The following is a 57671-nucleotide window of genomic DNA, read 5'->3' as shown; positions in this document are numbered from 1 at the left end:
ATGGCACCGTAGTTGTAACCAAAGATGCTGTAGCATCCATCGAGGAGGTATATGCATAATGGCTAACATTCAGTACTATGACGTAATCAAGAAACCAGTGATTACAGAAAAATCTATGAACGCTATGGCTGAAAAGAAATACACTTTCTTAGTTCATCCAGAAGCAAATAAATCTCAGATCAAAGAAGCTGTAGAGAAAATGTTCGAAGGAACAAAAGTAAAGAGCGTTAACACCATGAATATGGATGGAAAGAAAAAACGCCGTGGTATGACAGTTGGAACAACTGCTAAAACCAAAAAAGCTATCGTAGCTCTGACAGAAGACAGCAAAGATATTGAAATCTTCGAAGGACTTTAATTAACAGATAGCGATTATACGCATTCAAAAGCGTGAGGACAAATTTGAAAGGAGAACAAAAATGGGAATCAAAAGTTATAACCCATATACACCGTCTAGAAGACATATGACTGGTTCCGATTTCTCAGAGATCACAAAATCTACACCAGAGAAATCTCTTACCGTGTCTTTAAAGAAAAACGCTGGACGTAACAACCAGGGTAAGATCACAGTTAGACACCGCGGAGGCGGAAGCAGAAGAAAATATAGAATCATCGACTTCAAGAGAAGAAAAGATGGAGTTGCTGCAACAGTACTTTCCATCGAGTATGATCCAAACAGAACAGCAAACATCGCTCTTATCTGCTATGCAGATGGCGAGAAAGCATATATCCTTGCACCGGAAGGCTTAAAAGTAGGCCAGAAAGTCATGAACGGAGCAGAAGCAGAAGTTCGTGTTGGTAACTGCTTACCATTAGAGCTTATCCCGGTTGGTACTATGGTACACAACATTGAGCTTCATCCTGGAAAGGGCGGACAGATGGTTCGTTCTGCTGGAAACGGCGCTCAGTTAATGGCTAAAGAAGGCAAATACGCAACACTGCGTCTGCCATCTGGTGAAATGAGAATGGTTCCGATCGTATGCCGCGCATCTGTAGGCGTTGTCGGAAACGGAGATCACAACCTGATTAACATCGGTAAAGCCGGACGTAAACGTAACATGGGTATCAGACCTACTGTTCGTGGTTCCGTAATGAACCCGAATGACCATCCACATGGTGGTGGTGAAGGAAAGACCGGTATCGGTCGTCCAGGTCCATGCACTCCATGGGGAAAACCTGCTCTTGGTCTGAAGACAAGAAAGAAAAACAAACCGTCCAACAAGCTCATCGTAAGAAGACGCGATGGAAAAGCATTATCGAAATAATAAGGAGGATTAAGCATGTCTCGTTCACTGAAAAAAGGACCTTTTGCAGATGCCAGCTTACTTAAAAAAGTAGATGCATTAAACGCTGCAAATGACAAATCCGTTATCAAAACCTGGTCACGCCGTTCTACAATCTTCCCGTCCTTCGTAGGACACACAATTGCTGTCCATGACGGAAGAAAACACGTGCCGGTATACGTAACAGAAGATATGGTTGGCCACAAACTCGGTGAGTTCGTTGCAACCAGAACTTACAGAGGACACGGAAAAGACGAAAAGAAATCCGGAGTTCGCTAGTATTTGACTTTATATTCTGTCTGCTGCCCATGAGACAGCGGACAGGTTAACCTGATATTGAGAGAAAGAGGAAAGGAGGCACTTTAAAATGGCAAAGGGACATAGAAGCCAGATAAAAAGAGCCAGAAATGAGAGTAATAGAGAGACAAGACCGTCTGCAAAATTATCTTATGCAAGAATTTCTGTTCAGAAAGCCTGCTACGTGTTAGATGTAATCCGCGGTAAAGATGTGCAGACAGCACTTGGTATCTTAACATACAACCCAAGATACGCTTCCAGCGTTATCAAGAAACTTCTTGAGTCAGCAATTGCAAATGCTGAAAACAATAACGGAATGAATGCAGACAACCTCTACGTTGCAGCCTGCTATGCAGATAAAGGACCTACAATGAAGAGAATTCAGCCGAGAGCACAGGGTAGAGCTTACAGAATCGAAAAGAGAACAAGCCATATCACTATCGTGCTGGATGAGAAATAAGGAGGAAAAGCATGGGACAGAAAGTTAACCCACATGGCCTTAGAGTCGGTGTTATCAAGGATTGGGATTCAAGATGGTATGCTGATGCAGACTTCGCTGATTACCTGGTAGAAGACTACAACATCAGAACATTCCTTAAAAAGAAATTATACAGCGCAGGTGTTTCCAAGATCGAGATCGAAAGAGCATCTGACAGAGTTAAGATCATCATCTACACAGCTAAACCTGGTATCGTAATCGGTAAAGGCGGCGCTGAGATTGAAAAAGTTAAAGCTGAATTAAAGAAATTCACAGACAAAAAACTTATCGTAGATATCAAAGAAGTAAAGAGACCAGACAGAGACGCTCAGTTAGTAGCAGAGAATATCGCATTACAGCTTGAGAACCGTATCTCTTTCAGACGTGCAATGAAATCTACAATGCAGAGAACAATGAAGGCCGGAGCAAAAGGTATCAAAACATCCGTATCCGGACGTCTTGGCGGTGCTGATATGGCTCGTACAGAGTTCTACAGCGAAGGAACTATCCCGCTTCAGACACTTCGTGCAGATATTGACTATGGATTCGCAGAAGCAGACACAACATACGGCAAAGTTGGCGTAAAAGCTTGGGTCTACAATGGCGAAGTACTTCCAACAAAAGGAACTAAGGAAGGGAGCGATAAATAATGTTAATGCCAAAAAGAGTAAAACGTCGTAAACAATTCCGTGGCTCCATGAGAGGAAAAGCCCTCAGAGGTAATAAGATCAATTATGGTGAATTCGGACTTGTTGCAACCGAACCGTGTTGGATCCGTTCCAACCAGATCGAAGCAGCCCGTGTTGCTATGACTCGTTATATCAAACGTGGTGGTCAGGTTTGGATTAAGATTTTCCCAGATAAACCAGTAACAGCGAAACCAGCAGAAACACGAATGGGTTCCGGAAAAGGTGCCCTTGAATACTGGGTAGCAGTTGTTAAGCCAGGACGTGTAATGTTCGAAATCGCAGGCGTTTCAGAAGAAATCGCTCGTGAAGCATTACGTCTTGCAATGCACAAGTTACCATGTAAATGCAAAATCGTTTCTCGTGCAGACTTAGAAGGCGGTGATAACAGTGAAAATTAATAAATTCGTGGAAGATTTAAAGGCAAAATCAGCTGCAGAATTAAATGAAGAATTAGTAGCTGCTAAAAAAGAACTTTTCAATCTGAGATTTCAGAATGCAACTAATCAATTAGAGAACACAAGCCGCATTAAAGAGGTTCGCAAGAACATTGCAAGAATCCAGACAGTAATTACTGAGCAGGCTAACGCTTCCAAATAATAGGAGGAAACTATCGTGGAAAGAAATCTGAGAAAAACCCGCGTGGGTAAGGTTGTCAGCAATAAGATGGACAAGACCATTGTAGTTGCTATTGAAGACCATGTAAAACATCCTCTTTACAAAAAAATCGTGAAGAGAACATATAAATTAAAAGCTCATGACGAAAATAATGAGTGCAATATCGGTGATACCGTAAAAGTTATGGAAACCAGACCGTTATCCAAAGATAAAAGATGGAGACTGGTTGAAATCGTAGAGAAAGTTAAATAAGGAGGAGACCAGTATGATTCAGCAGGAAACTAGACTGAAAGTTGCCGACAACACTGGTGCAAAAGAAATCCTTTGTATTCGTGTTATGGGCGGCTCTACAAGAAGATATGCAAGCATTGGCGATACAATCGTTGCTACTGTTAAAGATGCAACACCAGGCGGCGTTGTTAAAAAAGGTGACGTTGTAAAAGCTGTTGTAGTTAGAACTAAAAAAGGCGCTCGTCGTAAAGACGGATCTTATATCCGCTTCGATGAAAATGCTGCCGTAATCATTAAAGACGACTTAACTCCGAGAGGAACACGTATCTTTGGACCAGTTGCCAGAGAACTTCGTGAAAAGAAATTCATGAAGATCGTTTCCTTAGCTCCGGAAGTATTATAGGAGGGTGCCTAATGTCAGCTATGAAAATTAAAAAAGGTGATACTGTAAAAGTTATCGCTGGTAAAGATAATGGCAAAGAGGGTAAAGTCCTTGCAGTAAACGCAAAAGACAATACCGTTATTGTTGAGAATATCAACAAGGTTACAAAACACAGCAAACCATCTGCAGCAAATCAGCAGGGCGGAATCATCACAAAAGAAGCTCCACTGCACATCTCCAATGTAATGCTGGTTGTTGATGGACAGGCTACAAGAGTAGGCTTCCAGATGGACGGAGACAAAAAAGTCCGCGTTGCTAAAAAAACCGGTAAGGTTATCGATTAATTAAGAGAGGAGGCATGACAAGTGAGTAGATTAAAAGAAATGTACAAAAATGAGATCATGGATGCCATGACCAAAAAATTTGGATACAAAAATGTTATGGAAGTGCCAAAACTCGACAAGATCGTAATCAATATGGGTGTTGGTGAAGCCAAAGAAAACGCTAAGCTTCTTGATGCTGCAATCGCAGATATGGAACTTATCACAGGACAGAAAGCAATCGCTACTAAAGCTAAAAAATCTGTCGCTAACTTCAAAATCAGAGAGGGTATGCCGATCGGTTGTAAAGTTACATTAAGAGGAGAAAAAATGTACGAGTTCGCTGATCGTCTGATCAACCTTGCACTTCCTCGTGTACGTGACTTCCGTGGTGTTAACCCGAACGCATTCGATGGCCGTGGAAACTACGCTCTGGGTATCAAAGAGCAGCTGATCTTCCCGGAAGTTGAATATGATAAAGTTGACAAAGTAAGAGGTATGGACATCATCTTCGTTACTACAGCTAAGACTGATGAAGAAGCACGTGAATTACTGACATTATTCAATATGCCGTTTGCAAAGTAATAGGAGGAACGATTCATGGCTAAAACAGCAATGAAAATCAAACAGCAGCGCAAACAGAAATTCTCCACAAGAGAATATACACGCTGCAACATTTGTGGACGTCCACATTCTGTTTTAAGAAAATACGGAATCTGCAGAATCTGCTTCCGTGAATTAGCTTACAAGGGACAGATCCCGGGCGTTAAGAAGGCTTCCTGGTAGGAACCGGATTTAATAAATATAAATAAACGATCGGCTGATTTATCAGTCCGATCATGTGTCCAAACGAGATTTATGATAAAACAGGTAACAATGTAAACTATTTAATATAAATGCACATGTAAAGTCTGAATTATAGGAGGAAACTAACATGACAATGAGCGATCCAATCGCAGATATGCTTACAAGAATCCGTAACGCAAACACTGCAAAACATGACACAGTAGATGTTCCGGCATCCAAAATGAAAATTGCAATTGCTAACATCCTTGTTGATGAAGGATATATTGCAAAATATGATTTAGTTGAAGACGGAGTTGTTAAAACTCTTCATATCACACTGAAATATGGTGAAGACAAAAACGAAAAAATCATCACTGGTTTAAAGAGAATCTCCAAACCTGGTCTTCGTATCTACGCAGGTAAGGATGAGCTTCCAAAAGTTCTTGGTGGACTTGGAATCGCAATTCTTTCTACAAACAAAGGTGTTATTACAGATAAAGAAGCTCGCAAACTTCAGGTTGGCGGCGAAGTATTAGCATTCGTTTGGTAATTTGAACCAAGATTTTTTATAGAGAATTAACTGAAAACAGAGAGGATGCAATATCCTCTCCGATAATCTAAGTAAGGAGGACAAACATATGTCACGAATTGGTAGACTTCCGGTTGCTATTCCTGCAGGCGTAGAAGTGACTGTCGCTGAAGGCAACGTAGTAACTGTAAAAGGACCAAAAGGAACACTCGAAAGAGCACTTCCTACAGAAATGGAAATCAAAGTTGAAGATGGTCATGTAGTAGTATCCAGACCAAACGACTTAAAGAAAATGAAATCTCTTCACGGTTTAACAAGAAGCTTAATCCACAACATGGTTGTTGGTGTAAGCGAAGGCTATACAAAAGAGCTTGAAGTTAACGGTGTAGGTTATAAAGCAGCAAAACAGGGCAAGAAGCTCACACTTAGCCTTGGTTACTCTCATCCGGTAGAAATGGAAGATCCAGACGGAATCGAAACCAAAGTAGATGGTAACAAGATTATCGTATCCGGTATCAGCAAAGAAAAAGTCGGCCAGTTTGCAGCTGAGATCAGAGACAAGAGAAGACCTGAGCCATACAAAGGTAAAGGTATCAAATATGTTGATGAAGTTATCAGACGTAAAGTTGGTAAGACTGGTAAGAAATAATTTAGGAGGGTGAGAAAATGGTAAATAAGGCATCTAGAGCGAAAATTCGTGAGAATAAGCATAGAAGATTACGTCATCATTTAAACGGAACTGCAACAACACCTCGTTTAGCAGTATTTCGTTCCAACAAGCATATGTATGCTCAGATCATTGATGACACTGTAGGAAAGACTTTAGTATCTGCTTCTACTCTTCAGAAAGAAGTAAGAGCTGAGTTAGAGAACACTGATGATGTAGCAGCAGCTGCACATTTAGGAACCGTTATTGGTAAGAAAGCTGTTGAAGCTGGCATTGAAAGCGTTGTTTTCGACAGAGGAGGCTATATCTACCACGGTAAAGTTAAAGCACTGGCAGACGCAGCAAGAGAAGCTGGGCTGAAATTCTAATAAGGAGGAGCGAAACACATGAAACGTAATCTTATTGATGCTAGTCAGTTAGAATTAGAAGATAAAGTAGTATCAATCAAGCGTGTTACCAAGGTTGTTAAAGGTGGTCGTAACTTCCGTTTCACAGCTTTAGTTGTTGTAGGTGACGGCAACGGACACGTTGGTGCAGGTTTAGGTAAAGCAGCCGAAATTCCTGAAGCTATCCGCAAAGGAAAAGAGGATGCTATGAAGAAATTAGTAACAGTAGCAAGAGACGAGAATAACTCTATTACACATGACTTCGTTGGAAAATACGGAAGCGCTGAAATGCTTCTGAAGAGAGCTCCGGAAGGTACTGGAGTTATCGCCGGCGGTCCTGCCCGTGCGGTAATCGAGTTAGCTGGTATCAAAAACATCCGTACAAAATGTATGGGATCCAGAAACAAACAGAATGTTGTTCTTGCAACAATCGAAGGCTTAAGACAGTTAAAAACTCCGGAAGAAGTTGCTAGACTTCGCGGAAAATCTGTTGATGAGATTCTGGCTTAAGGAGGAAATACAAAAATGGCAAACACATTAAAAGTTACATTAGTAAAATCTCCTATTGGTGCAGTTCCGAAGCACAAAAAAACTGTTGCAGCTATGGGTCTTACAAAAATGCACAAAACAGTTGAAATGCCGGATAACGCAGCAACAAGAGGAATGATTCAGCAGGTACAGCACCTGGTAAAGGTTGAAGAAGCTTAATTGCGATTTAACCAGAGAGAACTCTGATATGGATCTGATATGAGCCTGCCATTCACAGGAGTGGCGGGAACATACAGAAACATATTGGAAACAATACGATCTGAACAGATAGATTTGAAATAATAATAAGGAGGTGCCAACATGGAATTATCAAACTTAAGACCAGCAGAAGGTTCTAAGCACAGCGATAACTTCAGAAGAGGCCGTGGACATGGTTCTGGAAACGGTAAAACAGCCGGTAAAGGACACAAAGGACAGTTAGCTCGTTCCGGTCACAAGAAACCGGGATTCGAAGGTGGTCAGATGCCTTTATACAGACGTCTGCCTAAGAGAGGATTCAAAAACAGAAATACAAAAGAGATCATTGCAATCAACGTTGACGTACTGAACCGTTTTGAAGATGGTGCAGAAGTTACAGCAGAAAGCTTACTTGCAAGCGGTGCAATCTCCAAGATCGCTGATGGCGTTAAAATTCTTGGAAATGGTGAGCTGACAAAGAAACTTAATGTCAAAGTAAACGCTGTCAGCGAGACTGCAAAATCTAAAATTGAAGCTGCTGGTGGTACAGTAGAGGTGATCTAATGTTTGAAACTCTTAAAAATGTTTTTAGAGTGAAAGAAATGAGACGCAAGCTGTTGTATCTGATATGGATGATTTTTATCATCCGTATCGGCTGCCAGATCCCGGTACCGGGTGTAGACAGTGACTTCTTCAAACAGTGGTTCAGCAGCAACGCTGGTGATGCATTCAACTTCTTTGATGCGTTTACCGGTGGTTCATTCGAAAGAATGTCAATTTTCGCATTAAACATCACACCTTATATCACATCTTCCATTATCATCCAGCTTCTTACCATTGCCATCCCGGCACTGGAAGAAATGCAGCGAGATGGTGAAGAGGGAAGAAAGAAGATGACCGCAATTACACGTTATGTAACTGTAGGTCTTGCTTTATTCGAGTCAATCGCAATGGCAATCGGTTTCGGCCGCCAGGGCATGATCCCGAATCTGAACTTCTTCAAAGGTGTTGTAGTTGTTGCCTGCCTTACAGCCGGCTCGGCTATGCTGATGTGGCTCGGTGAGCGTATTACAGAGAAAGGCGTTGGAAATGGTATTTCCATCGTACTTACTATTAATATCATCTCCAGAGTGCCAAGCGACTTGTCATTACTGTATGAGAACTTTATTAAAGGAAAAACAATTGCAAAAGGTACTCTTGCAGGACTGATCATTGCAGCTGTTATTCTTGTAGTAGTAGTTCTGGTACTTATCCTTAACGGAGCAGAGAGAAGAATTCCGGTTCAGTATTCCAAGAAAATGGTTGGAAGAAAGCTGATGGGCGGACAGTCCACCAACATTCCTCTGAAAGTTAACACTGCTGGTGTTATCCCGGTAATCTTTGCATCCTCCATTATGTCTTTCCCGGCTGTTATTGCACAGTTAACAGGAAAAGGTAATGGTACAGGAATCGGAAGTGAGATTCTTCGTGGTCTTTCTTCCAACAACTGGTGTAATCCGAAACAGCTTCAGTATACATGGGGTCTGCTTCTCTACATCGTACTTTGCGTTTTCTTTGCATATTTCTACACTTCCATCACATTCAACCCGCTGGAAGTTGCAGACAATATCAAAAAGCAGGGTGGATTTATTCCAGGTATTCGTCCTGGAAAACCTACGTCAGATTATTTGACTAATATCTTAAATTATATTATATTTATAGGTGCAGTAGGTCTTATCATTGTGTGCGTGATCCCATTCATCTTTAATGGTGTGTTTGGGGCGAATGTTTCATTCGGTGGTACATCCATCATCATCATTGTTGGTGTTATCCTCGAAACTGTGAAACAGATCGAATCACAGCTTCTCGTACGTAATTACAAAGGCTTCCTGAACAATTAAAAAAGAGAGGTTGTGGTGCATTGCATCACAGCCTTGATTTGCTAAAAAAGAAAACGGAGGGTATAACTTATGAAAATCATTATGTTGGGTGCACCAGGAGCAGGAAAAGGAACTCAGGCGAAGAAGATCGCTGCGAAATATCAGATTCCACACATCTCCACCGGAGATATTTTCCGTGCTAACATTAAGAATGGGACAGAACTGGGTAAAAAAGCAAAAACATACATGGATCAGGGACTTCTTGTACCTGATGAACTGACCTGTGATCTGGTTGTGGACAGAATACAGCAGCCGGATGCGGCAAATGGTTATGTACTGGATGGTTTTCCAAGAACAATTCCTCAGGCAGAGTGTTTAACAGAAGCTCTGAACAAACTGGGAAGTAAAGTTGATTATGCAATCGATGTGGATGTTCCGGATTCCAATATTGTAAACCGTATGTCCGGAAGACGTGCCTGCCTCAAATGCGGTGCTACTTATCACGTAGTACATGCAGCACCGAAGGTAGAAGGCGTTTGTGATACCTGTGGAGAGAAACTGGTTCTTCGTGATGATGACCAGCCTGAAACAGTTCAGAAACGTCTGAATGTATATCATGAGCAGACACAGCCGCTGATCGATTATTATACTAAAGAGGGAATTTTAAAATCAGTGGATGGTACTAAGGATCTGGAAGAAGTATTCGCAGATATTGTTGCCATCCTGGGAGAGTAATCGGGTGTTTTTAAACACCATCTGGAGGTAAAATGTCGGTTTCTATCAAGACAGAACATGAAATTGAACTTATGAGAGAGGCAGGACATCTGCTTGAGAAAGTACATGATGGCCTGATCCCGTACATTAAACCGGGAATGAGCACCAAGGAGATTGACCGTATCGGAGAACAGATGATACGTGATATGGGATGCATCCCGAATTTCCTGAACTATGGAGGTTTTCCTGCGTCATTCTGTATCAGTCTGAATGATGAAGTAGTTCATGGAATCCCGTCTGAAGAGAAGATCATTCAGGAGGGAGATCTTGTAAAGATTGATGCCGGTCTTATTTATAAGGGGTATCATTCTGATGCAGCGAGAACTTATGCAGTCGGAGAGGTTTCACCGCAGGCACGTCAGTTGATGGATGTGACCAGAGAGTGTTTCTTCGAAGGAATTAAGGCTGCACGTGCCGGAAATCATCTGAATGATATTTCCAAGGCAATTGGAGCACACGCTGCCAAATATCATTACGGAATCGTCCGTGACCTGGTTGGACATGGAATCGGCACTCACCTTCACGAGGATCCGCAGATCCCGAATTTTCCGCAGAAGAGAAGAGGAGTTCGTCTGATGCCGGGTATGACACTTGCGATAGAGCCTATGATCAATTTAGGACGTGCAGATGTGGCATGGCTGGATGATGAGTGGACGGTAGTAACTATGGATGGTTCTCTTTCTGCTCATTATGAGAATACGATTCTTATTACAGACGGAGATCCGGAGATTCTGACTCTTACGAAATAATTGGACGACATACAGGAGGTTTAAAATGTCAAAAGCAGATGTAATCGAAGTGGAAGGCACTGTTCTGGAAAAGCTGCCTAATGCGATGTTTAAAGTGGAACTGGAGAACAAACATGTGGTGCTTGCACATATCAGTGGAAAGTTACGTATGAATTTTATCCGTATTCTTCCTGGAGATAAAGTTACTATTGAACTGTCTCCGTATGATCTGTCTAAGGGCAGGATTATCTGGAGAGATAAATAGGAAGATTGTAATTGTATTATTAAGAGAACTGGAGAGATCTGGTTCTCTTTTTTTTGTCTTTGTATAAGGGGACGCATAGAAAAATAATTCATTTCATGTGCGGTTTCGGCGTCTAAGATATTCTAAGCACTCAGAAATCTGCTAAAGGCATGAGAAGAAAAGTCTGGATTACTCGCTGGCGCTCAGACAGTGACTTTTCTTCTCATAACGCAGATTTCTGAGCGCTAAGAATATCTTAGACACCTGCAAATGCACATGAAATGAATTATTTTTCTATGCTGGTTACTGGCAGAATAGGGAATGCTTTTTGAGTGGAGAGTTTGAGATGGGGAGGTAGTTAGAATTTTTCTGGGGATAAAGAAGATAGGGGATGCAGATAGAGGTAGTAGATGGCTAAGGGATGGGAAGTGGTAAATTTGGGATAGGATGGGGATGAAATTGAGATGTTATGTGCGTGAAAATGGGGGAGAAAATGAAAAAATGCGATTTTACGCAAAAAAGTGCTTGCATTTTATATTTTGGTGTGATAGTATATAAGCCGAACGCGTGAGTAGTATGTATTTGCGCGCTCAAAAAACTGCAGATTTTAATGAATTTACGGAAGGAGGATTTCCAGTGAAAGTAAGATCATCTGTAAAGCCGATCTGCGAAAAATGCAAGATCATTAAAAGAAAAGGATCTATCAGAGTAATCTGTGAGAATCCAAAACACAAACAGCGTCAGGGTTGATTGACGGTTTAAAGTTTGTGTAACGTGCGGCTGCAGTATGAGACACCCGGAGAGGTTGTCCAGACTGTTAAGATAGTTTTAGCATGTATTGCCTAATACCGAGAGGCAACGTTGGCCCGTTGGCCGCAATAATTCGGAAAGGCTGCTTTTCGCCAATTGCAGCTGGGTGTTTTACCGAGGCACCCCAATTAGGAACTAAGAAATAAGGAAGTGATGTGTCCGATACATCCCATTTCACCTTACTTGAGTGAGAGAATTCGCGAGGGTAAGTGATGTACAGGCATTAAGGACTTTCAAAGTAGAAGATGGAGGAAACAGTACATGGCTCGTATAGCTGGTGTAGACTTACCAAGAGAAAAACGTATTGAAATCGGTCTTACCTACATTTATGGTATTGGTAGACCAAGCGCAGACAAGATCCTTGCAAAGGCAGAAGTTAATCCTGACACACGTGTCAGAGATCTGACTGATGACGAAGTTAAGAGACTTAGCGCAGTTATTGATGAAACAATGACAGTAGAAGGTGACCTTCGTAGAGAAATCGCCCTCAACATTAAGAGACTGCAGGAAATCGGATGCTACAGAGGTATCCGTCATCGTAAAGGACTTCCGGTTCGTGGTCAGAAGACTAAGACCAATGCTAGAACACGTAAAGGTCCTAAGAGAACAGTAGCTAATAAGAAGAAATAAATAAAGCTTTAAACATCTGATAAGCGTAAGCGAATCTGAGGAAGAAGCTTGTATGGACGCTTAAGTGCGGACATAATGTTTCGATGTAACATATATTTGATTGATAAATAGGAAAGTGTAGGTTAGTTTTAAAATGGCTAAAGTGACTAAAAAAGCGACTGCAAAACGTCGTGTCAAGAAAAACGTTGAACACGGACAGGCACATATTCAGTCTTCTTTCAACAATACAATTGTTACTCTGACTGACAATGAAGGAAACGCTCTTTCATGGGCAAGTGCTGGTGGTCTTGGATTTAGAGGTTCAAGAAAATCTACTCCTTATGCAGCACAGATGGCAGCTGAGACTGCAACAAAAGCTGCACTTATTCATGGTTTAAAAACTGTAGACGTTATGGTAAAAGGACCAGGATCAGGACGTGAAGCTGCAATCCGTGCCCTTCAGGCTTGCGGACTGGAAGTAACAAGCATCCGTGACGTAACTCCGGTACCACACAATGGTTGCCGTCCACCAAAACGCAGAAGAGTCTAATTTAGGAGGTATTTGAGAAATGGCAGTAAATAGAGTGCCTGTTCTGAAAAGATGCAGATCCCTTGGCCTGGATCCGATTTATTTAGGAATTGATAAAAAATCCACAAGACAGTTAAAACGTGCAAATCGTAAAATGTCTGAGTATGGTTTACAGTTAAGAGAAAAACAGAAAGCAAAATTCATCTACGGAGTTCTGGAAAAACCTTTCCACAACTACTACAACAAAGCTGACAGAATGCCGGGACAGACTGGTGCAAACCTTATGATCCTTCTTGAGAGCAGACTTGACAACGTAGTATTCCGTATGGGATTTGCTAGAACAAGAAAAGAAGCTCGTCAGATCGTTGACCACAAGCATGTACTTGTAAACGGAAAATGTGTAAACATTCCTTCCTACCTTGTAAAAGCCGGTGATCAGATCGAGATCAGAGAAAAATCCAAAGGTTCTGAAAGATACAAAGGTATCCTTGAAGTAACTGGCGGACGTCTTGTTCCGGAATGGATCGACGTAGATCAGGAGAACTTAAAAGGAACTGTAAAAGAACTTCCTAACAGAGAAGCAATCGATGTTCCAGTAAACGAGATGCTTATCGTCGAGTTGTACTCCAAATAATCCATAGGATTATAATATAGAAGATTACTTAGTAATATTTCTATTATTTATACGATTCAGTGGTTGATTATTATCTTCCGCTGAATTGTAGTATTTGAATGAATACCCCTCAAACTTTTATTAACCCAGAAGGAGGAAACCCTATAGTGTTTGATTTTAATAAACCTAAAATCGAGATTACCGAATTATCTGAAGATAAAAAATTTGGCAGATTCGTAGTTGAGCCTCTGGAAAGAGGATATGGAACTACACTTGGAAATTCTTTAAGAAGAATTATGCTGTCTTCCCTGCCGGGTGCAGCTGTAAGCCAGGTTAAAATTGATGGTGTGCTTCACGAATTCAGCTCCATTCCGGGCGTAAAAGAAGACGTAAGCGATATTATCATGAATCTGAAGAGCCTTGCTATTAAGAACCACAGCACAGACAACGAGCCAAAGACTGCATACATCGAGTGTGAAGGCAAAGGTGTTGTAACTGCTGCAGACATCCAGGCTGATCAGGATATCGAGATCATGAATCCGGATCAGGTAATTGCTACCTTAAACGGCGGCAAGGACTGCAGACTTGCTATGGAACTTACTATCACAAAAGGCCGTGGTTATATCAGCGCTGACAAAGGTAAATCTGATGATATGCCTATCGGTGTACTTGCAGTTGATGCGATCTACACACCGGTAGACAGAGTTAACATGATCGTAGAGAATACTCGTGTTGGCCAGGTAACCGATTACGATAAGCTGACACTGGATGTGTACACAAACGGTACACTTGATCCGGATGAGGCAGTAAGCCTTGCAGCAAAAGTATTAAGCGAGCACTTAAGCCTTTTCATTGACCTTTCCGAGAATGCAAAGACCGCTGAGGTTATGATCGAGAAAGAAGACAATGAGAAAGAAAAAGTTCTGGAAATGAGCATTGATGAACTTGAGTTATCTGTTCGTTCCTATAACTGCTTGAAGAGAGCCGGCATTAATACGGTTGAAGAATTATGTAACAAGACTTCTGATGATATGATGAAGGTTCGTAACCTTGGACGTAAGTCATTAGAAGAAGTTCTTGCAAAACTGAAAGAGCTGGGATTACAGCTTCAGCCTACAGAAGAGTAAGAACGTCTAACGAAGAGATATTATACGGTGGGAATGCCTAAGCAGTCGGACAGTAAGACCGAACAAGCGTGCCCGGCTGTCCCACAGATGGAGGAAAATTAAATGGCAAAATATAGAAAATTAAGCAGAACTTCTGATCAGAGAAAAGCATTACTGAGAAACCAGGTAACAAATCTGTTATACAACGGAAAAATCGTTACTACAGAAGCTAAAGCAAAAGAAATCCGTAAAATCGCTGAAGGCCTTGTAGCTATGGCTGTTCGTGAAAAAGATAACTTCGAAACTGTTACTGTAACTGCTAAAGTTGCTCGTAAAGACGCTGAAGGCAAGAGAGTAAAAGAAGTTGTTGACGGAAAGAAGAAAACTGTATACGATGAAGTACAGAAAGAGATCAAGAAAGATGCTCCTTCCAGACTTCACGCTCGTCGTCAGATGATGAAAGTTTTCTACCCGGTTAAAGAAGTACCGGCAAAAGGCGCTGGTAGAAAGAAAAACACAAAAGACGTAGATATGGTTGCTAAGATGTTCGATGAGATCGCTCCAAAATACGCTGACCGTAACGGTGGTTACACAAGAATCGTTAAGATCGGACCGCGTAAAGGCGATGCTGCAATGGAAGTTCTGATCGAGTTAGTATAATTCTACCGAATTTTCGATTTTATATTTGTCCAAACGATAATGAGACTGCATATATATGGTTTCTGCCATGTATATGCAGCTTTTTTTTACCTTTTATTGCCCTTGATTATTTACGTAAGATAGCGTAAAATCGTAGAGTATACAAATAACTCAAATACGAAAGAAAAGAGGAATACAAATGACTGCCGGGAGAATAATAAATTGAGCCGGAATACTGCAGGGAAAAAATCTGGATTTGGCTATTCTATAAGAATGTTTCTGCTATTGGCAGAACTTCTGGCTGCTGCACTTTTCCTGTGGGGAAATGATGTCTATTCCTTATCTGCCACCACTCCTGAATTTAAGTGGGAGAATTATAAAACAATCGCGCATGCACTGGGTGGAATCGGTGATAAAACATATTTGAATTCAAAAGAGAGCTTCCTGTCAAGTTATCAGATGGGATGCAGGCTGTTTGAAGTTGACCTGACAAGAACATCAGATGGTGTGTGGGTGTGCCGGCACAGCTGGAATCAGTCACTGGGACAATGGGAGGGGGATGAGAAGAATGTTCTTTCCTCGCAGGAATTTTTGTCCAGACCGATTTATGGAAAATATACTCCCATGACATTCGAGGATCTGCTTGTGCTGTTGAGTGACTATCCGGATGCATTTGTCATGCTGGATTCCAAGCAGTATTCCGTCCGAAATTACCAGAAAACACTTGAGGATTATGCAGATTATATGGAACTGGCACAGGATGCAGGTGTTCCTGAGGTAATGGGACAGATCATACCGGAGATTTACAATCAGGCTATGTTCGCAGGGACAGCATTGCTGTACAATTTTCCTGGCTACATTTATTCATTATGGCAGGAATATTCCACAGATGACCTGACTGAGATCGCTGCATTCTGTAAGGAGAAGAATATTCAGGCGGCTACAGTCTATTATAAATACTGGTCAGAGGATGTGCAGAAGATTTTTGACAAACAGGGAATCAGATTATATATTTATACTGTAAATGATCTGAAGGAATCACAGGACTATATGCAGGAAGGTGCTGCGGGTGTGTGTTCGGATTATTTGCGGGATACAGATTTTGAGTAGTACTATTGTATATTATGATTTGTAATGATTCAGATTCATAATAAAAGAGTAATTATGATTTTTACAAAATAATAATAGCAATGATCATATCATAAAAGGAAATATAATACACAATGAAAATAAGAGTAATGATTGCTGTCTGGGCAGCAAAATTTGTAGGATACGTATGTAAGAAAATGGGAAGGCAGGGAGTAACCTGGGCGGGAAAAGTAGCAATTAAGATCTGTCCGGATATCCTGGAACAGCTTTCTTCGCAGGTGCGAAAAGCCATTTTTGCAACCTGCGGAACGAATGGAAAAACGACTACCAACAACATGCTTTGTGCAGCATTGGAAGCTGAGGGACAGAAAGTAATCTGCAATCATACAGGTTCCAATATGCTGAACGGTGTTGTGGCAGCCTTTGTACTTGCTGCAAAATGGAATGGTAAGATTAATGCGGACTATGCATGTATTGAGGCTGATGAGGCATCTACCAGACATATTTTCCCAAGGATCAAACCGGATTATATGCTGCTGACCAATCTTTTCCGTGATCAGCTTGACCGCTATGGGGAGATTGACATTACCATGAACATTCTGGAGGAAATGATGCGCAAGGTACCTAAGATGCAGATCATTGTAAACGGTGATGATGCACTGTCTGCATATCTTGCCATGGATTCCGGTAATCCATATGTAACTTATGGAATCAGTAAACCGGTGATCAAATCAGCGGCAAATGAGATCCGTGAAGGACGTTTCTGCAAATGCTGTGGTGAGAAACTGGAATATCGTTTCTATCATTACAGCCAGCTGGGAGATTATTATTGTACGAAATGCGGATTTGCGAGACCGAATCTGAATTTCGATGCAGAGAATGTAAAGGTGGGAGACCAGCTTAGTTTTAATGTAGAAGGAAAACATATTGTAGCCAATTATAAGGGATTTTATAATGTATATAATATCCTGGCTGCTTATGCAGGTGTCCGTACAGCAGGCTTTGAGGCTGATCATTTCGAAGATATGCTTCGTAAGTTCAATCCGGAAAATGGCCGTATGGAGCAGTTTCGTATTAAAGGTACAGGAGTAACGCTGAACCTTGCCAAGAATCCGGCTGGATTTAACCAGAACATTTCAGCTGTTATGCAGGATCAGTCACCGAAGGATATTATTATTGCGATCAATGATAATGCACAGGACGGAACTGATATTTCATGGCTTTGGGATGTTGACTTTGACCTCCTTGGAAATGATACCGTGAAGTCTATCACAGTAAGCGGGATCCGCTGCCAGGATATGCGTCTGCGTCTGAAATACGTGGATATCCCGTCAATCCTTGAGGGAGATGTGGAGAAAGCAATCCGTGACAGAGTAGAAGATGGAGTGGGAAATCTGTATGTGCTGGTAAACTATACAGCCTTATTCAGCACCAGAAACATTCTGAAGAAACTGGAGGGCGAGAAATCATGAAAATCACAATAGGACATTTATATCCGGATCTTCTGAATCTTTACGGTGACAGAGGGAATATCCAGTGTCTGATGAAAAGATGTCAGTGGCGCGGGATCGAGGCAGAGACCATTCCTTTTGAACTGGATGACAAGATAGATTTTTCCAAACTGGATATCGTACTTCTGGGCGGCGGTTCAGACAGAGAGCAGATGATCGTATGCGAGAAACTTCAGGAGATCCAGCCGGATTTCAAGGCTTATGTGGAGGATAACGGCGTTGTTATCGCAATCTGCGGCGGATATCAGCTGCTTGGAAAGTACTATAAAACAGACCAGGGAAATATGAAAGGCCTGGATCTGGTAGACCTGTATACAGAACAGGGGGAGGGTCGTCTGATCGAGAATATCGTATTGAAAAGTGACCTGTTTGACATGCCGATCGTAGGATTTGAGAACCATGGCGGCAGAACCTGTATTAATAACAATAAACCGCTTGGAAAGGTCCTGTATGGAAAAGGAAACGACGGTGAGTCGGGATATGAAGGGGTAGTATATAAGAACGTGATCGGAACTTACCTGCACGGACCATTACTCCCGAAGAATCCGCAGCTTGCAGACTGGCTCATTAAACATGCGCTGGAAAAGAAATATGAAAAAGAAATAGAACTTACACCACTAGATGACAGTCAGGAAAAAGAAGCGAATGACTATATATACCACAGATTTGTAAGAGGATAATTATGGCGAAATCATGTAATCAAAAAGGAAAAATCCTGTATCTGGAAAGAATGCTTTCTGAGACAACCAGTGAGAATCCGGTTTCCATGCAGGAAATTTTGGCAAAGTTAGAGGAACAGGGAATCCGTGCAGAGCGAAAGAGTATCTATGATGATATGGAGACCTTACGTGATTTTGGAATGGAAATTCATTACAGAAGAGGTCGCGCAGGCGGATATTATGCAGAAAAAAAAGAACTCACACCAGAAGTGCCTGTAGAGCAGACGGTGACAGAAAACAAAGCAGAAAATCAGAGTACAGTAGTGCGTGTAACTGCTCCGGTGCCGAATAAAAACGGTGAGAACAGAAAAGAAATCAAGCTTCTCTGCCAGAATTCGGCAAAGAAGAAGATACAGCGTGCTTTTGGACCGGAGGTTTCATGCAAGGTAAAGAGTGAAGATACCTTTACTGTAACCGTGGAGACTGTAGTTGATAAAGCGTTTTTCGGATGGCTGGCTTCCATGGGAAGAAATGTACATATCCTGAAACCTAAGAAAGCAGCGGTCGCTTACCGTGACTATCTCAAGAACATTGCGAAGGATTATAAAGGAATCGATAAATAAAGGCAGCAAATAAAGAGAGAAAGGATCAATTTATGAAAAGAAGAGCAACAGCTATTCTGCTTGGAATAATGGTATCCTCCATGTTCCTGTCCGCATGTGAAAAGAATGATGCAAAAGAGGCAGCAAATGAAAGTGCCCAGGTAGAAGAAGAAGGTGTCGGTGAGGTTACAGAGGAAGGCGAGAAAGTAGAAGCAGAAAACAAGACCTCTGACACTGATAGCACCGGCAAATCCGGGGACAGTGAAGAGACCAAAGACGAAAATACAGATGCAGATAAAGAATCCGGAAATGATGCAGAGAAGGATACAGATACAGATGGGGAGGATTCTGATTCTACAGAGGACGAAATGACAGAAGCTCCGGCCGGAAAGATCGGTGTACTCCTTTCTGAGGATGATGACAATGCAAAGATTGACAGTGAAGCAATGACTTCTCAGATCGCAGATGGAGGCTATGAGGCAGATGTCAAAAATGCAGACGGAGATTCTGCACTTCAGATTTCCCAGATTCAGGAATTTATTGATGAGCAGGTTTCTGCATTAGTAATTGAACCAGTAGATCCATATGGCCTGACAGACATCCTGAAAACTGCAAAAGAACAGGGGATACCGGTTATTTCCTATGATACGCTGATCCGTGACACTGCAGATATTAATTATTTTGCATCTTATGATACCAGAGCAATCGGAAATGAGATTGCAAAAGAGATTGTCAAGAAAATGGATTTGGATAAAGCCAGAGAAGATAAGAAGTCTTATACTATTGAATTTCTTATGGGCTCTCCGGATGATAACAGTGCTCTGTTTTTGTGTAATGGAATTCTGGAGGTGCTGCAGGAATATCTGGATGATGGAACTCTTGTATGCAGATCAGGCAATACAGCATTTGATGATAACGGAATTATGAGATGGAGTGAGGCATCTGCAGAGACAAAGCTGAAATCCATTATTGATGAGTTTTACGCACAGGAGAAAACACCGGACATTATCTGTACAGCATATGATGGATTTGCTTATGCGGCAGAGAATGTGGTAAGTGAAAACAACTTAGAGCCTGGCAGTGAAGAATGGCCGATGATCACCGGATATGGAAGTGAAACACAGGCTGTGAAAGATATTGCGGCAGGTAAGATGGCATTTACCATGTTTATGGACCGTAAAGAACTTGCAAAAGGCGGCGCACAGATGGCGATTGACTACCTGACAGGTGAGAAAGTGGATGTAAAAGATTATTCACAGTATGATAATGGTGTGAAGATTGTAGGTACATTTACCTGTGGAGGAGAATTGATCGATAAGGATAATTACCAGATTCTGGTAGATAATGGAACTTATACAGAAGATGAGATCGCACCGGATCCGACCCCGACACCGGAAGTGACCCCAACACCGGAAGTGACCCCAACACCAGAGGCGACTCCGACACCGGAAGCGACCCCAACGCCGGAGGAGAGTGCAACACCAGAAGCAACTCCGACACCGGAAGCAAGTTCAACGCCGACAGCGACTCCAACATCAAAGTCAGGCACTAAAGCATAACAACAAAATTAAAAAGACAGAAAAGATAAGCGAAAACCTATCTTTTCTGTCTTTTTTGTACAGAAGCAGCAGAACCGAACAGCTGCTTCTGTAATTTTTTATAACAGGAGAGAAATTATTCTCTGAAAGTTAAGGAATCATCAGTCATAGAATCAACGATCGCAAGAGATTCCAGACGGATTCCCATATCACGGATGATCTGGCCGCCCTGCTGGAAGCCTTTCTCAATAACAATGCCAGCACCCTCAAGGGTAGCACCGGATTCTTTAACGATATCGATCAGACCAAGAAGTGCACATCCGTTAGCAAGGAAATCATCGATCAGAAGTACATGATCTTCCGGACCAAGGAATTTCTTGGAAAGGATTACATCATAGACTTTCTTATGAGTGAAAGATTCTACTTTAGTGGAGTACATTTCGCCGTCCAGATTTACGCTCTGTGTTTTCTTGGCGAAAATTACAGGAACATCGAAATACTGGGCTGCAATACAGGCGATACCGATACCGGAAGCCTCGATTGTAAGAATTTTGGTAATAGGACAGTCAGAGAAGCGGCGTTTAAATTCTTTACCGATTTCATTGATGAGAGTGATATCCATCTGATGATTTAAGAAACTGTCTACTTTTAAAATATTCCCCGGTTTTACAATTCCATCCTTAAGAATTCGGTCTTTTAAAAGTTTCATAGATTTCTCTCCTTTATATATGTAATTTTGTGGGTGATACTGCACAGGGTTCTGTTATCAGTACCATTAACGATTTTGGTAATTATATTAATGATACGCTATAAATTGCTTTCATGCAATTGGTTTTGACAAAAAATATAAAAATAATTATAATTATTCCAGACTGGTTTTTTAGAAAATGAATAGAATCTGTGCAATTTGACGAATAAGCTGAGAAGGAAAGTGGAAAACAATGAAAGAATATGAACTGATCTGGGAAATTTTTAATAAATGTCCGCGCAATCAGATGCGGGATGTCTTTGTGGAAGAGCTGGAGCTGGATGATCCGGAGGAGTATATTAAGAATAAATTTAAGGGAAAAGAGGTTTCCTACGAGAAAACAGTGCTGGAGGATGGAACGATCATTTTTGATATCACGACTTCGCAAATAAAACAGAGATGTTCCTTTACAGAAATTTGATAAATGTGGTATAATATTATTTACGCTGTAAGGAACTGTCTGATCGAAAATGACAGTCAGTGAGGCAGATTATGCAGCACGACAGACAGAGAAATTTACGTGATCTGCAGATATACATGTTCAGAGGCAGAAAGGAGAATGTTATGAGCGAAGAACAAAAGACGCATGTACATGTGCTGGAGGATGGAACTGTAGTTGAACATTCTCATGGGGAGCATGTACATCATCACAGCCATGCGCATACTAAGGCAGTATTGAACCGTCTCTCAAGGGCAATCGGTCATATGGAATCAATCAAACGTATGATAGAGGACGGAAGAGACTGCAGTGAAGTTCTGATACAGCTTTCTGCAGTGAAATCAGCTATTAATAATACAGGTAAGATTATCCTGCAGGACCATATCGAACACTGTATTGTAGATGCGGTGGAGCACGGTGACAAAGACGCGATCAAGGAACTTGAGATTGCGATTGACAGATTTATGAAATAATAAATTGTAACAAACTGCTATGATCTGTGATTGGCTGCTTTTTCAGATATTTCTGAAAAAAGGTAACCACGATGAGAAGTAAAACACGTACGATGAGTGCGTAAAGATAAAGGAGAATGTAACTATGGCAAAAGAATGCAGCAACACATCATGTGACAAATCAAGCTGTGAAGGCTGTTCAAGCAAGAAGCCACAGAGCTTACTGGCAGAAATGAACGCCCACTCAAATGTAAAACATGTGATCGGAGTTGTCAGCGGAAAAGGCGGCGTTGGTAAATCCTTCGTAACTGGTTCCCTGGCAAATATGATGGCAGCACAGGGATACAAAGTAGGTATTCTGGATGCAGATATCACAGGACCATCCATTCCGAAAATGTATGGATTAAAAGGTGCAGCAATGGCAAACGATGAAGGCATTTATCCGATGATCACCAAAAACGGAATTAAAGTAATGTCCATCAACCTTCTGCTTCCAACAGAGGATACTCCGGTAATCTGGAGAGGACCGGTTCTTGCCAATATGGTAAAACAGTTCTGGACAGATGTTATCTGGGGTGATGTAGACTATCTCTTTGTAGATATGCCTCCGGGAACCGGTGATGTTCCGCTGACAGTATTCCAGTCTCTGCCAATCGAGGGAATCGTAATTGTAACATCCCCTCAGGATCTGGTTAAGATGATCGTAAAGAAAGCCTTTAACATGGCAGAAATGATGAAGATCCCGGTACTTGGTATCGTAGAGAACTACAGCTATGTGAAATGTCCAGACTGCGGCAAACCGATCAAGGTATTTGGTGAAAGCCATATTGATGAGATCGCAGCAGAGCTGAAGGTTCCGGTACTTGGAAAGATGCCGATTGATATGGATTATGCGACAAAAGCAGACGGTGGTTTCTTTGCAGCAATCGATAATCAGTATATTACTGACGCATTAGCAGCAATGCCAAAATAAGGCAGAGAATTCTGACTCAAAGGTAGAATAGAAGAAATAATAAGAAGCGCTCATTCGGTGAGAAACAAGATTATACAAATCGTTGTTTTGACTCGAAATGAGCGCTTCTTTGATTTTTATGGTATATCTTTTGAAGAGCTATACAGAAACAAACATTTCAATAAAACATTCTGCAGCCTGTGAAACTGTCAGATTGTCGTGCTGTGCGAGTACGAGCTGGCGTCCGGGCAGTGGCTCTTTTAATGTCAATGGAGTCAGCTGATCATTTTCTTTCAGCATATAGTCCGGGACACAGGCGATACCAAGCCCGATTCGAGCCAAATCCAGGAGCAGATCATTGCTGTTTAGTTCTACTTCCGGCAGCAGTTTGAGATTATGGGCAGTAAATGCTTCATGCAGATATTCACTGGTGGTACTTTTCTGAGAAAGCATCAGGATTGGATATTGCAGAAGTTCTTCAAGTTCCGTCTGGACTGTGTGTACAGGAAAATAATCTGTGTTGGCAACAAATACATCCTGAAATTCTTTTAACACACGGGTCTGAAAATGACTGCCCAGTCTGGAATTGGGATAGTTGCATACAATAAGATCTGCCTGTCCTTTCTCAAGAAGTTCCACACATCCGATAGATGTGCTGTTTGTTACCTTAATGCGGACATCAGGATAAGTTTGGTGAAATTTCTGCAGATAATCAATGAGAAAATAACGGCAGATCGTATCACTGGCTGCGATGCGCAGCTGACCTTTCAGCAGATTATCTCCGGAGAGAAGAGACTCTCCTTCATCCAGAAGCTGCAGTGCAGGTTTTACGTGCTGAAGCAGGAGTTCCCCTTCCGGAGTCAGCAGAACTTTTTTGGTGCTTCGGATAAAAAGAGGGTGGTTCAGTTTTCTTTCCAGAGTTTTGATCGACTGGCTGACCGCTGACTGAGAAATAAAGAGCTGGCGGGAGGCTTCGGAAAAACTCAGGGTAGTAGCTACATAATAAAAGACTTTATATAATTCAAGGTTAATGTCCATATAAAAATTCCTTTCATTACAATATCAAACATGCTTTATAGAAGGAGAAGCAGTAGTGTTATCTAGAGGAGTGAACAGTGATATATTAATAATATTAATAAAAAATATAAGATATATTAATTTTACTAATGATGTATCCTATGATACTATATAAAAAGCAAATATTCAAGCTGTGTCAGCAATTATCTGTTTATGGGCAAATGATGAAATGGATGATTTTGCCCGATTGACCGGGTAAATGCAGCGGGAATAGTTGTGGAAGTTGATGTACCGAAAACAGAAAAGTACGATACACAAGAAGAAAGGAGTTTCTATTTAATGAGTAACGTAAGACGTGTCTATGTAGAAAAGAAACCGGCCTTCGCTGTACAGGCAAAGGAATTAAAACATGAGATCAGCAGCTATCTGGGAATCAAATCCGTAACAGCAGTTCGTGTGCTGATCCGTTATGACGTAGAGAATATTTCTGATGAAGTTTTTGATAAAGCATGCAAAACTGTCTTTGCAGAGCCACCTGTAGATGATTTATATCTGGAGAACTTTGAGTCCGCAGAAGGCTCTCATATCTTTTCCGTAGAGTTCCTGCCGGGACAGTTTGACCAGAGAGCAGATTCCGCTGTTCAGTGTGTACAGTTCCTGGATGAGAACGCACAGCCGATCATCCGTTCCGCGACAACATACGTGATCGAAGGAACCATTACAGATGAGGAATTTGATGCCATCAAACATCATTGCATCAACCCTGTGGATTCCCGTGAGACAGGACTTCAGAAACCGGAAACTCTGGTAACTGTATTCCCGGAACCGGAAGACGTTAAGATCTTTGACGGATTCAAGGAAATGCCGGAAGCAGAATTAAAGGCACTTTATGATTCTTTAAATCTGGCTATGACATTCAAAGATTTCCAGCATATCCAGCATTATTTTAACGGAGAAGAGAAACGTGACCCGTCCATGACAGAGATCCGTGTACTGGATACTTACTGGTCCGATCATTGCCGTCACACAACATTCTCCACAGAACTGACAGATGTAAAATTTGACGAAGGTGATTACAAAGCACCGATCGTAGATACTTATAACAAATATCTTGCGGACAGAGAAGAACTCTACAAAGGCCGCAAAGACAAATTTGTCTGCCTGATGGACCTTGCTCTTATGGCAATGAAGAAACTCAAAGCAGAAGGCAAACTTGCAGATCAGGAAGAGTCTGATGAGATCAATGCCTGCAGTATCGTAGTTCCTGTAGACGTAGACGGCAAGGAAGAGGAATGGCTGATCAACTTTAAGAATGAGACACACAATCATCCGACGGAGATCGAACCATTCGGTGGTGCAGCTACCTGCCTTGGCGGTGCAATCCGTGACCCGCTTTCCGGACGTACTTATGTATATCAGGCAATGCGTGTAACAGGTGCAGCAGACCCGACTGTTTCTGTAAAAGAAACTCTCAAAGGTAAACTTCCACAGAAGAAACTGGTAAGAAGCGCAGCTCACGGCTACAGCTCCTACGGAAACCAGATCGGTCTTGCAACCGGTTATGTAAAAGAAGTTTATCATCCAAATTACGTTGCAAAACGTATGGAGATCGGTGCTGTTATGGGTGCGGCTCCGAGACGTGCGGTTATCCGTGAGAACTCTGATCCAGGTGATATCATCATCTTACTTGGAGGACGTACAGGACGTGACGGTATCGGTGGTGCAACCGGTTCTTCCAAAGTTCATACAGAAGCTTCCATTGAAGTATGCGGCGCTGAAGTTCAGAAAGGTAATGCTCCGACTGAGCGTAAGATCCAGCGTATGTTCCGCCGTGAGGAAGTCAGCCACATCATTAAGAAATGTAATGACTTTGGTGCTGGCGGTGTTTCTGTTGCAATCGGTGAGCTGGCAGCAGGCCTCAGAGTAGACCTTGACAAAGTTCCGAAGAAATACGCAGGCCTTGACGGAACTGAGATCGCAATTTCCGAATCTCAGGAACGTATGGCTGTAGTGGTTGACCCGAAAGATGTAGATACCTTCCTTGGCTATGCAAATGAAGAGAACCTGGAAGCAATTCCGGTTGCAGTTGTAACAGAGGATCCTCGTCTGGTACTTGTATGGCGCGGCAAAGAAATCGTAAATATTTCCCGTGCATTCCTGGATACCAACGGTGCACATCAGGAAACAACTGTAGAAGTAGAAATCCCTAACAAAGAAGGCAACCTCTTTGAAGAACGCCCGGACGTTGCAGATGTAAAAGCAAAATGGATGGAAACTCTTGCAGACTTAAATGTATGCTCCCAGAAGGGACTTGTGGAAATGTTCGATGGTTCTATCGGAGCAGGCAGTGTATTTATGCCATACGGTGGTAAATATCAGCTGACAGAAACTCAGTCTATGGTTGCAAAAGTTCCGGTACAGAATGGTAAGACAGATACTGTAACTATGATGAGCTATGGCTTTGATCCGTACTTATCCTCCTGGAGCCCATATCACGGAGCTGCTTATGCAGTGACAGAGTCCGTTGCAAGAATCGTGGCTACAGGTGGTAACTATAAGAAAATCCGTTTCACATTCCAGGAATACTTCCGCCGTATGACAGAAGATCCTAAGAGATGGAGCCAGCCGTTTGCAGCGCTTCTTGGTGCATATGCAGCACAGATGGGATTCGGACTTCCATCCATCGGTGGTAAGGACAGTATGTCCGGTACTTTCAATGACATTGACGTACCGCCGACACTGGTATCTTTCGCAGTTGATGTTGCAAAGATTCAGGATGTGATTACACCGGAATTAAAGAAAGCAGGAAATAAACTGGTATGGCTTCGTGCACCGAAGGATCAGTACGATCTGCCGGATTATGCAGGAATCATGGATCAGTATGAAAAACTTCATAAAGACATGCAGGATGGCAAGGTTGTTTCTGCTTATGCACTTGACCGCCATGGTATTGCAGCAGCAGTTGCGAAGATGGCATTTGGTAACGGCATGGGCGTGAAGATCGAGCATAATCTTGATCCGAGAGATTTCTTTGCACCTGGATTTGGCGATATTATCCTGGAAGTTCCGGATGGTAAGGTTGGTGAGCTTTCCATCACTTATACAGTGATCGGTGAAGTAACTGCCGACGGTAACTTCTCCTATGGAAATACAGTGATCACTGTAGACGAAGCTGAAAACGCATGGAAAGGTACTCTGGAAAAAGTATTTAAGACAGTTTCTTCTGAGAATGACAAAGAGGCAGCTGACAGAGATGAGAAGCTTTATCGTGCAGACAGCATTTATGTATGCAAGAATAAAGTTGCAAAACCTCGTGTATTTATTCCTGTATTCCCTGGAACAAACTGCGAGTATGACAGTACACGTGCATTTGAACGCGCAGGCGCAGAAGTGGATGTAAAGGTATTTAAGAACCTGACAGCAGAGGATATCCATGATTCTGTGGAACTCTTTGAGAAAGCAATTGATCAGGCACAGATTATCATGTTCCCGGGCGGATTCTCCGCAGGTGACGAACCGGATGGTTCTGCGAAATTCTTTGCAACTGCATTCCAGAATGCGAAGATCAAAGAAGCGGTTATGAAACTGATTAATGAGCGTGACGGTCTTGCACTTGGTATTTGCAATGGTTTCCAGGCGCTGATCAAACTTGGTCTTGTACCGTATGGCGAAATCTGCGGACAGAAGGCAGATTCTCCGACACTGACATTCAATACCATTGGACGTCATATTTCCAAGATGGTTTATACAAAAGTTGTAAGTAATAAATCTCCATGGCTGCAGAAAGCACAGCTTGGCGGTGTTTACTGTAACCCGGCATCTCATGGTGAAGGCCGTTTTGTCGCAAATGATGAATGGCTTGCAAAACTGTTTGCAAATGGACAGGTTGCAACACAGTATGTTACACCGGATGGACAGCTTAGTGTCGATGAGGAGTGGAATGTCAATGGTTCTTATATGAACATTGAGGGCATTACCAGTCCGGATGGACGTATCCTTGGTAAGATGGCTCACAGCGAACGTCGTGGAGACGGAGTTGCTATTAATATCTATGGAGAGCAGGATATTAAGATCTTTGAGTCTGGTGTGGAATATTTTAAATAAACTCTTTCCGGGACGGAAGGTTCCCAGAGGAAGGACAGAAAGCGCTGTCCCTCCTCTGGACTCCACCCTTGCGCTTCTTTTTGGGAGCGCATACAGTAAAAAATACAAGTCTGAATTATTCATGATAACAGGTCTTATTTTAGTAAGGAAAAAATTATGCAGAGAAAGAAAAATGTATTATTTATGCTTCTTGCTGCAGTAGTAGCAATGCTTGCCATGTCTGTGAATGTCTGGGCAGCACAGAAGAATCCTCTGGCACAAATGTCAACGAAGACCAGTGCTGTATTATACTCAGCACCAGCTGGAATGGGGTGCGATTATTTTACACCTGAATATACATCAAAGGTGAAAATCAGCGTAAAGAGTTATAATACAAAGGTTGTAACTGTAAAAGGTTATACCTTTGAAAGAAACGGAAAATATTCGGCAGGATATGAGACAACACCAATAGCACCGGGAAACACTAAAATTAAAGTTAAGGTTACGGTTGGATCGAAATCCTATACAAGAACATGCAGTTATACAGTATATAAATGGGAAAATCCGTTGAAGACATTTAAAATCGGTTCAAAAAATTACTGCTCAAAGTTAAATAAATCGGGTACTGTTACAGTGTCAGAGGATTCATTGAATGGGAGACTGGTATATAAGTTAAAACCGGATTATACACTGGTATCCATGTTATGCTATACAAAAACCGGGGATAAGTATTCTGCAGTCAAAAATATAAAAAGTGGAAAAAAGCTTCCACAGGGTACTTACGGTATATTTATGCAGATTAAATCCAGAAAAAATAATAAGTTTTATAATGTGAGGCTTTATACAGAATAACAATTAAGTCTGCAGTACGCTTTCCTTTGTAAAAATTACGCGAACATACTCTTAAAATAAAACTATCCCGAACAAGCTGCAAAGTGTAAAATCTTTGTACTTACCGGGATAGTTTTATTTTGAACTGATAGTGTTAAAAATCATTATTAATCGACACACTCTGGGAATGTCTAATTTCCGGATAGCGTTACTGTTCACTCCGTTCTCAGTAACTTAGCCAAAATTCATTACAGATTGCCTGCGGCAATGGAATTTTGGCTTGTATGTCTCGGGATTTTGGCATATTCATGCCAAAACACCTCGCGGGATAGTGGTGTGTGAACAGTAACTGGATAGCTGAAAAAATAATAATTGATCAAAATTAGCTTGTTATGTGGATGTATATACTATATAGTATAAGCTGTAAACAGCAGTCTAAACTTTTTCTAATAAGCAATTTTCAGGTAAATATCTGCCATTAATTCCAAAGATAAAAATACATAGCTTCAAAGAGATTCAGTATTTAATAAAACTCGTTGTAAATCTGGAAGAAGAACTGACAGAAATAGGAAAGTCAGAATTGTATACAGATTTGACAAAACTAATTATAAAAATTGCGGATTATATTTTCCGCGAAGAGGACAATGTTCGGAAAGGAATAGGTGATATTATGGGAGTAAAAGTTCTGGAATTGGAATCTGAAAGACTTAAAGCAGAGGGAGAGGCAATTGGACGTGCAGAAGGAGAGGCAATCGGACAGGCAAGAGGCGAGGCAATCGGGCAGATTCAGGGAGAAGTTCGACTGGGAAGTCTGATTACTCGACTGATTCAGGATCAGAGAACGGAAGAAATCCCGATTGTATCAACAGATTCTAAAAGACGTGAGCAACTATATAAGGAATATGGTCTTTAATGAATATTACGTTTTCAAAGCAGTAGGATGAAAGGAATGCGACCTTTCTCCTGCTGTTTTTCTGTCTGAATAAATTCAAGAGGTATAGATTTCAACGAGGTAAAGTGTTGAAAATATAACTTTAAACTATAACTGGCACTAGGTATTATGAATTGGCATAATCGGAAGTGTAGTGGTATAGTATGTTCATGCTCAACGGAGCGGGGAATAAGAGAGAGGGAGAATGAGATGTCTGGGATTGTGATTGAAAAGGTCCGGAAGTCTTTTGACACGAAAGATGGCGTGGTCGAGGCTTTGAAGGATGTGAACCTGAATATCGATTCCGGTGATATATATGGGATTATCGGTATGTCGGGGGCAGGTAAGAGTACATTGGTACGATGTATGAATTTTCTGGAGGTTCCTACAGAGGGACAGGTTCTGATAGATGGGAAGGCTCTTGGAGATTTGACAGAGAAGGAATTGAGGAAACAGAGGGAAGAGATTGGTATGATCTTCCAGCATTTCAATCTGCTGATGCAGAAGTCAGTGATCGATAATGTCTGTTTTCCCCTTTATATAAAAGGAAAGAAGAAGGCAGAGGCCAGAAAGAGGGCAGCAGAGCTTTTAGAAATCGTTGGTCTGGGGGACAGGCAGAATGCTTATCCTGCACAGCTCTCCGGTGGACAGAAGCAGAGGGTTGCTATTGCAAGAGCACTTGCATCGGATCCGAAGATCTTACTTTGTGATGAGGCTACCAGTGCACTGGATCCGCAGACTACTTCTTCCATTCTGGAATTGCTGAAAAAGATTAATAAGCAGTTTGGAATCACCATAGTGATCATTACTCATCAGATGTCGGTTGTGCGTGAGATCTGTACGCATGTGGCAATCATGTATGAGGGCGAAGTGGTTGAGAAAGGACTGGTTGCAGATATTTTTGCAAATCCTCAGTCAGAGGTTGCCAAAGAATTGATCCGAAAGGATACAGGCTCCGATATCGACGCAGACAGTAGACTGGATGCCGGCAGGGAAAAAGGACAGGCAGAGATTAAAAGTGGTGAGAAAATACGAATCGTATTTTCCGAGAATTCAGCTTTTGAGCCTGTGATCGCAAATCTGATCCTTACATTCGGAGAACCGGTAAATATCCTGAAGGCAGATACCAAGAATGTAGGTGGTGTAGCCAAGGGAGAGATGATACTGGAGTTTATGGAGGGCAGTACCAGAACAGAAATGATGAAACAGTATCTGAAAGAAAAAGGTTTAGCAATCGGGGAGGTGACAGGATATGTGGGATCATGAGACAATAATGATGATTGTCCAGGGTGTGGGAGAAACACTTTACATGACAGTTCTTTCCACAGTTCTGGGATACCTGTTCGGACTTCCCATGGGAGTGTTGCTGGCAGTATCAGATAAAGAGGGACTGAAACCAAATGCAGTGTTGTATAAGATACTGGATGCAATTGCAAATATTGTGAGAAGTATTCCGTTTCTGATCTTGTTGATCCTGCTCATTCCTTTCACCAGAGCAGTAGTGGGAAAGAGCTATGGATCCACAGCAACTGTAGTGCCTCTGGTAGTGGCTGCCATTCCTTTTATAGCACGAATGGTGGAATCTTCTATTAAAGAGGTTGATGCAGGTGTGATCGAGGCAGCCAGAGCTATGGGTGCCAGCAATATAAGGATTATCGTGAAGGTTCTTCTGGTAGAAGCCAGAACTTCACTGATCACAGGAGCAACGATTGCGATTGGAACGATTCTTGGTTATTCCGCAATGTCCGGTGCAGTTGGCGGCGGCGGACTTGGTGATATCGCCATCCGTTATGGATATTACAGATATCAGTCAGATATCATGATCGTGACAGTTATTCTGCTGGTGATCCTGGTACAGATTTTCCAGTCAGTGGGAATGCTGATCGCTAATAAAATAGACAGAAGAAAATAAAAATGAAATAACAATAAAATTAAATTCAGGAGGACAATTATTATGAAAAAATTAGTAGCAGCAGTTTTAACAGGAGTATTAGTAGCAGGAACTTTAAGCACAGGAGTTTACGCAAAGGATGATGACAAGACAATCACAGTTGCAGCGTCTGCAACACCACATGCAGAAATCCTTGAAGAGGCAAAGCCAATTCTTGAGAAAGAAGGATATGATCTGGAAGTTACTGTATTTGATGACTATGTAAGACCAAACGAGGTCGTAGAGAGCGGTGAATTCGATGCAAACTACTTCCAGCACATTCCATATCTGGATCAGTTTAATGAAGAAAAAGGTACACACCTTGTAAATGCTGGCGGTATTCACTATGAGCCATTCGGAATCTATCCTGGAACAAAAGACAGCCTGGATGATCTGGAAGACGGAGATTCCATTGCAGTACCAAATGATACAACAAACGAAGCAAGAGCACTTCTTCTTCTCCAGGACAACGGAATCATCACATTGAAAGATGGTGCAGGATTAAATGCAACAGTTAAAGATATCGAAGAGAATCCTCACAATGTAGAAATCGTAGAACTGGAAGCAGCACAGGTAGCACGTGTTACAGGCGAGACAGCTTACGTAGTATTAAACGGAAACTACGCTCTGGAAGCAGGCTTCTCAGTTGGAAAAGATGCACTTGCATATGAGAAATCTGATTCTGAAGCAGCAAAGACATATGTAAACGTAATCGCAGTAAAAGAAGGCAACGAAGACAGCGAAAAGATCCAGGCACTTGTAGATGTACTGAAATCTGATGAGATCAAAGACTTCATCAACGAGAAATACGACGGCGCCGTAATTCCTTTCGATGACAGCGCAGACGCTGAAGAAGCAGATGCAGAAGAAACAGACAGCACAGATACAGATAATGCAGCTGATGCAGAGGAAACAGCAGAGACAACTGAAGCAGCAGAAGCTGCTGAATAATTAACAAAAAACAGATTACAGAATCAGAAATTCCCTTTCCGGTAAAACTTGGAAAGGGAATTTTTTGCTGTACAGGGATTTAGAAAAATGAAAATCTAATTATAATGATGGAATAACCTTTAAGGCACTTAAATTATGTAATTTCTTGGTCAATTAACTAAGAGTGTCTTTATACTTCGGATAGTCTTTTTTTAGATATCTTGCATATGCATCATATGCCTCCTGTAAGGTATTACATACCTTAATATTATTATTTACTACATTCGTCATAACATCAGGATTAGCTGTCACTTTATCTGCAATTGCATAATATATTTGATTATCTTTTTTTCGTGTTGCAGTCTTTGATTTAGAAACATAAAACTTACCATCAGCACTACGGACGATAACGGGAATTTCCTTATCAGAACCTATATTTTTTGTGTCCACAGAGGTCCAGACAAACCAACGCTTAGTTGTATCAGATTTGTTTGGACTTCCATAATATGCCCATGTGCCTTTCCAGAGCAGACTGTTTTTTGGCAGACCATCTGTAATTTTAGGAACCATACTTGAGTTTGGACATTGGGAGTCAATTTCAAAAATATTATTCACACCCTGTAAAGCATTACTCTTCCACAACAACGCTTCAAAATCCTCATTGACATCAAACCAATATGTGCTTGTACTTTTTCCATCTCCTGTTTTCCATTCAAACAGGATACCAGTATCTTTCATGGAAACCTCGCATTTCCCATTTGCGACAGGATGTCCTATCCAGTTTACAGTATCCGGCTCATCATTGGAATGAGAAATTCCGGCAATCGTCACTGTATTTGAAGACTGCCATTTGTCTATTTTCTGTTTCAGATAGACAACTTCTGTTACGTTATCTTTTCCTTCTATACTTGTCTCTATTACTACTTTATCATATGCTGTTTTGACATTTGCGAGGTCTGTTGACTCCCGGCTTCTTTCTACATATTTGGTATAAGCCGGCGCAAGAATGCCCACAAGAATTGCAAGAATCGCTACAACAACTATAAGTTCTACAAGTGTAAAACCTTTATTTTTGTTTTTCATATATTGCCCTCATATTGTACATTACTAAGATGTGAAAAAAAGATTATCATACTTTTTGAAAATAAAGTTCGCGAAAAGAATTTTTACCATTTTTTCTTTTTTATCATACATTATTTGCAAAATATATACAAACATAAAATTTACCAAAATTAAAATATCAATATAGGAGATGCTTAATTTAAGCTGTACCAGTTGCTTGTCTCTGGGATACCTTGTATACTGTCATTAATACAGTAAAGAAAGAAATCCGAGAGTTTCTGCCTGGGAGTACGGTTTTGAATTATATCGGATTATTCAGCCTCATACAATGCGAAAGATGGTGACAGCTGAGAAATCAGCAATAATATAATGAATTATGTAATGGAGAAATGAATATGAAAAAGAAGCAGATATCAAGAAATCTCCTGCCGGTGGAAATGCAGGAACACTGGAATGCAGAGGAATATCTGAAAGAAAGCGAAGAATCTTTTACAATTCTGGTGAGGGAAAATGTTTCAGGTATTCTATGTGTCTTGAAATGGGGCAGAAAACTTCAGGCGGAAATGTTGTGCAATGAAATGGAGATTCTTCAGAAATTAACGGATATGGGATTAACCGGAATCCCGAAAGCTTACAGGATATTTGAAGAAAATAGCGGGGTATATTTTCTTCGGGAATACATAGAGGGAACACCGTTGTCTCAAATGGTCCTGCAGAAAGGTGGCATACAGGAGAGAGAACTCTGCAGGATAAGCATAAAAATCTGCCGTGCAGCAGAGCAGTTTCAGAAATTAGAAGATCCGATGATCCATCGTGATATCAAACCGGAGAACATTGTAATTACTCACGGAGGAGAAGTAGCATTCATTGATTTCGGAACCATGCGCAGTTATAAAAAAGACAGTCAGAGGGATACGTTCGTGGTAGGAACCAGGGGAACTGCAGCTCCGGAACAATACGGTTATAACCAGACAGACCAACGAACAGATGTGTATGCGATCGGGCGGACGATGCTGTATATGGCTACAGAGAGCTATGAACTGGATCAGATTTTAGAATGTGGCGTAAACAGAGAATTAAAAAAGATAATAAAGAAAGCCTGCTCTTTTGAACCAGATAAAAGGTATGCAGATGCAGCTGAGTTGGGCAGAGCAATTGAGAAATGTCAGGAAAACAACAAAAAAAACGGTTATAAAAAAGCTGGTGCTGTAGTTGGATTAATAGCGGCAGGTTATGTACTGGCGATTCTTTTTCCAGGTACAACAGTGATTAAAAATGGAAGGATAATAGCAGACAATAATGTAACAGAGGATCAGGTTTCTGCAGAGAATACGCAGGAGGAAGGGACAGACCAGAATACAGAGCAGAGTCAAAACCCGGAACAGATTTCAGATGCAAAGCAGTTTCAGGATAATCAGATATTATTCAAAGAAGAATTAATTGAAGCAGCAGTACGTAAAGAATTGAATCTTTCTGAAACAGATGAGATAACAGCCGATATGTTAGAAAATGTAAGAAAACTCCGCATTGTCGGAAAGGAAATCCTTGACAATGAAGACGGCTTCTGGGGCATCGGGCATCACATAGATGGAAAAGACAACAACTTCGGTTCTGTCCGCGGAAGTATTACGGATCTTTCTGACCTGACACAGATGACAAACCTGGAAGAACTTGCGCTATGCAATCAGAGAATCGAAGATATATCAGGTCTGAAAGACCTGCCATTAAAAGAACTCTATCTGAGTAAAAATATGATCACCGATTTCTCTGTCATCCAAAGTCTGATAGATTTGGATATTCTTTGTATCCTGGAGAATCCGGCAGTGGATTTGTCACCGCTTGGAGACTGCGGCAATATTTCACAGTTAAATATTCAGGGAATGCATCTGACAGATATAGACTTCCTGAAGAATATGAACCTGAATTATCTGGATATGAACAATGCAGAAGTAGAAAATGGGATATTTGAACCATTAACAGAAATGAAGAATCTGGATACTTTATGCATGTGTAACGTAAATGAAGCAGCAGCGGAAACACTTTCTAAGATGAGCACATTGAAATCACTGGTTATGTGGGGTGGAGAAACTTCACTGGAGGATCTGAAACCATTGAAAGGAATGGACGAGTTGGAGTCTCTTGCATTTACGGCACCGATCTCCTCACTGGAGGGAATTGAGCAGTTTCCATCACTGAATTTCCTGTCCGTGAGCTTCAGCCTGGTAAAAGACCTGACACCGATCACAGGGGCAGAGAATTTGCAGATAATAGATATTTCAAATGCAGAAATCGAAAACTATGAAGCACTGTTTAAACATACAGGTCTCAAAGAAGTACGCTGTTCAGAAGAACAGAAACAGGAAATCCTGAAACTGAATTCTTCCCCGGATTTTGAAATCTATACATAAAAAAGGGACAAATTTGTCCCGTTCTAAAATGGGCAGATATGGTACACTTATTAGTATCATATCTGCTTTTTAATCGTTTGACATTCGGGGCAGTTATCGGGCATCAGACAGTGGCAAAATGAGAATGCTTATTTGTCTGTCTGTCTGGTTAAAAATGAGGAACAGTGATGAAAGTTTGAGTGCACAGGCAGATAAAGGAATAAATGTTCCGGTGGGGAATGCTTTGGCAGGAAGGAGATATGAACAGGAAAGAGGTGTTGAGAAGAAATGAAAGAAACAGATGAAATCATGGGAATGATAAAAGAGGAGGGCGTCGCATATTTTGCAAGAGAACGTGGGAACAAGGTAGAGGTCGGACTTTATCTTGAACATTTGATCGAAGAGCGTGGAATGAAGAAGAAAGATGTTGTGCGCGAACTGAATCTGGAAGAATCCTATGCACGAAAACTGTTTGGCGGTCAGCGAATTCCAACAAGGAAAATACTGCTGCAGTGTGCGTTTCTCCTTGCTCTTGATCTGTCGGATACACAAAGGCTTCTGGATATCGGCCAGAAGCCGAGACTTTATCCGCGTGTACGTTATGATGCAGCGATCATTTATGGACTGGAAGAAAAGATGACACTGGAAGAGATGAACAGTTTCCTGGAGGAAATTGGGGAGGAAACTTTACTGTAATAAAAAGGATAGCTGTTTTATATTTATGTGAAAAATGATAATAAAAAGAGTCTGAAAATTATTAAGATATAACATAATAAAACGATATAATTTGACGAAATAAAAATGAATACAAAAAACAATTGCGTAATATCCTAAATATACTGTATAATACGAACATATATAGGAAAATATGAGGCTAGCGTATAGGACAGACTTGAGCGGAAGAGATTTGAATAATTTATGCAGAAAGATATCCCCCAAAGGGATTCTGAAAGTTGCTCAGAAAGAGGAACAGATAAATTAATCCAAAACAAAGGAGGTTCAAGAGTATGAAGAAGAAACAGATTGCTTTATTACTGGCGGCACTTTTGTGCGTGTCACCTGCAGCAGAGTGTTCAGCAGTTATGGGCGCAGAATTTTCTTCAGGAGAAGAAACAGCGGATGTGCAGAACACAGAAGGAGATGCAGAGGATACTGCTGGTGAGATTGCAGATGTACAGGCAGAAGAAGCAACAGAGACAGCGGCAGAGCTGACAGAATCAGAGGATATCTGGACATCAGGAGAGGATGTATCAGATTTTGGAGCTGATGAAGTGCCGGAAATGGATGAGTTTACTTCAGGGGAATCAGATGTATTAGCCGATGCAGCGGAAGCGAAACAGGGCAGTGGAAATTATGAAGTAGCATATATCACGGAAGAACAGTATCATAATTGCTTACAGTCCGAAGACCGACCGGAAGTAGAGATGAAAATGGTCGAGGACACAACTCTTTCAAATGCGCTAAACGGCATAGAGGGTGAGAATACAGGATATTGCCTGGTTATACCTCATGATCTGAATGGAGAAGAAGACATCGTAGTTCCGGCAGGACTGAATGTATTTGTTGGTTATTCAGAGGATGTTAAGATCAGAAGCATTACTCCAAATGGAAACATTATATTCTGGGGTGTTGGAAATGAAAAAGAATCCATAGAGATTAAAGAAGGCCAGGGAACCGTTGGATTCCGTCAGCTTTATACATCAGGAGAGATTAAAGGAAGCGGATCAAATGATACAGTTGTATTTTATGAGGATGCAACTCTTGGCGGAATTTCAGGAGTAGAGAATCTGCATTTTGGAAAAGATTGCAGAAATGTAAATATCAGAGGCACTTCTGAATTTTACAATCTTTATAATGATACCGGACGTACAGAAGAAGACTGGGTCGTATGGATTAAAATGGAAGGATACAGTGAAAAGAAAGTTCCGGTATTCCATAAGGCATTTGACTGGGGAACTGGTGAATTTGACGGAGAAAACGGAGAGCACAGGACTGGTCAATATGGTATTGGTATCCAGTACGTGGGTGATTTTGAAAAATGGGAAATGCTGGATATCGGACAGAATAAAGTTGCTGCGAAATTTGATATGTCAGATGTTGATGCTTTGGGAATGATCGAGAGGTTTGATGTTGCTGTACCGGACAATGATTATTTGCTGGATATGGACGGAAAAACCTGGAGACCGAATGAAGATAACAGTATTGGAATTGAGATGTTCCAGGCCTGCGAAGGAATGTCCGCACAGGAAATTTTTGAAGCGTATGGAAGACGTGAATGGCCGGAAGACGGATGCGAGGGAATAGGAATGGTACCAAGCACAGCACTGGCAGAAAGATATATGACTGCATATCAGAAAAAGAATAATACAGATGGTTATTATTTCTTACATGTTGGTGCTAAAGCAAAGATCAGTGGTACACTTACAGTTCCAGATGGGGTAAAAGCTCTTAAAGTAGAAGGTCCTAACAATCATGACGAAAGCACAGATACAGATGATTTTATTCCGGTTAATATTTCATCTGTAAATGTACCGGCAGGTAAGAAACTTTCTCTTTTCAGAATTTCTGTAAAATCAAATAATATGACTTTTACGGGAGCTGGAGAAGCAGAACTTATGGATGCCAGACTGAATGCAAATGTAAAAGCAGACAAACTTCAGCTTGTTAATGCAGTAGTTAAAAGCCTTGACTGTAAGGAACTAACTGTAAAAGAAGGCGGCAGACTGATCGTATCTGAATATCTGAACTTTGATAAAGCAGAATTCCATCCTGATCTTGTGGTTTATGGACAGCCAGGGGCATACCTGAAATTTGGAGAAATTAACAGTGCAGAATTTGCAGATGGATATAATCAGGACATTTTCCTTGGAAATGATGGGAAACAGGAAGCAAAATTATATGTAGGTGGGGCTTTGGATCTCGGCAAATATAAGTACGAGGAGGAAGAATATCCCAGAGGTCTGAATGTTATTCGTTTTGATACAAAAGCGGCACAGGCGGCAGGGGTTCCTGTTGCTCAGGACTGCTTTTTACCGACATATAATTATGACTGGAAAGAAATGGAAGGTAATGGATGGTGGGAGTATGTTAAAGCATATCAGGGAGAGTCGTCAAATCTGGTGACAATTAACAGCAGCCTGCCTGAAGAGGATTCTATTTACAAAATAAGAATCCAGTTTGGTATTGTTGAAAAAGGCGAGGAAATGCGTGTGGTAATGATGCCACGGTATTTGAATATGGATGAGTTTGAGGGATTGAGTGACGGAATTGATGGAAATAAACGTTATGCATTCTACGTGGACTGGTGGTCAAATGAGGAAAAAGTAAAAGCAGTTGAGATTCCTGCTTACTATGAGTTCGCAGGAGAATCCCTGAATAGTATTGCATCTGCACAGATTTCTACAGTTAAGACACAGGTCTATGCTGGCAAGGCAATTACACCGTCTGTAACTGTAACTTTGAATGGAAAGAAACTGAAAAAGGGAACAGACTACACAGTTTCCTATGCAAATAATACAAAAGCCGGCTCTACAGCATCTGTAATCATTACAGGTAAAGGTAATTACGTTGGCACAGCAATCCAGAATTTTGAAATTGCTGCAGTTCCTGCAAAGGGAAAAGTATATACTGTTGGCAGTCTGAAATATAAAGTGACCAAATCTGCATATAAAAACGGAACAGTAAGCGTTTACGCTCCGACAAAGAAAACACTGACAAGTGTAACTGTTCCTGCAACAGTGAAGATTAATGGCTACACATTCCAGGTAACTGCAATCGGTAATAACGCATTCTCAGGATGCACCAAACTGAAGAGTGTCAAGATTGGGTCTAAAGTTACATCAATTGGAAAACAGGCATTTAACGGATGCAAAGCACTGACTTCCATGACAATCAGCACGAATGCACTGAAAACGGTAGGATCATCTGCACTCAAGGGAATCTCTGCAAAAGCGGTGATCAAAGTTCCGGCAGCGAAATTAAGTGCATACCAGAAAATTCTCAAAGGCAAAGGCCAGAAAGCTTCTGTAAAGATTACAAAATAAAAATTATATAGTAAAAGGAGCTTGAGGCAGAACTTATAAAAGTTTTGACCTCGCATAAAAATCAGTTCCATAAAAAAGACAGTTCCTGAAAGAGAAACCCGGAAACAAAGTTGTTGTCATGAGCAATTCTGCTTCCGGGTTTCGTTTTAACGAAACTATGAGCCGTTTGTTTTAACTGAATCAAGTAAATTCCCTGCCTCAATTGCAAAAAGCAATAAGCAATGGGGGGTTGCGAATGTTCAAGTGATTCGAGTTATAGAGGTACTCTGTTTGGCTTGTATTTTGGGAAGTTTTAGGCCAGAGTTATTTTAAAATGTACAAACAATTAGAAAAATAAAAAAAATTAAAAAAGTTTCAAAAAAGGTGTTGACATCCGACAAAATCCATTATATAATAGCAAAGCAAGTTGAGACAGGGAAAAACAGAAACCACTCAACAAAACAGTAAATATGGAATCTTAGCTCAGCTGGGAGAGCATCTGCCTTACAAGCAGAGGGTCATAGGTTCGAGCCCTATAGGTTCCATATCTTAAAGAAAATGGCGAGATAGCTCAGTTGGCTAGAGCACACGGTTCATACCCGTGGTGTCGAGGGTTCGAATCCCCCTCTCGCTACTTGACAGGGAAATCTGTCATAGATAAATATGGAATCTTAGCTCAGCTGGGAGAGCATCTGCCTTACAAGCAGAGGGTCATAGGTTCGAGCCCTATAGGTTCCATATCTTAAAAGAAAATGGCGAGATAGCTCAGTTGGCTAGAGCACACGGTTCATACCCGTGGTGTCGAGGGTTCGAATCCCCCTCTCGCTACTACCTACGAAAGATAAGTCTATAAACCTGAAGGATGGGTTTATGGGCTTTTTTTCATTTCTAAATAAGCCAATTCAAAAAGCTGCTTCTTCATGATATTTCCCTGCAAATAATTATGATACAGAAGAATTATGAAATGTACTATTAAGAAGAAACATAAAATTAATAATGGTTATATATGGAAAATCAAAACATTAATAGACTTCACATCCAGGACTTGTTATAATCAGCAGAAAAGAAGTGAAAAGACGAGTGTGTCGGGAGGTGAGAAACATGTTGGATAAAAAGGACATGCAAATGTTAAAGGAAATGATGGAAACTACGGTGAAGGAAACGGTAGAAATTACCGTTCAGAAAGCTATTGAACCGTTACAGAAAGATATTTGTGATTTAAAAGAAGAAGTAAACGGTGTTAAACTTCATCTTGAAAATGTAACTGATAGGAATATTTCAATCTTAGCGGAAAATCATGGTTATCTGGTAAAGAAATTTAATGAAGCCGTAGAAGCAGCACATAATAATCATGTAAATACAGTACAAACCAGTTACCTGATAGAACATGTTGCAAATCTTGAAAACAGAATGCAGGCGGTAGAAAAAAATATGGCACTGTAGTGCATGAAAACAGTAAGTCTGGATGTGAAGTCTATTGATATTTTGTTACTGTTCACATATCACTATTCCGCGAGGTGTTTTGGCATATTCATGCCAAAATCCCGAGACATACAAGCCAAAATTCCATTGCCGTAGGCAATCTGGAATGAATTTTGGCTACGTTACTGAGAACGGAGTGAACAGTAACGATATTTTGATATTAATACATAAATTTTTGCGTACCTATTGCCATAATTTCTCAAATCCTTTATAATACTAAAGGGTAAAAGCAAGGGTTATATTAATAGTGCAGTGAGATGATAACAAGGTAGTTATTCTCAGGGGGATAGCTATCTTTTTTTATAGCATGAAAAAGCCTCTTGCCGGAAAACGCCTTAACATCCACGAAAGAGAGGGAAAGGAATGGAGAAACAAGAGAAAAACACAGTAACACCTTATGATCTCGACGGAAGGCCGCCTCTGAAACTGGCAATCCCACTTGGTCTGCAGCATGTACTGGCCATGTTTGTGGGAAACCTTACGCCTCTTCTGATCATCACAGCAGCCTGCGGGATCGAACCTGGCGGAGAATTACAGGTGGCACTTCTGCAGAATGCCATGCTCATCGCAGGTATCGTAACTTTAGTTCAGGTATTTACCATCGGACCGGTCGGCGGTAAACTCCCGATCGTTATGGGTACCAGTTCCGGTTTCATTGGCGTATGTCAGAGCGTTGCCGGAGTCATGGGAAACGGCGTAGTAGCCTATGGCGCCATCATGGCAGCATCCTTTATCGGCGGTCTTTTTGAGACAGTGCTGGGAAGCTTCCTCAAACCATTGAGAAAATTTTTCCCATCTGTTGTAACAGGAACCGTTGTACTTTCAATCGGTCTTTCACTGATCTCAGTTGGTATTGGCTCTTTTGGAGGTGGAAGCTCCTCTAAAGACTATGGTTCACTTGAGAACCTTTTCGTAGGTCTTGTGGTTCTGATCGTGATCGTTGCGCTGAAACACGGAACCAAAGGATTCACAAGCTTTGCATCTATCCTGATCGGTATTATCGTAGGTTATGTACTGGTAAGCATCATGGCAGCAGTTCTGCCGACCACATTTACCTATGTAGACGATGCAGGTGCAACTGTAGAAGCAACCAAGTCATGGGTATTAAACTGGGATAAAGTAGCAAGCGCATCCTGGTTTGCAGTACCAAAGATCATGCCTGTCAAATGGGCATTTGACGCAAAAGCTATCGTCCCGATCTGTATCATGTTCGTAGTAACAGCTGTTGAGACAGTTGGTGATATCTCCGGTATCACAGAGGGTGGACTTGGAAGAGAAGCTACAGACAAAGAACTTTCAGGCGGTGTTATGTGTGACGGTCTTGGATCTTCACTGGCAGCAGTATTTGGCGTACTTCCAAATACATCATTCAGCCAGAATGTAGGCCTTGTTGCCATGAATAAAGTCGTAAACCGCTTCTCCATCGCAACAGGTGGTATCTTCTTGATCGCATGCGGTCTGTTCCCGAAACTTGCAGCGCTGATCTCCATTATGCCGCAGAGCGTACTTGGCGGTGCAGCGGTTATGATGTTCTCATCCATCGTAGTTAGTGGTATCCAGCTGATCACCAAGTGGCCGGTAACACCAAGAAATGTAACCATCGTTTCTGTTGCACTTGGTCTTGGATATGGACTTGGCGCAAACTCCGCAGTACTTGCACATCTTCCACAGGCAATCACACTGATCTTCGGCGGCTCCGGAATCGTGCCTGCAGCATTGTTTGCAATCGTCCTGAATATCGTACTTCCACCGGATGAGAAATCCGAAGTAGAGATTGCTGAAGAAATTCTTGATATTAAGAAAAAAGAAGCACAGAAGAAATAAAAGATAAAATTATCTGATATCCGGGCATAAATAAAACAGGCAGAAAGCGTGAGATTCATAAATGGTGGATTTCACGCTTTCTTTTTTCACTAAGTAAGTTATCTGTTTCTGCCGAAAAATACTAATTTTATATATTTCCTATCAAAATAATAAAAATATATAACAATTTCAAATTTAGGGGTTGACAAATGAAGTTAGCAGTGGTAAATTTTTTATAAATTTAACAGACTAAACCGATGAAGCGGAAGTCAAAGCAGTCATGCGCGCACAGAGAATCCGGGTAGGTGAGAGCCGGGTGGAAATGCAGTCTGCCAAATGGGCCGCTGAGGGCGCAGTGAAAAGCAATAAGAACCAGCTTAGTATCTTGCGACGTGGGGCATACGTCAGTTGCCGGAAATATGAAGGTATTTCGCAAAGAGTACGGATCATACCGTAAATCAAGGTGGCACCGCGGGTGAAATATATACGCTCGTCCTTGACAGAAACATAAATTCTGTCGTGGACGGGCGTTTTCTATTCCTCCGGACAGAAACCAATCAACCACAGGAGGTGTTCCCATGTATCCAACATTAGAAACCATCAAACAGCTTGCACAGACAAAAGAATACCGTCGCATTCCTTTGTGCAGAGAACTCTACGCAGACAGATACACACCGGTAGAAGTAATGCGCATCCTGCGAAAAGCCAGCCGCCACTGCTACCTGCTGGAAAGCGCCAGCCAGACAGAGGTATGGGGCAGATATTCTTTCCTGGGATATGAACCATCCATGGAGATCACCTGCACAGATGGTACCCTGAAGATCCGTAAAACAGATGCTGAGGGAAATGCCGAAGAAACTGTAAAGCAGGTGAAACATCCCGGCGATACCCTCCGCAAGATCATCCGGGAATACAAAACTCCTGTAATGGAAAATATGCCGCCATTCACCGGCGGACTGGTAGGATATTTCTCCTACGATTACATCAAATACAGCGAACCAAAACTGAAACTTGAGGACAAAGAACAGCAGGACTTCCGCGATATGGACTTAATGCTTTTCGACCAGGTCATTGTATTTGACCACTTCAAACAGAAAGTCCTCCTGATCACCGGCGTAATGACAGATGACCTGGAAGCATCCTACGAAGCAGCGGTAAAGAAATTAGAGGAAATGGCACAGCTCATCCGAAACGGGGAGCACATGGAATTCGAACCACTGAAACTTCAGTCCGAGATCCAGCCGAAGTTCCCGAAAGAAAAATACGCAGACATGGTGGAGAAAGCCAAACACTACATCAAAGAGGGCGATATTTTCCAGGTAGTACTTTCTAATCCGATGCGTGCAAAAGCAACAGGAAGCCTGTTCGATACTTATCGTGTTCTCCGTGCAACGAACCCGTCACCGTATATGTTCTACTTCTCCAGTGATGACATCGAACTTGCAGGTGCTTCACCTGAAACACTTGCGAAACTGGAGAAAGGCACTTTGAGTACTTTCCCTTTGGCAGGAACCAGACCAAGAGGAAAGACAAGAGAAGAGGATAAAGCTCTTGAAGAGGGACTTCTCAAAGACGAGAAAGAACTGGCAGAGCACAACATGCTGGTGGATCTTGGCAGAAATGATATCGGAAAGATCAGCAAGATCGGAACCGTAAAAGTAGAGAAATACCTCTGCGTAGAACGTTTTTCCCATGTTATGCATCTGGGCTCTACAGTAACAGGAATCATCCGGGATGATAAAGATGCGGTAGACGCAGTAGACTCCATACTTCCGGCAGGAACCCTTTCCGGAGCACCGAAATTCAGAGCCTGCCAGATCATCGAAGAACTGGAACAGAGCAAACGAGGAATCTACGGTGGCGCCATCGGTTATCTGGATTTCGCAGGAAACCTGGATACCTGCATTGCCATCCGACTGGTCTACAAAAAGAATGGAGAAATCTGTATCCGCTCCGGAGCCGGAATCGTGGCAGACAGTGTTCCGGAAAAAGAATTCCAGGAATGCTGCAACAAGGCAAGAGCCGTGGTACAGGCAATTAAACAGGCACAGGAGGGATTAGAATGATATTACTGATCGATAATTATGACAGCTTTTCCTATAACTTATATCAGCTCATCGGAGCAGTAGAGCCGGACATCAAGGTAGTGAGAAACGATGAGTGTACACTGGAAGAAATCGCAGAGATGAAACCGGAAGCCATCATTTTATCCCCTGGTCCGGGACGTCCGGAAGACGCAGGCATCTGCATCCCGGTCATCAAAGAATTTGTAGGAAAGATCCCAATCCTTGGTGTATGTCTGGGACATCAGTCTATCTGCGAAGCCTTTGGCGGAACTGTATCTTATGCAAAAGAACTGATGCATGGAAAGAAAAAACTGATGTACAAAACATGTGAAAGCCAGCTTTTCAAAGGACTGCCGGATACTTTTGCAGCAGCCAGATATCATTCTCTGGCAGCATTGAAAGATACTCTGCCGGAGGAACTGAAAGTGACTGCAGAGTCAGAGGACGGCGAGGTCATGGCAGTGGAACATACGAAATATCCTGTCTTCGGAGTACAGTTTCATCCTGAATCTGTAATGACACCGGACGGCAGAGTGATGATAGAGAATTTCATGGAGGTAGTAAGAAATGATTAAAGAAGCCATTATCAAATTATCAAAGAAACAGGACTTAACATACACAGAAGCAGAAACTGTAATGGACGAGATCATGAGCGGTCAGGCAACACCTGTACAGATGTCCGCCTATCTTACAGCTTTATCCTTAAAAGGAGAGACCATTGACGAGATCACAGCTTCTGCAGCAGGCATGAGAGCACACTGTATCAAACTTCTCCACGACATGGATGTTCTGGAAATCGTAGGTACAGGCGGAGATGGATCAAACTCCTTTAACATTTCCACCACTTCTTCCCTGGTGATCGCAGCAGGCGGTGTTCCGGTTGCCAAACACGGAAACAGAGCAGCATCCTCCAAATCAGGTGCAGCAGATGTTCTGGAAGAACTTGGCGTCAAGATCACATTAACACCGGAACGCAGTGCAGAGATTCTGAAGAAGATCAACATCTGCTTCTTATTTGCACAGAACTACCACATCGCCATGAAATACGTAGCACCGATCCGAAAAGAACTGAGTATCCGAACCGTATTTAACATTCTTGGACCGTTAAGCAACCCGGCAGGCGCAAACATGGAACTGATGGGCGTTTATGATCAGGCACTGGTAGAGCCACTTGCACAGGTAATGGCAAACCTTGGTGTAAACAGAGGAATGGTTGTTTACGGACAGGACAGCCTGGATGAGATTTCCATGTGTGCACCGACATCTGTATGCGAGATCAAGGATGGCAAATTCACATCCTACGAGATCACACCGGAGCAGTTTGGTTATGAGAAATGCGAGAAAGGCGCTCTCACAGGCGGCACTCCTGCAGAGAATGCAGAGATTACCAAAGCAATTTTAAAAGGCGAAGAAAGAGGACCGAAGCGTCAGGCAGTCTGCTTAAATGCAGGTGCAGCACTTTATATCGCAGGAAAAGCAGCTTCCATAGAAGAAGGTGTGAAACTTGCGGAATCCCTTATCGACAGCGGAGCGGCACTGAAGAAACTGGAAGAATTTGTGGAAGAGACAAATAAATAACTCTGGTGAACTTCCTGATATTATTTATTACATTATTGACTTGTATTTATAGATAGAAACGTTGGGAATACATAGTGAAAAATAATGTGATGATAGAGGTCATAAATAAAAAGTAACAGCGAAACAAAGAATATGAAAGAATAATCATAAAGCTTATGAAGAATATATTAGAAGAAATCGCAGCCAGAACAACTGAACGGATCGCAAAAGAAAAAGCACAGGTTTCCATATCCGAACTGGAGAACAGAATCCAGGAGATCAACAAAACCGCATCACAGAAAATGACATTCCTGCAGGCACTGCAGAAGGATGGCATGTCCTATATCTGCGAAGTAAAGAAAGCGTCCCCGTCCAAGGGTCTGATCGCACCGGATTTTCCATATCTGGCGATCGCGCAGGAATATGAACAGGCAGGTGCAAGCGCAATCTCCTGCCTCACAGAACCTTTCTATTTCCAGGGATCCGACCAGTACCTGAAAGAAATCGCAGCTACCGTACAGATTCCGGTGCTCAGAAAGGATTTCACAGTAGATGAATATATGATCTACCAGGCAAAGTCCCTGGGAGCATCTGCAGTACTTCTTATCTGCGCAATCCTCGATGACGGTGCACTGAGAGCCTACAGACAGCTTGCAAAAGAGCTGGGACTGGATGCGCTGGTAGAAGCACATGATGAGTACGAAGTAGACAGAGCCTTAAATCTGGGGGTAGAGATTGTCGGAGTAAACAACCGCGACCTCAGAACATTCCAGGTAGATATGAACAACAGTATTCGCCTGAGAAAAATGGCACCGGACAATGTAGTCTTTGTCTCTGAAAGCGGAATCCGTACCCCGGACGATATCAAACTTCTTTATGAAAATCAGGTAGATGCCGTACTGATTGGTGAAACACTTATGCGAAGCCCGGATAAGAAAGCAGCGCTGGAAAGTCTGAATGGCAGTCCATTACATTAAAACGGTAATATTTACTACAGCATATTGCTCATGAATAATTGAAATAAGTAGCTTTCTGATTTGCTGAAACTATATTATAAGTTAAGTGAACATTTGCAAGCTGATTCAATTAAAAGTTTATCAGCAAATTCAGAATGGTTGAAAACTTTCAATTTGAGTATCATCTGTAGAGGAATTGATATGAATAAAGAACAACAGCAAAGAACAAAAATTAAAATCTGCGGTCTGAAACGTCCGGAAGACATTACATATGTAAACGAGGCAAAACCAGACTACTGCGGATTTATCATAGAATTTCCCAAAAGCACCAGAAATGTCACAGGTGATCAGGTAAGAACTCTTATCGCAAACCTGCACCCGGACATTATCCCGGTAGGTGTTTTTGTAAACGCTTCCCCGGAAAGGGTAGAGGAACTGCTTCTTGACGGAACCATCCAGATCGCGCAGTTCCACGGACAGGAAGATGATGACTACATCCGAAGGATCCAGAAAAGCACCGGACACCAGGTCATCAAAGCCTTTTCCATAAAAACAGCTCAGGATATCGAACAGGCATTGCAAAGCCCTGCAGATTACATCCTGCTGGATCAGGGAGGCGGCGGAACCGGTAAGACCTTTAACTGGTCCCTGATCCCGGAGATAACCAGACTATTTTTCCTTGCAGGAGGCCTCGGCCCTGAGAACCTTGAACAGGCAGTTCATATGATCCGTCCTTATGCGGTAGATTTAAGCAGCAGCGTAGAGACAGAGGGTGTAAAGGACAGACAGAAAATACTGGAAGCAGTGAATCTGGTGTATAAAAATAATAAGATATAGAACAGAATGCAAAAAGCTTAGATAAAGCCAGATAAATGTTCTGCTTTGAGTAAATTAAGAAAGTATTCTGCTTCAATTATAAAAAGTAATAGGAAGTAAGAAATTAGAAGAATCCTATATAGATTTGAAAAACAATAGAAACTGGATTTTATTATTACCATAATTAGATATACAAGGAGGATACACAGATGTCAAAAGGAAGATTCGGCATCCACGGAGGACAGTACATACCGGAAACATTAATGAATGCTGTCATCGAACTGGAAGAAGCCTACAACCACTACAAAGATGATCCAGAATTTAATGCAGAACTCACAGAGCTTCTGAACGAATATGCAGGAAGACCATCCCGTCTCTACTTTGCATCCCACATGACAGAAGACCTTGGCGGCGCAAAAGTATACTTAAAGAGAGAAGATTTAAACCACACAGGCGCCCACAAGATCAACAACGTACTTGGCCAGGTACTCCTTGCCAAGAAAATGGGTAAAACCCGTGTCATCGCAGAAACAGGTGCAGGACAGCACGGTGTAGCCACAGCAACAGCAGCAGCTCTCATGGGTATGGAATGTGAAATCTTCATGGGAAAAGAAGACACAGAACGTCAGGCATTAAACGTATACAGAATGCGCCTTCTCGGAGCAAAGGTTAACGCAGTTACCTCCGGTACAGCAACACTGAAAGATGCTGTTTCCGAGACAATGAGAGAGTGGACAAATCGTATTTCCGATACTCATTATGTACTCGGCTCCGTAATGGGCCCGCACCCATTCCCGACAATTGTCCGTGATTTCCAGGCAGTCATTTCCAAAGAAATCAAAGAACAGATCCTTGAGAAAGAGGGCAGACTTCCGGATGCAGTTCTCGCATGTGTAGGCGGCGGCTCCAATGCAATCGGAACATTCTACAACTTCATCAATGACAAAGACGTCCGTCTGATCGGATGCGAGGCAGCAGGCCGCGGTGTAAACACAGCAGAGACAGCAGCAACCATCGCAACCGGCAAACTGGGAATCTTCCACGGAATGAAATCCTACTTCTGCCAGGACGAATACGGCCAGATCGCACCGGTATACTCCATTTCCGCAGGTCTGGACTACCCGGGAATCGGACCGGAACATGCACATCTCTATGACACAGGACGTGCTGAATATGTACCAGTCACAGACGAAGAAGCAGTAGAAGCATTTGAATACCTCTCCAGAACAGAGGGAATCATCCCTGCAATCGAGAGCGCTCATGCAGTAGCTTACGCAAAGAAGATTGTTCCACAGATGAGCAAAGACCAGATCGTAGTCATCACAATCTCCGGACGTGGAGATAAAGACTGCGCAGCAATCGCACGTTACAGAGGGGAGGATATCCATGAATAAGAAAATCGCAGAAGCATTTGAAAAAGGTAAGGCATTTATCCCGTTTATCACCTGCGGAGACCCGTCTCTGGAGGTGACAGAACAGCTTGTATACGCAATGGAGGAAGCAGGTGCAGACCTGATTGAACTTGGAATCCCATTCTCCGACCCGACAGCAGAAGGTCCGGTGATCCAGGGAGCAAATGTAAGAGCCCTCTCCGGTGGCGTAACGACAGATAAAGTATTTGACATGGTAGTAAAGATCAGAAAGAACAGTTTCATTCCTATGGTATTTATGACCTACGCAAACGTAGTATTTTCTTATGGAACAGAACGCTTCATCAAAACAGCCGCAGAAATTGGAATGAACGGCCTGATCCTGCCGGATGTACCGTTTGAAGAAAAAGAAGAGTTTGATACTGTATGCAAGAAATACGGCATCGATCTGATCTCCCTGATCGCACCGACTTCTCATGAGAGAATCGCACAGATCGCAAAAGAAGCAGAAGGGTTTGTATACTGCGTATCATCCCTCGGCGTTACAGGAACCAGAACCAACATTACGACAGACATCGGCGCAATGGTGAAACTGGTAAAAGCTGCAAAAGACATTCCTTGCGCAGTAGGATTCGGAATCTCCACACCGGAACAGGCGAAGAAGATGGCAGCACAGTCTGACGGTGCAATTGTAGGATCTGCAATTGTGAAATTATGTGCAGCACATGGAGTTGATTGTGTGCCGTATGTGAAAGAGTATGTGAAATCTATGAAAGATGCAGTAAAAGAAGCTTAAGTATTTGAAAAAGGGACGCGCAGAAACATCTTTGATTTCGCGTGCGGTTTCGGAGCCTAAGAACTTCTAAGCTGCTAAAAATATGCTAAAACCATAAGAAAAATGACCCAAACTCGCCGCATTTTGCGGCTCAGACAGTGGGTCATTTTTCTTATAACGCATATTTTTACCAGCTAAGAAGTTCTAAGCCCCCTGCAAATGCACGCGAAATCAAAGATGTTTCTGCGCTGTTTTTTGGCAGGAGTTAATAAAGGAAATATTTTTTTACTTGCAAACGGGGGTGATTTTGATACAATATTAAAATGATGAAATTGTTCGTTATAAGTCGGTATACAGTGAAAAGAAGGGAAGACTCTTGGAAAAATAAAGTTTGTTATCATAGCAGGAAAATGTAATGAGGAGAATGTGATGAGTATAAATGATAATTCGTTTGATTTTTTGAATAATCTTGCAAGAAATATGGGAACAACAGGTGCATTGGCGGCAGTAGGAGAATTGCAAAAAATATTTGTGGAATCAAATGTGTCTATGGATGGTGCTGTTGAGGCAATTGAGGAATATAGAAAAAATGTTGCTCCAATTGTAGATTCAGTTAATATAATAAATAGCATATATGCTCCAAATTTGGAATTGGTGAAAACTTTTGAGAATATGAATATAAAAGGAATTATATCAGGATTGCAGACAAATTCAGCTGTTATGAATGCAATCGCGGGGCTGGATTTTTCTGAAATTGCAAATATTATGGATGCTCTTACTCAATGTAATTTAGCAGATATATTTCAAAATGATTTTACCGTAGATAATGTTGAAGATTTATATGAAAGCGGTGAAATCACTCAGGAAGATATTAATGAGGAAATTACGGAAATTATCAGTGAAAAGCATTTTTTTCCAAAAATTGAATGGGATAAGATTAAAAAAAGTAAATGGTTGATTGCAATAAAAATCTTAGTATTTATTATCTCATGTGTGTGTGAACCAGTTATAGATGAAATTAAAGATAAAACACTTGATGTATTGGGAGTTACAGAATTTTGGAAAGAATCAGGAGTGTATGATCTGATAGATTCTGTTTTGGAAAATAGAAAGGGAAGTGCTGTATCTGAAGAAGAAGCAAAAGCTGGGGTTGATGAAAATAGAACAGGGAATATTACAAAGCAAAAAAGAGAAAGTTTGTTAAATAAAATTAAAGAAATACGTACATTTATCTCATCTGTACCGCAGGATGAAAATACGGGGAATCTGTTGTCGTATCTTTCTGAACTTGAGAAAGAAGTGAATGGTAAAAAGTATGGTCTTGTATTTGAAGAACATCGTGAGGAAATAGATGAGGTACTTAATATTTATACACCAGTACTTACAGAAGAAAAGGGGTTATTTATAGGCAGGGGAGGTGAAGTGAATTCTATTATTGAGGGTGATAATCTTGCTGCATTGAAATTACTTGAAAAAACACATAAAGAGGCGATAGATCTGATTTATATAGATCCGCCTTATAATACATTAAGTGAAGGATTTGTATATTCAGATAATCAAATAGACAAAAATGACACATTTCAGCATTCAAAGTGGTCCTCTTTACTTTATACCCGGTTGAAATTATCTAAAAAACTTCTTTCGAAAAATGGCGTGATTTTTATTTCTATTGATGATAATGAATTATATCCATTAAAATTAATTTGTGATGAGATTTTTGGCATAGATAATTATATTTCAACTATAGTGGTTGTTGTTAAACCTGAAGGACGCCGCTATGGTGCATTTGCGAAAACTCATGAATATATTCTTGTATATGCAAATGATATAAATTTAGTTCAGCTTAATGAAATTGAAGTTGATGGCGCAAAATATCGATATAGAGATGAAATCGGAGGATTTAATTTAAAGGGTTTGAGAAATCGTAATGTTCAGGCTTTTAATTCGTCTAATCGTCCTAACTTACGTTACCCATTTTATGTTGATATTGAGCATCCAGATGAAGAGGGATTATGCTTGGTTTCAACAGAGCCTAAAGATGGTTATATTGAAGTGTGGGCGAGTACGATAAATGATTTGGAAAGTGTATGGCGATGGGGAAAAGATACAGCAGCCAAAAGAATAGATGAACTTACTGCTTATCGTGGACGAGATGGTGAAATACGAATTTTCCAAAAAGAACGTAAGCTTACACAAACGGCAAAGACTGTATGGGATGATAAAGAATTTATTTCTCAAAAAGGAACAAAAGAAGTACAGATGATACTGGGAAAAGGAAAATTTGATTTTCCCAAACCGTTAGAACTCATAAGCAGGATTATAAAAATTGGTTCTGGTAAAAGAACTACAATACTTGACTTTTTTGCCGGATCTGGAACAACAGGACACTCTGTTATGAAATTGAATGCAGAAGATGGTGGGAATCGTAAATTTATTCTATGTACAAATAATGAAAATAATATTTGCCGTGATGTAACATATAAACGTATTAAGCGAGTGATAGATTCAGAAGGCTACAATGAGAGTCTTAAATATTATAAAGTAGAGTATATTCCTACTGGTGAACGCATGTATTATGAATATACAGATGAATTGTTAAATCATATCCGTGAGTTAGTGGAACTTGAAAATGGTGTGAATTTTACGGACAGTGATAAAATTGCTATTACACTGACAGAAGATGAATTTAATGAATTTATTGCAGATGTGGAAAAAGTAAAAAAATGTCAGAAACTATATATGGGGTATGATATTTTACCTGATGAAGAACAGGAAAAGAAATTGCGTATAAATGATATTGAAATCAATATTGTTCCTGAGTATTATTATAGTGATTTGCAGGAGTATTGAGTGAAGAAGAGTTTTTGCTTGAGTAAATACGTGAGATATTCCACTGCTTGTTCATAATCGAATGGTTCGATTAAATACTAATGAAGGGAAGAGTATAGAATTATGAAGTTAAAAAATTTTCAATTGGAGGCTGTAAAATCATTGTTTAATGCAATGGATACTCTGACACGTGACATTATTCTAAAGAGTCCTACGGGCAGTGGAAAAACAATTATTTTGACATATTTTATGCATCAATATATACAGTCTTTTTCAAAAAATATTTTTGTATGGCTTACACCGGGTAAAGGAAACCTTGCAGAACAAAGTAAGGCAAAAATGGATAAATACATTCATGATTCACAAACAAAATTGCTTTCGGATGTAATGACAGATGGATTTAAAGAAAATGACAACTGTTTTATAAATTGGGAAAAGCTTACAAAGAAAGGAAATACGGCTCTTAAGGATAGTGAAAGAACCAATTTTTTAGAGCATATTCAGCATGCTTTGAATGATGGGTTGCATTTCATTATCATAGTTGACGAGAGTCATCAGAATAATACTATAAAAGCGGATGAAATTATACAATATTTTCATACAAATAAAATTATTCGCTGTTCAGCTACTCCGAAAGGAATCGCAAAAGCGGAAATAATTGAAGTTCCAGAAGAAAAGGTCATTTCGGAAGGGCTCATTAAAAAGATGCTTGTTATCAATCAGGATTTTTCACAAAAGATAGAAACGGAAAATCAGACAGCGTTTTTATTGGAAAGAGCACTGCAAAAACAAAGAGATTTGCATGCAGCATTTTTAGAACGTGAGATAAATATAAATCCGTTGATTATAATTCAAATTCCAAATAAATCAGAACTTTTACAGGATGAAGTTGAGAGATATTTGGAAAAACAGGGTATGACATATGAAAATGGTCAGCTTGCAGTATGGCTTTCTAACAGGCATGAAAACTTAGAGAATATAGATAAGCCAGATGCAAAATCTTCAGCAGTTATTATCAAACAATCTGTTGCGACTGGGTGGGACTGTCCAAGAGCATATATTCTTGTAAAACTTAGAGATGGTATGGATGAGACTTTTGAGATACAAACGATAGGACGTATTCGCCGTATGCCAGAGGCTAAGCATTATAAAGATGATTTACTCGACAGCTGCTATCTTTATACTTTTGACGAAAAATTTACGGCAGGTGTAAAAATAGCACTTAATAAAGGTGCGTTGAATGCAAGTACATTATTTTTAAAGAATGAGTATAAAAATATTGCGCTTACAGGAGAGCAAAGAACAATGGTGACTACTACACGTAATCCACAGAAAGCATTACAGGCTATTGTATCCTATGCTCAAAAGGAATACGGGATAGGAACTAACAAAGCTGAAAATTATGTATTGCTTAAAAAAGCAAAGTTTGAAATGAGCGAAAATATTATTAAACATACTATTTCTGGTGAAACGTCTACTCTTGATTTTTCTGCTTCGGATTTGAATGATATTTCTGTTACTGAAAAACTGAATACTCATAAACATGGACGGGATTATCATCAAAAAATTAGTAAAATAGGTTTGGAAATAGGAATGGAATATTCCTATATGAATACTATTATACGTAAGCTTTTTGACAAAAATTTTAAATATAGTAAAAAAATTCTTGCGTTGGAGCCAAGAGAAGTTTATGCATTTGTATTGAATAATGCTGATAAGCTTCAAAATTTAGTGCGCCATGCCATGGCATATGAAAATGCACAATTAGTTTTTGATATAAAGACTAAATCATATTATGATTTTCATATTCCACAATCGTGTTTATTTACTTATAATTGTGATGCAAAAACGCAAATGGAATATAGAAAAAATGTGTATCAGGGGTATCTTTCTTCAGCTGCACCTCGGTCTACACCAGAGGTTAAGTTTGAAAAATTTTGTGAACATTCCGATAGTGTACAATGGTGGTACAAAAATGGAGATAAAGGTAACGAGTATCTTTCTATTGTATATGAGGATAATTCTAATAAACAAAAGCTGTTTTATCCTGATTATATAATTTCTGTGAATGACGAGATATGGATTATTGAAACAAAAGGCGGTTTTGACCGTGGGGGCAATAGTCAGGATATAGATATTTATACAAAAAAGAAGTTTAAGGTGTTAAAAACTTATCTTGAGAAATACAGTCTGCATGGTGGTATTGTACGTAATGATGCAGTTACAGATGAACTATGTATTTGTATGGATAATTATTCTGATAACATTAAAGGCGAAGAATGGCAAGTACTTGAAAATGTATTGCCATAATATGGTGAAATACTAGATCTGGAAAAGAAGGGTGTATTGTGCAGGATTCGCAAATACACCCTGAGTATTTGTTTATTTGCTGCATTAGGTTTAAAGCTATTTATTATTTACAGGAACGTTTTCAAAATCTGCAGAACTCCATTTTCCCAGTAAGGCGGGCAGGTATTTTTGGCAGCAGCTTGTACTTCCGGGCGAGAGTTGGAGACTGCGTAGCTATAACCTGCTTCACGGAGCATTTCAATATCATTGATATTATCTCCGAAAGCACAGGTTTCATCAGGTGCAATGCCCAGATATTTCTGCAGAAAATCCAGAGCCGGACCCTTGCCGGATCCCTGGAGTGTGGCATCCATCCATTCCTTACCGGCAGAGACTAGAGTGACTTTATCTTTCCATGCAGGGGTAAATACAGGAGCACATAATTCTTCACAGGCATTTGGATGATAGACAGAGAATTTGATGATTTGCTGATCCTCAAGGATACGGGGATCAGAAATTTCCTGGATATCATATCCGTAAGAATCTCTCAGCCAGTGAAACATACGGCTGCCGCCATCCTCTGCAAAGCCACGGTCAGGTGTGGCAATATAGTAATCGCAGGAAGGCAGACTCTCATGAACCATAGAAAGCATTCCTTTCCATATTTCATCAGGCATAGTATCTACTTTCAGAATCTCCTTCGGAGTTCTTACGACAGTACCACCGTCGGTAATGTAAAACAGTCTGTCTGCGACAGGGGCAAACAGCTTTCTCTCACTTCTGTACTGCCGTCCGGAGCATGCTACAAACATAATCCCCTTATCAATCAGCCTTCCGATAACCTCCATATACTCTCTGTCAATAGCCAGAGTCCCATCCTTTACCAAAGTTCCATCTATATCTGAAGCAATCAATTTAATCATATGAATAAGAAATCCTTTCTATAAAAATTCATTTTATAAATTCTTTTTGTAATAAGTTCCTTCTATAATAAATACAATTCTCATTCTATCACGCCAAAATATAACTTACCATAAAAAATTTAGAAAAATTGCAACTATTCACCAGTCCCGGTTCATGCGTTACCATCCTGCAAAATGTTCTGTGAGGAAATCTCATCTGCATAGCCTGTCGTTGCAAGGCGCATTACTGTGAACGAAGTGAGCAGTAACAGCCCGGCAGTCCCATAGCCAGCCAACAGGCAGGAAATATTTTTGTTTTCAGGTGCATTTGCAGTGGGCGTAG

General features: G+C 41.1%; 61 protein-coding genes and 4 tRNA genes (1 of these 65 running past the window's edge). 61 read left to right on the top strand and 4 right to left on the bottom strand.

Annotated features, from left to right (window positions below; translation table 11 throughout):
• The 34 genes from rplD to KQI87_RS03595 all read left to right on the top strand — a co-directional run.
• Nucleotides 1–59, top strand: the final stretch of a protein-coding gene (rplD, locus tag KQI87_RS03760) for a 50S ribosomal protein L4 (RefSeq protein WP_119233025.1). The gene continues 562 nt to the left of window position 1, outside the view; 59 of the gene's 621 nt are visible here — the last part of the coding sequence; the start codon falls outside the window, past its left edge; it ends in the stop codon at nucleotides 57–59.
• The gene (rplW, locus tag KQI87_RS03755; protein ID WP_118509288.1) at nucleotides 59–358 is read left to right on the top strand and encodes a 50S ribosomal protein L23; all 300 of its coding nucleotides are present in this window, start codon (nucleotides 59–61) and stop codon (nucleotides 356–358) included. Before rplD ends, rplW begins: the two co-directional genes overlap by 1 nt.
• 61 nt (nucleotides 359–419) lie before the next feature.
• On the top strand, nucleotides 420–1265 hold the full coding sequence (gene rplB, locus KQI87_RS03750; RefSeq protein ID WP_118509289.1) for a 50S ribosomal protein L2: 846 nt from the start codon (nucleotides 420–422) through the stop codon (nucleotides 1263–1265).
• Nucleotides 1266–1280: 15 nt separating this feature from the next.
• The gene (gene rpsS, locus KQI87_RS03745; protein WP_008707255.1) at nucleotides 1281–1562 is read left to right on the top strand and encodes a 30S ribosomal protein S19; all 282 of its coding nucleotides are present in this window, start codon (nucleotides 1281–1283) and stop codon (nucleotides 1560–1562) included.
• Between the two features lie 88 nt (nucleotides 1563–1650).
• Nucleotides 1651–2040, top strand: coding sequence for a 50S ribosomal protein L22 (rplV, locus tag KQI87_RS03740; protein ID WP_118509290.1), 390 nt, complete (start codon nucleotides 1651–1653; stop codon nucleotides 2038–2040).
• Between the two features lie 11 nt (nucleotides 2041–2051).
• Nucleotides 2052–2708: a 30S ribosomal protein S3 gene (rpsC, locus tag KQI87_RS03735; RefSeq protein WP_117675254.1), complete on the top strand. Its 657-nt coding sequence runs from the start codon at nucleotides 2052–2054 to the stop codon at nucleotides 2706–2708.
• Entirely contained in the window at nucleotides 2708–3145 is a 438-nt protein-coding gene (rplP, locus tag KQI87_RS03730; RefSeq protein WP_008707261.1) for a 50S ribosomal protein L16, read from the top strand. Before rpsC ends, rplP begins: the two co-directional genes overlap by 1 nt.
• Nucleotides 3135–3344: a 50S ribosomal protein L29 gene (gene rpmC / locus KQI87_RS03725; protein WP_020994114.1), complete on the top strand. Its 210-nt coding sequence runs from the start codon at nucleotides 3135–3137 to the stop codon at nucleotides 3342–3344. Before rplP ends, rpmC begins: the two co-directional genes overlap by 11 nt.
• Nucleotides 3345–3359: 15 nt before the next feature.
• The gene (gene rpsQ, locus KQI87_RS03720) at nucleotides 3360–3614 is read left to right on the top strand and encodes a 30S ribosomal protein S17 (RefSeq protein WP_008707264.1); all 255 of its coding nucleotides are present in this window, start codon (nucleotides 3360–3362) and stop codon (nucleotides 3612–3614) included.
• A gap of 13 nt (nucleotides 3615–3627) precedes the next feature.
• Nucleotides 3628–3996, top strand: a complete 369-nt coding sequence (gene rplN, locus KQI87_RS03715; protein WP_008707265.1) for a 50S ribosomal protein L14 — start codon at nucleotides 3628–3630, stop codon at nucleotides 3994–3996.
• Nucleotides 3997–4007: 11 nt separating this feature from the next.
• Nucleotides 4008–4319: a 50S ribosomal protein L24 gene (gene rplX, locus KQI87_RS03710; protein ID WP_118331053.1), complete on the top strand. Its 312-nt coding sequence runs from the start codon at nucleotides 4008–4010 to the stop codon at nucleotides 4317–4319.
• A 21-nt stretch (nucleotides 4320–4340) separates the two neighbouring features.
• The gene (rplE, locus tag KQI87_RS03705; protein ID WP_008707267.1) at nucleotides 4341–4880 is read left to right on the top strand and encodes a 50S ribosomal protein L5; all 540 of its coding nucleotides are present in this window, start codon (nucleotides 4341–4343) and stop codon (nucleotides 4878–4880) included.
• Between the two features lie 15 nt (nucleotides 4881–4895).
• On the top strand, nucleotides 4896–5081 hold the full coding sequence (locus KQI87_RS03700) for a type Z 30S ribosomal protein S14 (protein WP_008707268.1): 186 nt from the start codon (nucleotides 4896–4898) through the stop codon (nucleotides 5079–5081).
• A gap of 148 nt (nucleotides 5082–5229) precedes the next feature.
• Entirely contained in the window at nucleotides 5230–5631 is a 402-nt protein-coding gene (rpsH, locus tag KQI87_RS03695) for a 30S ribosomal protein S8 (protein WP_118509291.1), read from the top strand.
• Between the two features lie 88 nt (nucleotides 5632–5719).
• Nucleotides 5720–6259, top strand: a complete 540-nt coding sequence (gene rplF, locus KQI87_RS03690) for a 50S ribosomal protein L6 (protein WP_008707270.1) — start codon at nucleotides 5720–5722, stop codon at nucleotides 6257–6259.
• A 17-nt stretch (nucleotides 6260–6276) separates the two neighbouring features.
• Nucleotides 6277–6645: a 50S ribosomal protein L18 gene (gene rplR / locus KQI87_RS03685; protein WP_019162491.1), complete on the top strand. Its 369-nt coding sequence runs from the start codon at nucleotides 6277–6279 to the stop codon at nucleotides 6643–6645.
• A gap of 18 nt (nucleotides 6646–6663) precedes the next feature.
• Complete coding sequence (rpsE, locus tag KQI87_RS03680; RefSeq protein WP_117675251.1) at nucleotides 6664–7173, top strand: 30S ribosomal protein S5; 510 nt, start codon at nucleotides 6664–6666, stop codon at nucleotides 7171–7173.
• 15 nt (nucleotides 7174–7188) lie between these two features.
• Nucleotides 7189–7371, top strand: a complete 183-nt coding sequence (gene rpmD, locus KQI87_RS03675; protein WP_008707273.1) for a 50S ribosomal protein L30 — start codon at nucleotides 7189–7191, stop codon at nucleotides 7369–7371.
• 141 nt (nucleotides 7372–7512) lie between these two features.
• The gene (rplO, locus tag KQI87_RS03670) at nucleotides 7513–7953 is read left to right on the top strand and encodes a 50S ribosomal protein L15 (protein WP_008707274.1); all 441 of its coding nucleotides are present in this window, start codon (nucleotides 7513–7515) and stop codon (nucleotides 7951–7953) included.
• Nucleotides 7953–9269, top strand: a complete 1317-nt coding sequence (gene secY / locus KQI87_RS03665; protein ID WP_216458963.1) for a preprotein translocase subunit SecY — start codon at nucleotides 7953–7955, stop codon at nucleotides 9267–9269. The genes rplO and secY overlap by 1 nt, the downstream gene beginning before the upstream one ends.
• Nucleotides 9270–9338: 69 nt before the next feature.
• Nucleotides 9339–9983, top strand: coding sequence for an adenylate kinase (locus KQI87_RS03660; RefSeq protein ID WP_008707277.1), 645 nt, complete (start codon nucleotides 9339–9341; stop codon nucleotides 9981–9983).
• Between the two features lie 32 nt (nucleotides 9984–10015).
• On the top strand, nucleotides 10016–10771 hold the full coding sequence (map, locus tag KQI87_RS03655; RefSeq protein WP_216458962.1) for a type I methionyl aminopeptidase: 756 nt from the start codon (nucleotides 10016–10018) through the stop codon (nucleotides 10769–10771).
• Nucleotides 10772–10796: 25 nt separating this feature from the next.
• On the top strand, nucleotides 10797–11015 hold the full coding sequence (infA, locus tag KQI87_RS03650) for a translation initiation factor IF-1 (protein ID WP_005428560.1): 219 nt from the start codon (nucleotides 10797–10799) through the stop codon (nucleotides 11013–11015).
• A 615-nt stretch (nucleotides 11016–11630) separates the two neighbouring features.
• The gene (gene rpmJ, locus KQI87_RS03645) at nucleotides 11631–11744 is read left to right on the top strand and encodes a 50S ribosomal protein L36 (protein WP_003497809.1); all 114 of its coding nucleotides are present in this window, start codon (nucleotides 11631–11633) and stop codon (nucleotides 11742–11744) included.
• 321 nt (nucleotides 11745–12065) lie between these two features.
• Nucleotides 12066–12434: a 30S ribosomal protein S13 gene (gene rpsM, locus KQI87_RS03640; RefSeq protein ID WP_008707282.1), complete on the top strand. Its 369-nt coding sequence runs from the start codon at nucleotides 12066–12068 to the stop codon at nucleotides 12432–12434.
• A gap of 133 nt (nucleotides 12435–12567) precedes the next feature.
• Nucleotides 12568–12963, top strand: coding sequence for a 30S ribosomal protein S11 (gene rpsK / locus KQI87_RS03635; RefSeq protein WP_008707283.1), 396 nt, complete (start codon nucleotides 12568–12570; stop codon nucleotides 12961–12963).
• A gap of 19 nt (nucleotides 12964–12982) precedes the next feature.
• Nucleotides 12983–13576: a 30S ribosomal protein S4 gene (rpsD, locus tag KQI87_RS03630; protein ID WP_173683565.1), complete on the top strand. Its 594-nt coding sequence runs from the start codon at nucleotides 12983–12985 to the stop codon at nucleotides 13574–13576.
• A gap of 146 nt (nucleotides 13577–13722) precedes the next feature.
• Nucleotides 13723–14682, top strand: a complete 960-nt coding sequence (locus KQI87_RS03625; RefSeq protein ID WP_118509296.1) for a DNA-directed RNA polymerase subunit alpha — start codon at nucleotides 13723–13725, stop codon at nucleotides 14680–14682.
• Between the two features lie 102 nt (nucleotides 14683–14784).
• Complete coding sequence (locus KQI87_RS03620; RefSeq protein WP_216458961.1) at nucleotides 14785–15321, top strand: bL17 family ribosomal protein; 537 nt, start codon at nucleotides 14785–14787, stop codon at nucleotides 15319–15321.
• A 201-nt stretch (nucleotides 15322–15522) separates the two neighbouring features.
• Nucleotides 15523–16410, top strand: coding sequence for a phosphatidylinositol-specific phospholipase C/glycerophosphodiester phosphodiesterase family protein (locus tag KQI87_RS03615; RefSeq protein ID WP_216458960.1), 888 nt, complete (start codon nucleotides 15523–15525; stop codon nucleotides 16408–16410).
• Nucleotides 16411–16523: 113 nt separating this feature from the next.
• Nucleotides 16524–17861, top strand: coding sequence for a MurT ligase domain-containing protein (locus KQI87_RS03610; protein ID WP_216458959.1), 1338 nt, complete (start codon nucleotides 16524–16526; stop codon nucleotides 17859–17861).
• Entirely contained in the window at nucleotides 17858–18580 is a 723-nt protein-coding gene (locus KQI87_RS03605; RefSeq protein ID WP_216458958.1) for a type 1 glutamine amidotransferase, read from the top strand. The genes KQI87_RS03610 and KQI87_RS03605 overlap by 4 nt, the downstream gene beginning before the upstream one ends.
• Before the next feature lie 2 nt (nucleotides 18581–18582).
• Nucleotides 18583–19182, top strand: a complete 600-nt coding sequence (locus KQI87_RS03600) for a WYL domain-containing protein (RefSeq protein WP_216458957.1) — start codon at nucleotides 18583–18585, stop codon at nucleotides 19180–19182.
• A 32-nt stretch (nucleotides 19183–19214) separates the two neighbouring features.
• Nucleotides 19215–20720, top strand: coding sequence for a substrate-binding domain-containing protein (locus KQI87_RS03595; RefSeq protein WP_253292356.1), 1506 nt, complete (start codon nucleotides 19215–19217; stop codon nucleotides 20718–20720).
• A 115-nt stretch (nucleotides 20721–20835) separates the two neighbouring features.
• On the opposite strand, the gene KQI87_RS03590 is transcribed toward KQI87_RS03595, so the two are convergent.
• Nucleotides 20836–21408, bottom strand: a complete 573-nt coding sequence (locus tag KQI87_RS03590) for a xanthine phosphoribosyltransferase (protein ID WP_216458956.1) — start codon at nucleotides 21406–21408, stop codon at nucleotides 20836–20838.
• Nucleotides 21409–21640: 232 nt separating this feature from the next.
• Between KQI87_RS03590 and KQI87_RS03585 the strand changes: the two genes are divergently transcribed.
• The 3 genes from KQI87_RS03585 (at nucleotide 21641) to KQI87_RS03575 (ending at nucleotide 23311) form a co-directional block, all read left to right on the top strand.
• Nucleotides 21641–21868 carry a hypothetical protein gene (locus KQI87_RS03585; RefSeq protein ID WP_216458955.1) on the top strand — a complete coding sequence of 76 codons (228 nt, stop codon included), beginning with the start codon at nucleotides 21641–21643 and terminating at the stop codon, nucleotides 21866–21868.
• Between the two features lie 143 nt (nucleotides 21869–22011).
• Nucleotides 22012–22359, top strand: coding sequence for a metal-sensing transcriptional repressor (locus tag KQI87_RS03580; protein ID WP_216458954.1), 348 nt, complete (start codon nucleotides 22012–22014; stop codon nucleotides 22357–22359).
• Between the two features lie 124 nt (nucleotides 22360–22483).
• On the top strand, nucleotides 22484–23311 hold the full coding sequence (locus KQI87_RS03575) for an Mrp/NBP35 family ATP-binding protein (RefSeq protein WP_216458953.1): 828 nt from the start codon (nucleotides 22484–22486) through the stop codon (nucleotides 23309–23311).
• 138 nt (nucleotides 23312–23449) lie between these two features.
• On the opposite strand, the gene KQI87_RS03570 is transcribed toward KQI87_RS03575, so the two are convergent.
• Nucleotides 23450–24328: a LysR family transcriptional regulator gene (locus KQI87_RS03570; protein WP_216458952.1), complete on the bottom strand. Its 879-nt coding sequence runs from the start codon at nucleotides 24326–24328 to the stop codon at nucleotides 23450–23452.
• Between the two features lie 318 nt (nucleotides 24329–24646).
• Here KQI87_RS03570 and KQI87_RS03565 point away from each other — a divergent pair, with 318 nt between their 5' ends.
• The 6 genes from KQI87_RS03565 to KQI87_RS03540 all read left to right on the top strand — a co-directional run bounded on the left by KQI87_RS03565 (nucleotide 24647) and on the right by KQI87_RS03540 (nucleotide 33033).
• On the top strand, nucleotides 24647–28411 hold the full coding sequence (locus KQI87_RS03565) for a phosphoribosylformylglycinamidine synthase (protein WP_216458951.1): 3765 nt from the start codon (nucleotides 24647–24649) through the stop codon (nucleotides 28409–28411).
• A gap of 156 nt (nucleotides 28412–28567) precedes the next feature.
• A complete protein-coding gene (locus KQI87_RS03560) occupies nucleotides 28568–29242 on the top strand; it encodes a hypothetical protein (protein ID WP_216458950.1) in 675 nt (224 codons plus the stop codon).
• A 649-nt stretch (nucleotides 29243–29891) separates the two neighbouring features.
• The gene (locus KQI87_RS03555; RefSeq protein ID WP_216458949.1) at nucleotides 29892–30134 is read left to right on the top strand and encodes a hypothetical protein; all 243 of its coding nucleotides are present in this window, start codon (nucleotides 29892–29894) and stop codon (nucleotides 30132–30134) included.
• Between the two features lie 228 nt (nucleotides 30135–30362).
• On the top strand, nucleotides 30363–31418 hold the full coding sequence (locus KQI87_RS03550) for a methionine ABC transporter ATP-binding protein (RefSeq protein WP_117675207.1): 1056 nt from the start codon (nucleotides 30363–30365) through the stop codon (nucleotides 31416–31418).
• Entirely contained in the window at nucleotides 31405–32064 is a 660-nt protein-coding gene (locus tag KQI87_RS03545; RefSeq protein WP_119251321.1) for a methionine ABC transporter permease, read from the top strand. Before KQI87_RS03550 ends, KQI87_RS03545 begins: the two co-directional genes overlap by 14 nt.
• 42 nt (nucleotides 32065–32106) lie before the next feature.
• The gene (locus KQI87_RS03540) at nucleotides 32107–33033 is read left to right on the top strand and encodes a MetQ/NlpA family ABC transporter substrate-binding protein (protein WP_216458948.1); all 927 of its coding nucleotides are present in this window, start codon (nucleotides 32107–32109) and stop codon (nucleotides 33031–33033) included.
• Between the two features lie 153 nt (nucleotides 33034–33186).
• Here the strand turns inward: KQI87_RS03540 and KQI87_RS03535 are convergent, their stop codons facing one another.
• Nucleotides 33187–34095: a type IV pilin protein gene (locus KQI87_RS03535; protein ID WP_216458947.1), complete on the bottom strand. Its 909-nt coding sequence runs from the start codon at nucleotides 34093–34095 to the stop codon at nucleotides 33187–33189.
• Nucleotides 34096–34469: 374 nt separating this feature from the next.
• On the opposite strand from KQI87_RS03535, the gene KQI87_RS03530 reads away from it, so the two are divergent.
• From KQI87_RS03530 to KQI87_RS03445, 18 genes are all read left to right on the top strand, one after another.
• Nucleotides 34470–36482, top strand: a complete 2013-nt coding sequence (locus KQI87_RS03530) for a protein kinase domain-containing protein (RefSeq protein WP_216458946.1) — start codon at nucleotides 34470–34472, stop codon at nucleotides 36480–36482.
• A 267-nt stretch (nucleotides 36483–36749) separates the two neighbouring features.
• Nucleotides 36750–37157, top strand: a complete 408-nt coding sequence (locus KQI87_RS03525) for a hypothetical protein (RefSeq protein WP_216458945.1) — start codon at nucleotides 36750–36752, stop codon at nucleotides 37155–37157.
• A 311-nt stretch (nucleotides 37158–37468) separates the two neighbouring features.
• Complete coding sequence (locus KQI87_RS03520) at nucleotides 37469–40504, top strand: leucine-rich repeat domain-containing protein (protein WP_216458944.1); 3036 nt, start codon at nucleotides 37469–37471, stop codon at nucleotides 40502–40504.
• 451 nt (nucleotides 40505–40955) lie between these two features.
• A tRNA-Val gene (locus tag KQI87_RS03515) sits at nucleotides 40956–41028 on the top strand.
• 15 nt (nucleotides 41029–41043) lie between these two features.
• Nucleotides 41044–41117: transfer RNA gene (locus KQI87_RS03510), tRNA-Met, on the top strand.
• A gap of 31 nt (nucleotides 41118–41148) precedes the next feature.
• A tRNA-Val gene (locus KQI87_RS03505) sits at nucleotides 41149–41221 on the top strand.
• A 16-nt stretch (nucleotides 41222–41237) separates the two neighbouring features.
• Nucleotides 41238–41311, top strand: a tRNA-Met gene (locus KQI87_RS03500).
• A 273-nt stretch (nucleotides 41312–41584) separates the two neighbouring features.
• A complete protein-coding gene (locus KQI87_RS03495) occupies nucleotides 41585–41926 on the top strand; it encodes a hypothetical protein (protein WP_216458943.1) in 342 nt (113 codons plus the stop codon).
• 402 nt (nucleotides 41927–42328) lie between these two features.
• Nucleotides 42329–43789 carry a uracil-xanthine permease family protein gene (locus KQI87_RS03490; RefSeq protein ID WP_216458942.1) on the top strand — a complete coding sequence of 487 codons (1461 nt, stop codon included), beginning with the start codon at nucleotides 42329–42331 and terminating at the stop codon, nucleotides 43787–43789.
• Between the two features lie 557 nt (nucleotides 43790–44346).
• Complete coding sequence (gene trpE, locus KQI87_RS03485; RefSeq protein WP_216458941.1) at nucleotides 44347–45834, top strand: anthranilate synthase component I; 1488 nt, start codon at nucleotides 44347–44349, stop codon at nucleotides 45832–45834.
• On the top strand, nucleotides 45831–46409 hold the full coding sequence (locus KQI87_RS03480) for an anthranilate synthase component II (RefSeq protein ID WP_216458940.1): 579 nt from the start codon (nucleotides 45831–45833) through the stop codon (nucleotides 46407–46409). Before trpE ends, KQI87_RS03480 begins: the two co-directional genes overlap by 4 nt.
• Nucleotides 46402–47412, top strand: a complete 1011-nt coding sequence (gene trpD / locus KQI87_RS03475; RefSeq protein WP_216458939.1) for an anthranilate phosphoribosyltransferase — start codon at nucleotides 46402–46404, stop codon at nucleotides 47410–47412. The genes KQI87_RS03480 and trpD overlap by 8 nt, the downstream gene beginning before the upstream one ends.
• A 155-nt stretch (nucleotides 47413–47567) precedes the next feature.
• Nucleotides 47568–48368: an indole-3-glycerol phosphate synthase TrpC gene (trpC, locus tag KQI87_RS03470; RefSeq protein ID WP_216458938.1), complete on the top strand. Its 801-nt coding sequence runs from the start codon at nucleotides 47568–47570 to the stop codon at nucleotides 48366–48368.
• Nucleotides 48369–48548: 180 nt separating this feature from the next.
• A complete protein-coding gene (locus KQI87_RS03465; RefSeq protein WP_216458937.1) occupies nucleotides 48549–49184 on the top strand; it encodes a phosphoribosylanthranilate isomerase in 636 nt (211 codons plus the stop codon).
• A 188-nt stretch (nucleotides 49185–49372) separates the two neighbouring features.
• Nucleotides 49373–50557, top strand: a complete 1185-nt coding sequence (gene trpB, locus KQI87_RS03460; protein ID WP_216458936.1) for a tryptophan synthase subunit beta — start codon at nucleotides 49373–49375, stop codon at nucleotides 50555–50557.
• A complete protein-coding gene (gene trpA, locus KQI87_RS03455) occupies nucleotides 50550–51329 on the top strand; it encodes a tryptophan synthase subunit alpha (RefSeq protein ID WP_216458935.1) in 780 nt (259 codons plus the stop codon). The genes trpB and trpA overlap by 8 nt, the downstream gene beginning before the upstream one ends.
• A 408-nt stretch (nucleotides 51330–51737) precedes the next feature.
• On the top strand, nucleotides 51738–54158 hold the full coding sequence (locus tag KQI87_RS03450) for a site-specific DNA-methyltransferase (protein WP_216458934.1): 2421 nt from the start codon (nucleotides 51738–51740) through the stop codon (nucleotides 54156–54158).
• A gap of 102 nt (nucleotides 54159–54260) precedes the next feature.
• Complete coding sequence (locus KQI87_RS03445; RefSeq protein ID WP_216458933.1) at nucleotides 54261–56447, top strand: DEAD/DEAH box helicase; 2187 nt, start codon at nucleotides 54261–54263, stop codon at nucleotides 56445–56447.
• 107 nt (nucleotides 56448–56554) lie between these two features.
• Here KQI87_RS03445 and KQI87_RS03440 read toward each other — a convergent pair whose 3' ends face one another.
• Nucleotides 56555–57349, bottom strand: a complete 795-nt coding sequence (locus KQI87_RS03440; RefSeq protein WP_216458932.1) for a Cof-type HAD-IIB family hydrolase — start codon at nucleotides 57347–57349, stop codon at nucleotides 56555–56557.
• Between the last annotated feature and the right edge of the window lie 322 nt (nucleotides 57350–57671).

It is taken from the genome of Blautia sp. MSJ-9 (assembly GCF_018919065.1).
Lineage (GTDB): Bacteria > Bacillota > Clostridia > Lachnospirales > Lachnospiraceae > Blautia_A.
This window is presented reverse-complemented; position numbering and strand designations above follow the sequence as displayed.

Excerpts from the sequence above, each read along its gene's own strand:
- rplW (WP_118509288.1), top strand. The coding sequence starts at position 59 with ATGGCTAACATTCAGTACTATGACGTAATCAAGAAACCAGTGATTACA.
- rplB (WP_118509289.1), top strand. The coding sequence starts at position 420 with ATGGGAATCAAAAGTTATAACCCATATACACCGTCTAGAAGACATATG.
- rpsS (WP_008707255.1), top strand. The coding sequence starts at position 1,281 with ATGTCTCGTTCACTGAAAAAAGGACCTTTTGCAGATGCCAGCTTACTT.
- rplV (WP_118509290.1), top strand. The coding sequence starts at position 1,651 with ATGGCAAAGGGACATAGAAGCCAGATAAAAAGAGCCAGAAATGAGAGT.
- rpsC (WP_117675254.1), top strand. The coding sequence starts at position 2,052 with ATGGGACAGAAAGTTAACCCACATGGCCTTAGAGTCGGTGTTATCAAG.
- rplP (WP_008707261.1), top strand. The coding sequence starts at position 2,708 with ATGTTAATGCCAAAAAGAGTAAAACGTCGTAAACAATTCCGTGGCTCC.
- rplN (WP_008707265.1), top strand. The coding sequence starts at position 3,628 with ATGATTCAGCAGGAAACTAGACTGAAAGTTGCCGACAACACTGGTGCA.
- rplX (WP_118331053.1), top strand. The coding sequence starts at position 4,008 with ATGTCAGCTATGAAAATTAAAAAAGGTGATACTGTAAAAGTTATCGCT.
- KQI87_RS03700 (WP_008707268.1), top strand. The coding sequence starts at position 4,896 with ATGGCTAAAACAGCAATGAAAATCAAACAGCAGCGCAAACAGAAATTC.
- rpsH (WP_118509291.1), top strand. The coding sequence starts at position 5,230 with ATGACAATGAGCGATCCAATCGCAGATATGCTTACAAGAATCCGTAAC.
- rplF (WP_008707270.1), top strand. The coding sequence starts at position 5,720 with ATGTCACGAATTGGTAGACTTCCGGTTGCTATTCCTGCAGGCGTAGAA.
- rplR (WP_019162491.1), top strand. The coding sequence starts at position 6,277 with ATGGTAAATAAGGCATCTAGAGCGAAAATTCGTGAGAATAAGCATAGA.
- rpsE (WP_117675251.1), top strand. The coding sequence starts at position 6,664 with ATGAAACGTAATCTTATTGATGCTAGTCAGTTAGAATTAGAAGATAAA.
- rpmD (WP_008707273.1), top strand. The coding sequence starts at position 7,189 with ATGGCAAACACATTAAAAGTTACATTAGTAAAATCTCCTATTGGTGCA.
- rplO (WP_008707274.1), top strand. The coding sequence starts at position 7,513 with ATGGAATTATCAAACTTAAGACCAGCAGAAGGTTCTAAGCACAGCGAT.
- secY (WP_216458963.1), top strand. The coding sequence starts at position 7,953 with ATGTTTGAAACTCTTAAAAATGTTTTTAGAGTGAAAGAAATGAGACGC.
- KQI87_RS03660 (WP_008707277.1), top strand. The coding sequence starts at position 9,339 with ATGAAAATCATTATGTTGGGTGCACCAGGAGCAGGAAAAGGAACTCAG.
- map (WP_216458962.1), top strand. The coding sequence starts at position 10,016 with ATGTCGGTTTCTATCAAGACAGAACATGAAATTGAACTTATGAGAGAG.
- infA (WP_005428560.1), top strand. The coding sequence starts at position 10,797 with ATGTCAAAAGCAGATGTAATCGAAGTGGAAGGCACTGTTCTGGAAAAG.
- rpsM (WP_008707282.1), top strand. The coding sequence starts at position 12,066 with ATGGCTCGTATAGCTGGTGTAGACTTACCAAGAGAAAAACGTATTGAA.
- rpsK (WP_008707283.1), top strand. The coding sequence starts at position 12,568 with ATGGCTAAAGTGACTAAAAAAGCGACTGCAAAACGTCGTGTCAAGAAA.
- rpsD (WP_173683565.1), top strand. The coding sequence starts at position 12,983 with ATGGCAGTAAATAGAGTGCCTGTTCTGAAAAGATGCAGATCCCTTGGC.
- KQI87_RS03620 (WP_216458961.1), top strand. The coding sequence starts at position 14,785 with ATGGCAAAATATAGAAAATTAAGCAGAACTTCTGATCAGAGAAAAGCA.
- KQI87_RS03610 (WP_216458959.1), top strand. The coding sequence starts at position 16,524 with ATGAAAATAAGAGTAATGATTGCTGTCTGGGCAGCAAAATTTGTAGGA.
- KQI87_RS03605 (WP_216458958.1), top strand. The coding sequence starts at position 17,858 with ATGAAAATCACAATAGGACATTTATATCCGGATCTTCTGAATCTTTAC.
- KQI87_RS03600 (WP_216458957.1), top strand. The coding sequence starts at position 18,583 with ATGGCGAAATCATGTAATCAAAAAGGAAAAATCCTGTATCTGGAAAGA.
- KQI87_RS03595 (WP_253292356.1), top strand. The coding sequence starts at position 19,215 with ATGAAAAGAAGAGCAACAGCTATTCTGCTTGGAATAATGGTATCCTCC.
- KQI87_RS03590 (WP_216458956.1), bottom strand. The coding sequence starts at position 21,408 with ATGAAACTTTTAAAAGACCGAATTCTTAAGGATGGAATTGTAAAACCG.
- KQI87_RS03585 (WP_216458955.1), top strand. The coding sequence starts at position 21,641 with ATGAAAGAATATGAACTGATCTGGGAAATTTTTAATAAATGTCCGCGC.
- KQI87_RS03580 (WP_216458954.1), top strand. The coding sequence starts at position 22,012 with ATGAGCGAAGAACAAAAGACGCATGTACATGTGCTGGAGGATGGAACT.
- KQI87_RS03575 (WP_216458953.1), top strand. The coding sequence starts at position 22,484 with ATGGCAAAAGAATGCAGCAACACATCATGTGACAAATCAAGCTGTGAA.
- KQI87_RS03570 (WP_216458952.1), bottom strand. The coding sequence starts at position 24,328 with ATGGACATTAACCTTGAATTATATAAAGTCTTTTATTATGTAGCTACT.
- KQI87_RS03565 (WP_216458951.1), top strand. The coding sequence starts at position 24,647 with ATGAGTAACGTAAGACGTGTCTATGTAGAAAAGAAACCGGCCTTCGCT.
- KQI87_RS03560 (WP_216458950.1), top strand. The coding sequence starts at position 28,568 with ATGCAGAGAAAGAAAAATGTATTATTTATGCTTCTTGCTGCAGTAGTA.
- KQI87_RS03555 (WP_216458949.1), top strand. The coding sequence starts at position 29,892 with ATGGGAGTAAAAGTTCTGGAATTGGAATCTGAAAGACTTAAAGCAGAG.
- KQI87_RS03550 (WP_117675207.1), top strand. The coding sequence starts at position 30,363 with ATGTCTGGGATTGTGATTGAAAAGGTCCGGAAGTCTTTTGACACGAAA.
- KQI87_RS03545 (WP_119251321.1), top strand. The coding sequence starts at position 31,405 with ATGTGGGATCATGAGACAATAATGATGATTGTCCAGGGTGTGGGAGAA.
- KQI87_RS03540 (WP_216458948.1), top strand. The coding sequence starts at position 32,107 with ATGAAAAAATTAGTAGCAGCAGTTTTAACAGGAGTATTAGTAGCAGGA.
- KQI87_RS03535 (WP_216458947.1), bottom strand. The coding sequence starts at position 34,095 with ATGAAAAACAAAAATAAAGGTTTTACACTTGTAGAACTTATAGTTGTT.
- KQI87_RS03530 (WP_216458946.1), top strand. The coding sequence starts at position 34,470 with ATGAAAAAGAAGCAGATATCAAGAAATCTCCTGCCGGTGGAAATGCAG.
- KQI87_RS03525 (WP_216458945.1), top strand. The coding sequence starts at position 36,750 with ATGAAAGAAACAGATGAAATCATGGGAATGATAAAAGAGGAGGGCGTC.
- KQI87_RS03520 (WP_216458944.1), top strand. The coding sequence starts at position 37,469 with ATGAAGAAGAAACAGATTGCTTTATTACTGGCGGCACTTTTGTGCGTG.
- KQI87_RS03495 (WP_216458943.1), top strand. The coding sequence starts at position 41,585 with ATGTTGGATAAAAAGGACATGCAAATGTTAAAGGAAATGATGGAAACT.
- KQI87_RS03490 (WP_216458942.1), top strand. The coding sequence starts at position 42,329 with ATGGAGAAACAAGAGAAAAACACAGTAACACCTTATGATCTCGACGGA.
- trpE (WP_216458941.1), top strand. The coding sequence starts at position 44,347 with ATGTATCCAACATTAGAAACCATCAAACAGCTTGCACAGACAAAAGAA.
- KQI87_RS03480 (WP_216458940.1), top strand. The coding sequence starts at position 45,831 with ATGATATTACTGATCGATAATTATGACAGCTTTTCCTATAACTTATAT.
- trpD (WP_216458939.1), top strand. The coding sequence starts at position 46,402 with ATGATTAAAGAAGCCATTATCAAATTATCAAAGAAACAGGACTTAACA.
- trpC (WP_216458938.1), top strand. The coding sequence starts at position 47,568 with ATGAAGAATATATTAGAAGAAATCGCAGCCAGAACAACTGAACGGATC.
- KQI87_RS03465 (WP_216458937.1), top strand. The coding sequence starts at position 48,549 with ATGAATAAAGAACAACAGCAAAGAACAAAAATTAAAATCTGCGGTCTG.
- trpB (WP_216458936.1), top strand. The coding sequence starts at position 49,373 with ATGTCAAAAGGAAGATTCGGCATCCACGGAGGACAGTACATACCGGAA.
- trpA (WP_216458935.1), top strand. The coding sequence starts at position 50,550 with ATGAATAAGAAAATCGCAGAAGCATTTGAAAAAGGTAAGGCATTTATC.
- KQI87_RS03450 (WP_216458934.1), top strand. The coding sequence starts at position 51,738 with ATGAGTATAAATGATAATTCGTTTGATTTTTTGAATAATCTTGCAAGA.
- KQI87_RS03445 (WP_216458933.1), top strand. The coding sequence starts at position 54,261 with ATGAAGTTAAAAAATTTTCAATTGGAGGCTGTAAAATCATTGTTTAAT.
- KQI87_RS03440 (WP_216458932.1), bottom strand. The coding sequence starts at position 57,349 with ATGATTAAATTGATTGCTTCAGATATAGATGGAACTTTGGTAAAGGAT.